This window comes from Bradyrhizobium sp. Arg237L (assembly GCF_029990105.1).
Taxonomy (GTDB): Bacteria; Pseudomonadota; Alphaproteobacteria; order Rhizobiales; family Xanthobacteraceae; genus Bradyrhizobium.
In genome coordinates this window covers 1-56087 of record NZ_JAQMIL010000049.1, presented here as the reverse complement: position 1 = coordinate 56087, position 56087 = coordinate 1, and the positions used below count along the sequence as shown (strand labels likewise).

General features: G+C 63.7%; 53 protein-coding genes and 1 pseudogene (1 of these 54 running past the window's edge). 32 read left to right on the top strand and 22 right to left on the bottom strand.

Features of this window, described 5'->3' with window-relative positions; genetic code table 11:
- A protein-coding gene (gene metW / locus OZ411_RS27010; RefSeq protein ID WP_130583220.1) for a methionine biosynthesis protein MetW crosses the window boundary here: on the top strand, window positions 1-88 show its 3' portion. It extends 581 nt beyond the left edge of the window; the window shows 88 of its 669 coding nt (coding positions 582-669); its start codon lies beyond the left edge, outside the window; the stop codon is at window positions 86-88.
- A 185-nt stretch (window positions 89-273) separates the two neighbouring features.
- Here the strand turns inward: metW and OZ411_RS27005 are convergent, their stop codons facing one another.
- Complete coding sequence (locus OZ411_RS27005) at window positions 274-1131, bottom strand: alpha/beta hydrolase (protein WP_282530394.1); 858 nt, start codon at window positions 1129-1131, stop codon at window positions 274-276.
- Between the two features lie 44 nt (window positions 1132-1175).
- Window positions 1176-1337, bottom strand: coding sequence for a hypothetical protein (locus OZ411_RS27000; protein WP_282530393.1), 162 nt, complete (start codon window positions 1335-1337; stop codon window positions 1176-1178).
- A gap of 53 nt (window positions 1338-1390) precedes the next feature.
- On the opposite strand from OZ411_RS27000, the gene OZ411_RS26995 reads away from it, so the two are divergent.
- Window positions 1391-2038: a TIGR02594 family protein gene (locus OZ411_RS26995; protein WP_282530392.1), complete on the top strand. Its 648-nt coding sequence runs from the start codon at window positions 1391-1393 to the stop codon at window positions 2036-2038.
- A gap of 632 nt (window positions 2039-2670) precedes the next feature.
- On the top strand, window positions 2671-2919 hold the full coding sequence (locus OZ411_RS26990) for a hypothetical protein (RefSeq protein ID WP_282530391.1): 249 nt from the start codon (window positions 2671-2673) through the stop codon (window positions 2917-2919).
- Window positions 2920-2953: 34 nt separating this feature from the next.
- Here OZ411_RS26990 and metH read toward each other — a convergent pair whose 3' ends face one another.
- Window positions 2954-6808, bottom strand: coding sequence for a methionine synthase (gene metH / locus OZ411_RS26985; RefSeq protein ID WP_282530390.1), 3855 nt, complete (start codon window positions 6806-6808; stop codon window positions 2954-2956).
- Between the two features lie 4 nt (window positions 6809-6812).
- Window positions 6813-7709, bottom strand: a complete 897-nt coding sequence (metF, locus tag OZ411_RS26980) for a methylenetetrahydrofolate reductase [NAD(P)H] (RefSeq protein WP_282530389.1) — start codon at window positions 7707-7709, stop codon at window positions 6813-6815.
- A 385-nt stretch (window positions 7710-8094) separates the two neighbouring features.
- Between metF and OZ411_RS26975 the strand changes: the two genes are divergently transcribed.
- The gene (locus OZ411_RS26975; RefSeq protein WP_282530388.1) at window positions 8095-9114 is read left to right on the top strand and encodes an LLM class flavin-dependent oxidoreductase; all 1020 of its coding nucleotides are present in this window, start codon (window positions 8095-8097) and stop codon (window positions 9112-9114) included.
- 160 nt (window positions 9115-9274) lie between these two features.
- Here OZ411_RS26975 and OZ411_RS26970 read toward each other — a convergent pair whose 3' ends face one another.
- Both OZ411_RS26970 and OZ411_RS26965 read right to left on the bottom strand, forming a co-directional pair.
- Window positions 9275-10135, bottom strand: a complete 861-nt coding sequence (locus OZ411_RS26970; protein WP_282530387.1) for a prephenate dehydratase — start codon at window positions 10133-10135, stop codon at window positions 9275-9277.
- A 132-nt stretch (window positions 10136-10267) separates the two neighbouring features.
- A complete protein-coding gene (locus OZ411_RS26965; RefSeq protein WP_282530386.1) occupies window positions 10268-11008 on the bottom strand; it encodes a 3-deoxy-manno-octulosonate cytidylyltransferase in 741 nt (246 codons plus the stop codon).
- 202 nt (window positions 11009-11210) lie between these two features.
- On the opposite strand from OZ411_RS26965, the gene OZ411_RS26960 reads away from it, so the two are divergent.
- From OZ411_RS26960 to OZ411_RS26935, 6 genes are all read left to right on the top strand, one after another.
- Window positions 11211-11756 carry a cytochrome c family protein gene (locus tag OZ411_RS26960; protein WP_130581476.1) on the top strand — a complete coding sequence of 182 codons (546 nt, stop codon included), beginning with the start codon at window positions 11211-11213 and terminating at the stop codon, window positions 11754-11756.
- Between the two features lie 203 nt (window positions 11757-11959).
- Window positions 11960-13855 carry an extracellular solute-binding protein gene (locus OZ411_RS26955; RefSeq protein WP_207234567.1) on the top strand — a complete coding sequence of 632 codons (1896 nt, stop codon included), beginning with the start codon at window positions 11960-11962 and terminating at the stop codon, window positions 13853-13855.
- 14 nt (window positions 13856-13869) lie between these two features.
- Window positions 13870-15735 carry an extracellular solute-binding protein gene (locus tag OZ411_RS26950; RefSeq protein WP_282530385.1) on the top strand — a complete coding sequence of 622 codons (1866 nt, stop codon included), beginning with the start codon at window positions 13870-13872 and terminating at the stop codon, window positions 15733-15735.
- A 3-nt stretch (window positions 15736-15738) separates the two neighbouring features.
- Window positions 15739-16848: a microcin C ABC transporter permease YejB gene (locus OZ411_RS26945; protein ID WP_282530384.1), complete on the top strand. Its 1110-nt coding sequence runs from the start codon at window positions 15739-15741 to the stop codon at window positions 16846-16848.
- A complete protein-coding gene (locus OZ411_RS26940; RefSeq protein WP_282530383.1) occupies window positions 16848-18026 on the top strand; it encodes an ABC transporter permease in 1179 nt (392 codons plus the stop codon). The genes OZ411_RS26945 and OZ411_RS26940 overlap by 1 nt, the downstream gene beginning before the upstream one ends.
- Before the next feature lie 8 nt (window positions 18027-18034).
- A complete protein-coding gene (locus tag OZ411_RS26935) occupies window positions 18035-19660 on the top strand; it encodes an ABC transporter ATP-binding protein (RefSeq protein ID WP_282530382.1) in 1626 nt (541 codons plus the stop codon).
- Between the two features lie 309 nt (window positions 19661-19969).
- On the opposite strand, the gene OZ411_RS26930 is transcribed toward OZ411_RS26935, so the two are convergent.
- Both OZ411_RS26930 and OZ411_RS26925 read right to left on the bottom strand, forming a co-directional pair.
- Window positions 19970-20812, bottom strand: coding sequence for an NlpC/P60 family protein (locus tag OZ411_RS26930; RefSeq protein ID WP_282530381.1), 843 nt, complete (start codon window positions 20810-20812; stop codon window positions 19970-19972).
- Complete coding sequence (locus tag OZ411_RS26925; protein ID WP_282530380.1) at window positions 20805-22187, bottom strand: leucyl aminopeptidase family protein; 1383 nt, start codon at window positions 22185-22187, stop codon at window positions 20805-20807. The genes OZ411_RS26930 and OZ411_RS26925 overlap by 8 nt, the downstream gene beginning before the upstream one ends.
- Before the next feature lie 170 nt (window positions 22188-22357).
- On the opposite strand from OZ411_RS26925, the gene OZ411_RS26920 reads away from it, so the two are divergent.
- A complete protein-coding gene (locus OZ411_RS26920) occupies window positions 22358-23167 on the top strand; it encodes a tetratricopeptide repeat protein (protein WP_282530379.1) in 810 nt (269 codons plus the stop codon).
- A gap of 51 nt (window positions 23168-23218) precedes the next feature.
- Here OZ411_RS26920 and OZ411_RS26915 read toward each other — a convergent pair whose 3' ends face one another.
- From OZ411_RS26915 to OZ411_RS26875, 9 genes are all read right to left on the bottom strand, one after another.
- On the bottom strand, window positions 23219-24196 hold the full coding sequence (locus tag OZ411_RS26915) for a type II secretion system F family protein (RefSeq protein ID WP_282530378.1): 978 nt from the start codon (window positions 24194-24196) through the stop codon (window positions 23219-23221).
- A 10-nt stretch (window positions 24197-24206) separates the two neighbouring features.
- Window positions 24207-25184 (bottom strand): type II secretion system F family protein, encoded by a 978-nt coding sequence (locus OZ411_RS26910; protein ID WP_282530377.1) that lies wholly within the window; start codon window positions 25182-25184, stop codon window positions 24207-24209.
- Between the two features lie 11 nt (window positions 25185-25195).
- A complete protein-coding gene (locus OZ411_RS26905; RefSeq protein WP_282530376.1) occupies window positions 25196-26659 on the bottom strand; it encodes a CpaF family protein in 1464 nt (487 codons plus the stop codon).
- Window positions 26660-26677: 18 nt separating this feature from the next.
- Entirely contained in the window at window positions 26678-27943 is a 1266-nt protein-coding gene (locus tag OZ411_RS26900) for an AAA family ATPase (RefSeq protein WP_282530375.1), read from the bottom strand.
- Window positions 27940-28689: a CpaD family pilus assembly protein gene (locus OZ411_RS26895; RefSeq protein ID WP_282530374.1), complete on the bottom strand. Its 750-nt coding sequence runs from the start codon at window positions 28687-28689 to the stop codon at window positions 27940-27942. The genes OZ411_RS26900 and OZ411_RS26895 overlap by 4 nt, the downstream gene beginning before the upstream one ends.
- Window positions 28690-28698: 9 nt before the next feature.
- Window positions 28699-30174, bottom strand: coding sequence for a type II and III secretion system protein family protein (locus OZ411_RS26890; RefSeq protein WP_282530373.1), 1476 nt, complete (start codon window positions 30172-30174; stop codon window positions 28699-28701).
- A 17-nt stretch (window positions 30175-30191) separates the two neighbouring features.
- A complete protein-coding gene (cpaB, locus tag OZ411_RS26885) occupies window positions 30192-30989 on the bottom strand; it encodes a Flp pilus assembly protein CpaB (protein WP_282530372.1) in 798 nt (265 codons plus the stop codon).
- Between the two features lie 129 nt (window positions 30990-31118).
- A complete protein-coding gene (locus tag OZ411_RS26880) occupies window positions 31119-31643 on the bottom strand; it encodes a prepilin peptidase (protein WP_282530371.1) in 525 nt (174 codons plus the stop codon).
- Between the two features lie 306 nt (window positions 31644-31949).
- Window positions 31950-32114 (bottom strand): Flp family type IVb pilin, encoded by a 165-nt coding sequence (locus OZ411_RS26875; RefSeq protein ID WP_282530370.1) that lies wholly within the window; start codon window positions 32112-32114, stop codon window positions 31950-31952.
- A 441-nt stretch (window positions 32115-32555) separates the two neighbouring features.
- On the opposite strand from OZ411_RS26875, the gene OZ411_RS26870 reads away from it, so the two are divergent.
- From OZ411_RS26870 to OZ411_RS26860, 3 genes are all read left to right on the top strand, one after another.
- Window positions 32556-33065, top strand: coding sequence for a pilus assembly protein N-terminal domain-containing protein (locus OZ411_RS26870; protein WP_282530369.1), 510 nt, complete (start codon window positions 32556-32558; stop codon window positions 33063-33065).
- Between the two features lie 157 nt (window positions 33066-33222).
- Window positions 33223-33807 carry a TadE family protein gene (locus OZ411_RS26865; protein ID WP_282530368.1) on the top strand — a complete coding sequence of 195 codons (585 nt, stop codon included), beginning with the start codon at window positions 33223-33225 and terminating at the stop codon, window positions 33805-33807.
- 14 nt (window positions 33808-33821) lie between these two features.
- Window positions 33822-34457 carry a TadE/TadG family type IV pilus assembly protein gene (locus OZ411_RS26860; protein WP_282530367.1) on the top strand — a complete coding sequence of 212 codons (636 nt, stop codon included), beginning with the start codon at window positions 33822-33824 and terminating at the stop codon, window positions 34455-34457.
- A 224-nt stretch (window positions 34458-34681) separates the two neighbouring features.
- On the opposite strand, the gene OZ411_RS26855 is transcribed toward OZ411_RS26860, so the two are convergent.
- The 3 genes from OZ411_RS26855 to OZ411_RS26845 all read right to left on the bottom strand — a co-directional run bounded on the left by OZ411_RS26855 (window position 34682) and on the right by OZ411_RS26845 (window position 36905).
- Entirely contained in the window at window positions 34682-34894 is a 213-nt protein-coding gene (locus tag OZ411_RS26855) for a cold-shock protein (RefSeq protein WP_130582419.1), read from the bottom strand.
- Window positions 34895-35158: 264 nt separating this feature from the next.
- Window positions 35159-35449: a translation initiation factor IF-1 gene (infA, locus tag OZ411_RS26850; RefSeq protein ID WP_130582418.1), complete on the bottom strand. Its 291-nt coding sequence runs from the start codon at window positions 35447-35449 to the stop codon at window positions 35159-35161.
- 25 nt (window positions 35450-35474) lie between these two features.
- Window positions 35475-36905: a DEAD/DEAH box helicase gene (locus OZ411_RS26845; RefSeq protein ID WP_282530366.1), complete on the bottom strand. Its 1431-nt coding sequence runs from the start codon at window positions 36903-36905 to the stop codon at window positions 35475-35477.
- A 571-nt stretch (window positions 36906-37476) separates the two neighbouring features.
- Here OZ411_RS26845 and urtA point away from each other — a divergent pair.
- The 15 genes from urtA (at window position 37477) to OZ411_RS26770 (ending at window position 51862) form a co-directional block, all read left to right on the top strand.
- Window positions 37477-38802 carry an urea ABC transporter substrate-binding protein gene (gene urtA, locus OZ411_RS26840; protein WP_282530365.1) on the top strand — a complete coding sequence of 442 codons (1326 nt, stop codon included), beginning with the start codon at window positions 37477-37479 and terminating at the stop codon, window positions 38800-38802.
- 92 nt (window positions 38803-38894) lie between these two features.
- The gene (gene urtB, locus OZ411_RS26835) at window positions 38895-40508 is read left to right on the top strand and encodes an urea ABC transporter permease subunit UrtB (RefSeq protein WP_130582416.1); all 1614 of its coding nucleotides are present in this window, start codon (window positions 38895-38897) and stop codon (window positions 40506-40508) included.
- Complete coding sequence (gene urtC / locus OZ411_RS26830) at window positions 40505-41680, top strand: urea ABC transporter permease subunit UrtC (RefSeq protein ID WP_282530364.1); 1176 nt, start codon at window positions 40505-40507, stop codon at window positions 41678-41680. The genes urtB and urtC overlap by 4 nt, the downstream gene beginning before the upstream one ends.
- A complete protein-coding gene (gene urtD / locus OZ411_RS26825; RefSeq protein ID WP_282530363.1) occupies window positions 41677-42438 on the top strand; it encodes an urea ABC transporter ATP-binding protein UrtD in 762 nt (253 codons plus the stop codon). The genes urtC and urtD overlap by 4 nt, the downstream gene beginning before the upstream one ends.
- Window positions 42439-42561: 123 nt before the next feature.
- A complete protein-coding gene (gene urtE, locus OZ411_RS26820) occupies window positions 42562-43257 on the top strand; it encodes an urea ABC transporter ATP-binding subunit UrtE (RefSeq protein ID WP_130583587.1) in 696 nt (231 codons plus the stop codon).
- Between the two features lie 29 nt (window positions 43258-43286).
- The gene (locus OZ411_RS26815; protein ID WP_282530362.1) at window positions 43287-44123 is read left to right on the top strand and encodes an urease accessory protein UreD; all 837 of its coding nucleotides are present in this window, start codon (window positions 43287-43289) and stop codon (window positions 44121-44123) included.
- 28 nt (window positions 44124-44151) lie between these two features.
- Window positions 44152-44454, top strand: coding sequence for an urease subunit gamma (locus tag OZ411_RS26810; RefSeq protein ID WP_130583589.1), 303 nt, complete (start codon window positions 44152-44154; stop codon window positions 44452-44454).
- Between the two features lie 133 nt (window positions 44455-44587).
- Entirely contained in the window at window positions 44588-44893 is a 306-nt protein-coding gene (locus tag OZ411_RS26805; RefSeq protein ID WP_130583590.1) for an urease subunit beta, read from the top strand.
- 88 nt (window positions 44894-44981) lie between these two features.
- The gene (locus tag OZ411_RS26800; protein ID WP_282530361.1) at window positions 44982-45521 is read left to right on the top strand and encodes an HD domain-containing protein; all 540 of its coding nucleotides are present in this window, start codon (window positions 44982-44984) and stop codon (window positions 45519-45521) included.
- A gap of 24 nt (window positions 45522-45545) precedes the next feature.
- On the top strand, window positions 45546-47258 hold the full coding sequence (ureC, locus tag OZ411_RS26795) for an urease subunit alpha (RefSeq protein WP_282530360.1): 1713 nt from the start codon (window positions 45546-45548) through the stop codon (window positions 47256-47258).
- Window positions 47259-47307: 49 nt separating this feature from the next.
- Entirely contained in the window at window positions 47308-47607 is a 300-nt protein-coding gene (locus OZ411_RS26790) for a putative quinol monooxygenase (RefSeq protein ID WP_028165122.1), read from the top strand.
- 16 nt (window positions 47608-47623) lie between these two features.
- The gene (locus OZ411_RS26785; protein WP_282530359.1) at window positions 47624-48250 is read left to right on the top strand and encodes an urease accessory protein UreE; all 627 of its coding nucleotides are present in this window, start codon (window positions 47624-47626) and stop codon (window positions 48248-48250) included.
- Window positions 48231-48968: an urease accessory protein UreF gene (locus tag OZ411_RS26780; RefSeq protein WP_282530407.1), complete on the top strand. Its 738-nt coding sequence runs from the start codon at window positions 48231-48233 to the stop codon at window positions 48966-48968. Before OZ411_RS26785 ends, OZ411_RS26780 begins: the two co-directional genes overlap by 20 nt.
- A gap of 159 nt (window positions 48969-49127) precedes the next feature.
- Window positions 49128-49784 carry an urease accessory protein UreG gene (ureG, locus tag OZ411_RS26775; protein WP_282530358.1) on the top strand — a complete coding sequence of 219 codons (657 nt, stop codon included), beginning with the start codon at window positions 49128-49130 and terminating at the stop codon, window positions 49782-49784.
- Window positions 49785-50203: 419 nt separating this feature from the next.
- On the top strand, window positions 50204-51862 hold the full coding sequence (locus OZ411_RS26770) for an HWE histidine kinase domain-containing protein (protein WP_282530357.1): 1659 nt from the start codon (window positions 50204-50206) through the stop codon (window positions 51860-51862).
- 300 nt (window positions 51863-52162) lie between these two features.
- Here the strand turns inward: OZ411_RS26770 and OZ411_RS26765 are convergent, their stop codons facing one another.
- On the bottom strand, window positions 52163-52711 hold the full coding sequence (locus tag OZ411_RS26765) for a sigma-70 family RNA polymerase sigma factor (protein WP_027579243.1): 549 nt from the start codon (window positions 52709-52711) through the stop codon (window positions 52163-52165).
- Window positions 52711-52923, bottom strand: a complete 213-nt coding sequence (locus OZ411_RS26760) for a NepR family anti-sigma factor (protein WP_028165127.1) — start codon at window positions 52921-52923, stop codon at window positions 52711-52713. The genes OZ411_RS26765 and OZ411_RS26760 overlap by 1 nt, the downstream gene beginning before the upstream one ends.
- A gap of 279 nt (window positions 52924-53202) precedes the next feature.
- Here OZ411_RS26760 and OZ411_RS26755 point away from each other — a divergent pair, with 279 nt between their 5' ends.
- From OZ411_RS26755 to OZ411_RS26745, 3 genes and pseudogenes are all read left to right on the top strand, one after another.
- Window positions 53203-54009 carry a response regulator gene (locus tag OZ411_RS26755; protein ID WP_130583579.1) on the top strand — a complete coding sequence of 269 codons (807 nt, stop codon included), beginning with the start codon at window positions 53203-53205 and terminating at the stop codon, window positions 54007-54009.
- 135 nt (window positions 54010-54144) lie between these two features.
- Window positions 54145-55016, top strand: a pseudogene (locus OZ411_RS26750) (DMT family transporter).
- Window positions 55017-55244: 228 nt separating this feature from the next.
- The gene (locus tag OZ411_RS26745; RefSeq protein WP_282530356.1) at window positions 55245-55640 is read left to right on the top strand and encodes a hypothetical protein; all 396 of its coding nucleotides are present in this window, start codon (window positions 55245-55247) and stop codon (window positions 55638-55640) included.
- Window positions 55641-56087 lie beyond the last annotated feature (447 nt).

Sequence of the window (56087 nt, the reverse complement as noted above, 5' to 3'; positions counted from 1 at the left end):
GGTGCCGCTCAACCTGCCCTGGTGGGTCTGGAACATGTTCGGCGAGCAGGGTGTGTTCCTGCTGAGCAGGGGCGGCAAGGGACGCTGAGCACTCTCCCCGTCATTCCGGGGCGCGCGGCTTAGACTGTTGCCGCGCGCTCCTGCCTCGTCATTCCGGGATGCGCCGAAGGCGCAGGCCCGGAATCCATCGGGCGGCAGGTCACGCTGCCCAATGGATTCTCTGATGTGCAATTGCACATCATAGCTCACGCTTCGCGTGCCCCGGAATGACAGCTAGGCCACCATCGACCTCGGATCGCGCGGCAACCATCGGCCCGCTTCCACCAGCGCGATGAACCGCTCGACCATCTCATTGAACAACGCCGGCTCCTCGAGGTTGAGCACATGCCCCGATTTCGGAAAGAACGTCAGCCCCGCCGCGGGCAAATGCTGCTTCAGGAACAGGCTCGGCTCGACGCAATTGTCGTCCTCGTCGCCGCAGATGATCAGCGCCGGCGTCGGCACGCGTCCGATCGCTTCCGCCATGGTGTAGATCGATGGCCGCGCGCCTTGAAAACTGCGCATCGTGTTGGCCGATCCCTTGGCATCGTGGCGCGCGAGCGCGGCATAGAAATCGGCATGGCCGCGCGGATCCTTGACGAGGAACGGAATCCGGCCCGGCGCCTCGCGTGTCACCTTGGCGACTTCGGCCGATCCGATGCTCTCATACTGCTTGGCGCGGCATTGCGCGCGGAAGGCGTCGAGGTGTTCGAGACTTGAGCCGGAGCCGACGCCGGCGAGCGTCATCGACAATGCGCGCTCGGGCGCATTCAGCGCGACCTGCAGCGACGAATAGGAGCCCATCGACAGCCCGACGAAATGCGCGCGTGCGATGCCGAGATGATCGAGCACCGCGAGCGCATCGGTGTAGAAATGCTTGTAGCTGTAGACCTCGGCCGATGGCGGAACGTCGGAGGGCGTGTAGCCGCGCGCGGAATAGGCGATGCAGCGGTGGCCGCGCGAGAAATAGCGCATCTGCGGCTCCCAATTGGTGTGATCGGCCGCGAACTCGTGCAGGAAGATGATTGGCGTCCCGCTCCCGACCTCTTCGAAATAGAGGCGGACATTATCCTTGGCGACGGCATAGGGCATTTTAACGTTTTCCTCCTTGTGAGCCTGCGCAGCGAGGATCGCAATTAACCTTCATGGCTGCAATGCGGCGGCATCGTTTCCTTTTCCGCCTCCAAATGTTCGCGAAATCGTCCTGCAATTTTTCGCCGCAGCGCGGCACGAAATCTTTGTCTTGCCACATTGAGCGGCACAAAACGCGCCGCGCCTGTCATCCAGATGTCATCCACAGACGAGCGCACCTGGGAAAACGGGGGTGTAACAGAAGGAAAAAATGGGAAGTATGGTTCAGTTACGTGCGTTCCGCCGGTTGCTTCGAGTTCTGGCACTGGCGTTGTGTTCGACGATAATCGTCGTCTCTGTCTCTCCCGCTTCGGCACGTCCTCATCACGGCGCAGGGCGCCACGCCAGGGCCTATCATGCCGGTCATCATGCCAAGCATCACTATGCGCATCATCGTCACCGCCACATGACGCGTGCCTCGCGCTGGGAGCGCGGCGTGGCGCAGATGCAGGCGCAGGGTCTTGCCGACAGCAATGCGAGTCTGTCGCCGGAGCCTCAGCAGGCGGCAAGCCTCGGTTCATCGAACATCGTCGATGAAGCCCGCCGTCACCTCGGCGGCAATCCGACCAGTCGCGGCAGCCTGTGGTGCGCGCGGTTCATGAACATGGTGCTACAGCATTCGGGTTATCGCGGCACCGGCTCCGACATGGCGAGCTCGTTCGCCCGCTATGGGCAGCGTGTCTCCGGCCCACAGGTTGGCGCCATCGCCGTGATGTCACGGGGACGCCGCGGCGGCCATGTCGGCATCATCACCGGCATCGACGCCAAGGGAAATCCGATCATGATCTCCGGCAACAACGGCAACCGCGTCCGTGAAGCCTCAGTCTCTCGCGGCCGTATCTACGTCTACGTGATGCCGACGAACTAGCCGCTACACTCTCCTCTGTCATTCCGGGGCGCGCGAAGCGCGAGCTATGATGTGCAATTGCACATCAGAGAATCCATTCGTCCACTTGTGTATGAGGTGAAATGGATTCCGGGCTCGATGCTTCGCATCGCCCCGGAATGACGGCCCCGGTCATTGCGAGCGCAGCGAAGTAATCCATTTCTCAGCTTGCGGCGCTATGGATTGCTTCGCTCCGCTCGCAATGACGATGTGGCTACTTTGGGTGCGACAAATCAACCCGACGGGCAAATCAGCCGAAAGTCTGTCCAGTCCTTCGCCCAAAAATAAATCGCTTAACCCGTCGGGCAAATCAGCACTATGACTCCGCGCGTCTCACGGCGGATGAGGGGCGGGTCGCGATCGTCACGAACGTTGCGGTGAGATGCGGTGGACGCTGTTGTTGCGAAAGACGAACGCGACATCAGCGGACGGCGAAGTCGTGTGGTCCTGGCGCCCCGACGCTGGCGCTAAGCTTCTTACGAAGTGACGGTGGCAAGAAAGCCCGGTCACCGGGGAGAGCACGAAATAAGCCGTAACACCATCGCGCAGGGAAAGCCGGAATGCTTCGGTTGAACCTGTGGTCCTACCCCCGTGCTTTTTGTTGCACGGGACCCATGGGTGCAACCGGCACCCGGCTTTCCCTGCGCCCTCTGATCAATGAGAGGGTGGAAAGTGAAGCAAAGCTCGGGCGCATCACGCCGCGAGAACGCGAACTCACATCCTCTCACCACTACTCCACCGTCATGCCCGCGAAGGCGGGCATCCAGTATCCGGCAGCCTCTCGGCTCAAGCACTGCTGTTTCTGGAATACTGGATCGTCCGCCTTCGCGGACGATGACAGCGGAAAGCTGTTTGACAGTTGAATCAGAACCCACCCCGCGTGGGGCAGATGGCGCCCTAACCCGCGCCGACGGCTTTCTTGCGCCAGGCGAGATGGACGGCGCAGGTGCAGCCGGGTGGGTGCGAGGTGACGTCGTTGGCGGGAGTGGCGACCGGCGCGAGCGCCGGCGTTGCCTGCTTCGCGTCCTGCGAGGGGATGTAGTTCAGCACGGGCGCGAGCCAGCGCTCGATCTCGGCAACCGTCATGTCCTTGCGTGCGGCGTAGTCCTCGACCTGGTCGCGCTCGATCTTGCCGACGCCGAAATAGAAGCTCTCGGGATGGCTGAAATAGAGGCCGGAGACCGAAGAGCCCGGCCACATTGCAAAGCTCTCCGTCAGCGTCACGCCGGCCGTATTCTCCGCATCAAGCAGTGCGAACAGCGTCTGCTTCTCGGTGTGGTCGGGCTGTGCGGGATACCCCGGCGCCGGGCGGATGCCGTGATACTTCTCCAGGATCAACTCGTCCGACGCCAGCGCCTCGTCGGGCGCGTAGCCCCAGAATTCCTTGCGCACGCGCTGGTGCATGCGCTCGGCAAAGGCTTCGGCGAGGCGGTCGGCCAGCGCCTTGCACAGGATCGAGGAGTAATCGTCATTGGCGTTCTTGAAGCGGTCGGCGACCGCGTCCTCGCCGATCCCGGCGGTGACGACGAAGCCGCCGATATAGTCAGGCACGCCCGAACCGACGGGCGCGATGAAATCCGACAGCGCGGCGTTGAAGCGGCCTTCGCGCTTCTCGAGCTGCTGGCGCAGCGTATGGAAGGTCGCGATCTTCTTTTTCCGTGTCTCGTCGGCATAGACGGCGATGTCGTCGCCTTCGGCATTGGCGGGCCAGAAACCGATGGTGGCGCGGGCCGTGAACCATTTCTCCTCGATGATGCGCTCAAGCATCTTCTGCGCATCATCATAGAGCGAGCGCGCGACCTCGCCGACCTTGGGATCGTCGAGGATGGCCGGGAAGCGCCCCGTCAATTCCCAGGTCTGGAAAAACGGCGTCCAGTCGATGAATTTTGCAAGCTCGGCCAGATCGTAGGCGTCAAAGCTCTTGCGCCCGAAGAAGGTTGGCTTCTTCGGCGGCACCTTGGCGAAGTCGATCTTCACGCCGTTGGCGCGGGCTTGCGCCAGCTTCAGCCGTTTCTTGTCGGCTTGCGCCCGGAAATGCGCCGCGGAGATTTTTGCGTATTCGGCGCGGATATCGGCGGCATAGGCCGCGCGCTTCTCGGGCGAGAGCAGCGAGGAAGCGACGCCGACGGCGCGGCTGGCGTCGTTGACATGCACGACCGGCCCGCCCGGATAGTTCGGGTCGATCTTCACGGCGGTGTGGACGCGGCTGGTGGTGGCGCCGCCGATCAGGAGCGGCAGGTTCAGGCCCTCACGCTCCAGCTCGCCGGCGAGAAAGCTCATCTCGTCGAGCGAGGGCGTGATCAGGCCGGAGAGGCCGATGATATCAGCGCCTTCGGCCTTCGCCGTCTCGATGATTTTTGCGGCCGGCACCATCACGCCAAGGTCGATGACCTCGAAATTGTTACACTGCAGCACGATGCCGACGATGTTCTTGCCGATGTCGTGGACGTCGCCCTTCACCGTCGCGAGCACGATCTTGCCGGCGGCGTTGCGGCCGTCGCTGGTCACGCCGCTCGCAAGATTGCGCGCCTTTTCCTCTTCCATGAACGGCATCAGATAGGCGACCGCCTGCTTCATCACGCGCGCCGACTTCACCACCTGCGGCAGGAACATCTTGCCGTCGCCGAAGAGATCGCCGACCACGTTCATGCCGGCCATCAACGGGCCTTCGATGACGTCGAGCGGACGGAAAGATGCCTGTCGCGCCTGCTCGGTATCGGCCTCGATGAATTCGGTGATGCCGTGCACCAGCGCGTGGCTGAGCCGCTTCTCGACCGGCCATTCGCGCCAGGCGAGATCGGCTTCCCTGCTCTGCTTCTCCTTGCCGCGGAATTTCTCGGCGAGCGCGAGGAGGCGCTCGGAGGCGCCGGGGTCGCGGTTGAGGATGACGTCCTCGCACACCTGCCGCAGCTCGGGATCGATGTCGTCATAGACGATCATCTGCCCGGCATTGACGATGCCCATGTCCATGCCGGCCTTGATGGCGTGGTAGAGGAACACGGAGTGCATCGCCTCGCGAACCGGCTCGTTGCCGCGGAACGAGAACGAGAGATTGGAGACGCCGCCGGAAATATGCGCGCCGGGGAGGTTCTGGCGGATCCAGCGCGCGGCCTCGATGAAGTCGACGCCGTAATTGTTGTGTTCCTCGATCCCGGTCGCGATCGCGAAGATGTTGGGATCGAAGATGATGTCTTCCGCCGGGAAGTCGAGCCGGTTGACCAGGATGTCATAGGCGCGCTTGCAGATTTCGGTCTTGCGCGCAAACGTGTCGGCCTGCCCGGTCTCGTCGAATGCCATCACCACGACGGCCGCGCCATGGCGCTTTGCGATCGTGGCCTCGTGGATGAATTTCTCCTCGCCCTCCTTCATCGAGATCGAGTTCACCACCGGCTTGCCTTGGATGCATTTCAGGCCAGCCTCGATCACTGCGAATTTCGACGAGTCGACCATAACAGGCACGCGGGCGATGTCGGGCTCGGCGGCGACGAGGTTGAGGAACGTCACCATCGCCTTCTCGGAATCGAGCAGGCCCTCGTCCATGTTGACGTCGATGATCTGCGCGCCGTTCTCGACCTGGTCGCGCGCAACCTGCAGCGCGGCCGTGTAGTCACCCGCGGTGATCAATTTGCGGAAGCGCGCCGAGCCCGTGACGTTGGTACGCTCGCCGATATTGATGAAAGGAATGGCGTCAGTCAGCGCGAACGGCTCGAGGCCGGAGAGCCGCAGGCGCGGCTCGATCTCGGGGACGACGCGCGGCTTGTGCGGCGCCACCGCCGCGGCGATCGCAGCGATATGGTCCGGCGTGGTGCCGCAGCAGCCGCCGACGATGTTGACGAGGCCATCGCGCGCGAACTCGCCGATCAGCCGCGCCATATATTCCGGCGTCTCGTCATACTGGCCGAACTCGTTGGGCAGGCCGGCATTCGGGTAGGCGCAGACGAGCGTACCGGCGACGCGGCCGATATCGGCGATGTGGCTGCGCAGGTCCTCCGCGCCGAGCGCGCAGTTAAAGCCGATGGTGATCGGCTTGGCGTGCCGCACCGAATTCCAGAACGCCTCCGGCAACTGGCCCGAGAGCAGGCGGCCGGACTTGTCGGTGATGGTGCCAGAGATCATCACGGGCACATCGATACCGCGCTCTTCGGTGATCTCGGAGATCGCATAGAGCGCGGCCTTGGCATTCAGCGTGTCGAAGATGGTTTCGACCAGGAGCAGGTCGGCGCCGCCGTCGAGCAGGCCCTTGATCTGCTCGCCATAGGCCTTGCGCAGATCGTCGAACGTCACGGCGCGATAGCCGGGATTGGAGACGTCGGGCGAGATCGAGGCGGTACGGTTGGTGGGCCCCAGGGCGCCTGCGACGAACCGCGGCCTGCCGTCCTCCGCACTCACCTTCTCGGCGGCGGCGCGCGCGAGTCTGGCGCCCTCGCGGTTGAGCTCATAGGCGAGGTCCGACATGTCGTAGTCGGCCTGCGCGATCGAGGTCGAGGAGAAGGTGTTGGTCGCGACGATGTCGGCGCCGGCGCGCAGATAGGCGGCGTGGATGTCCTCGATCGCCTGCGCTTGCGTCAGGATCAGGATGTCGTTGTTGCCCCTGATGTCGCGGTGGAAATCCTTGAAGCGTTCGCCGCGGAACGCAGCCTCGTCGAACTGGAGGCCCTGGATCATCGTGCCCATGGCGCCGTCGAGCACCAGGATGCGCTCGCGCGCGGCAGCAATGAGGGCGGTACGCTTGGGAGAGACGGGTACGGTCATTTGATCAGGCAGCTTTCTTCGCGCCGTTCGGACGGATGCCGAGCAGATGGCTGATCGCGAACACGAGATCGGCGCGGTTCATGGTGTAGAAATGGAAGGTGTCGACGCCGTGCTTGGCCAGTTTCTGCACTTGGCCGGCGGCAACGGTGGCCGCCACCAGTTTGCGGGTCTCGGCGTCGTCGTCGAGACCTTCGAATTTTGCGGCGAACCAGTCCGGCACCGTGGTGCCGGCGCGGGTGACGAAATTGCGGGCCTGCTTGAAATTGTGCATCGGCATGATGCCCGGCACGATCGGGATCTCGATGCCGCGCGCCCGCACCCGGTCGAGGTAGCGGAAATAGAGATCGTTGTCGAAGAACACCTGGGTGATGGCGCGCGTCGCGCCGGCATCGACCTTGGCCTTCAGCGTGTCGATATCGGCGTCGAAATTCGCGCTCTCCGGATGCTTCTCCGGATAGGCCGAGACGGAGATCTCGATATCGGGATGACGCTTCTTGATGCCGGCGACCAGCTCCGGCGAGCTCTGGTAGCCGTCCGGATGGGTGTAATAGGGCGTGCCGATGCCACCCGGCGGGTCGCCGCGCAGCGCCACGATGTGGCGGACACCGACCTCGTGATAGCGGTCGACGATCTCGTCGATCTCTCCGCGCGAGGCGCTGACGCAGGTCAGATGCGCCGCCGGCAACAGCGTGGTTTCGTTCAGGATGCGGGCGATGGTCGAGTGGGTGCGCTCGCGGGTCGATCCGCCGGCGCCATAGGTCACCGAGACGAAGGTGGGCGACAGCGGCGCCAGCCGGTTGATCGTGTCCCAAAGGTTGCGTTCCATCTCCTCGGTCTTCGGCGGGAAGAACTCGAAGGAAATGGCGGGAGTCCTGAACGGCGGGGCGGCAACCTCGGTCATGGCTCTCACAAACTCCACGGGACAATCGGCACAGGCTGGGTGGTCAAGCCGGTAAGATAGGGCAAAGCGGGGCGGGCAAACAGCCCATCAGGAATGGGAAATGGCCCACTTTGAGTGAATCTGTTAGCTCAGTGCGAGAACTTCAATTTGCGGTGGGCAGGAGTATAGGTTTCGCGGCTTATCGCAAAAATCCAAAAATTATAGCCTGTTTCTATAACGTTCCGGTCAATTCGGTTCCCTCCTTGGGTGTGGGCAAGGAAGAATTGTTACGGATTAACGACGTTTTGTCCCACTGTCGACGTGGCCCTCCGCTTCGGGGCGTCGCGGAGCTGATCTGCACGCGGAGGGGCTTTGTGGTTTCAATGTGCCGCCCTAGCTTACCGCGATGATTCCGCTTTCCGTCCTGGACCTTTCGGTCGTCACCACAGCCACAAAACCCGCCGCAGCGCTGCGCAACAGCATCGATCTGGCGCGCCATGTCGATGGGCTCGGCTATATCAGGTATTGGCTCGCCGAGCACCACAACCTCGCCTCCGTCGCGAGCCCCGCGCCGGACCTGATGATCGGGCAGATCGCTGCCGTCACCAGGAACATCCGCGTCGGCTCCGGCGGCGTGATGCTGCCCAACCATGCGCCGCTGGTGGTCGCTGAGCGCTTCAAGATGCTGGAGGCGCTGTTCCCCGGCCGCATCGACCTTGGCCTCGGGCGCGCGCCCGGCACTGACGGCGCCACGGCCTACGCGCTGCGGAGCCGGCTCGATCGCCGCGAGGGCGACGATTTCCTGGAGCGGCTGCATGAACTGACGCTGTGGGAGACGCGCGATTTCCCGCCCGGCCATCCCTTCAACAATGTGGTGGCGATGCCCGACGATTCGCCGCTGCCGCCGATCTGGCTGCTCGGCTCCAGCGGCTATTCGTCCGAGCTCGCTGCGCAGGTCGGCATGGGTTTCGGCTTCGCGCATCATTTCGCGACCCATGACGCGGTCGATGCGATGACCAACTACTGCGCCCATTTCAAGCCGTCGCCCTGGCGCCAAACCCCGCAGGCGATCCTCGCGGTGGCAGCCGTGGCGGCTGAGACCGATGAAGAGGCGGAAAAGCTGGCGCTATCGATGGACCTCAACCGGCTGCGCCGGGATCGCGGCCAGTATCTGCCGCTGCCGAGCGTGGAGGAGGCGCTGGCCTATCCCTACATCGACGCCGAGCGCGCTTCGATCGCCCGCAACCGCTCGCGCTTTTTCGTCGGCAGCCCGGCGACGGTGATGGCAAAGCTGCAGCCGCTGATCGCGGCGACCAAGGCGGACGAGCTGATGATCATCACCGCCGTGTATGACCACGAGGCGCGGAAGAAGTCGTACAGCCTGCTGGCGGATGCATTCGGGCTTGCGAAGAAGGCGGCGGCGTAAGCTGTCGTCCCGGCCAAGCGAAGCTTCGTAGCCCGGGTGGAGCGGAACGCGTAACCCGGGACATCTGCGTCAATGTCTGCCAGCGGTCCCGGGTTGCGCTTGGCGCTCCACCCGGGCTACGTGTCCGTCCCGGGTGGACCTGGGAGAGGGCTTGCGCGCCTCAATCCGCCTTCTCGCTGAAGGTTGCGCGGAAGGGGTGGGCGGGATAGACGCCCACGATGCGGAATTCGCGGGAGAAGAATTTCAGCTCTTCGAGCGCGAAGGCCAGCCCGCGATCATAGGGGTGGCCGTCGACGTCGGCATAAAATTGTGTGGCGAAGAAATTGCCGTCGACCATGTAGCTTTCGAGCTTGGTCATGTTGACGCCGTTGGTGGCGAAGCCGCCGAGCGCCTTGTAGAGCGCCGCGGGCAGGTTGCGCACCCGGAATACAAACGTCGTGACCAGCGGGCCCGAATCCTGCTCGGCCCATCTGGCTTCGCGTGCCAGCACCACGAAGCGGGTGGTGTTGTGGGCCTCGTCCTCGATGTCTTCGGCCAGGATATCGAGGCTGTAGATGTCGGCGGCAAGGCGCGAGGCGATGGCGGCGACGCTTTTGTCGCCACGCTCGGAAATGTCCCGAGCGCTGCCGGCGGTGTCGCCGGCGACGATCGGCCTGACGCCGAGCTTGCGGATGATGCGCCGGCACTGGCCGAGCGCATGCACATGGCTCTCCACGCTCCTGATGTCGGAGAGCTTTGTTCCCTTCACCGCCATCAACTGATGCCGGACCGGCAGGAACCATTCGCCGACGATGAACAGGCCGGAGGCCGGCAACAGATGGTGGATGTCGGCGACGCGGCCGGCGACCGAGTTCTCGATCGGGATCATGCCGAGATCGGCCTCGCCGGAGGAAATCGCCGACAGCGCGTCCTCGAAGGTCGGGCAGGGCATCGGCTCGGCGTCGGGATAGGCCTCGACGATCGCGATGTGGGAATTGGCTCCGGGCTCGCCCTGGAAGGCGATTTTCAGCTTCTTGGTCATATCGTGTTCCTGGCGAGGTTTTAGATCATGATCCGATTCTTCGGAACCGGATCATGATCTCATCACTTTGTTTGAGCCTGATCTTTTCGGAAAACCGGTTTCCACTTTTCCGGATCATGCTCTAGCAGCGGTTCAGGTTTTGGCCAGTATCCGCCGGGCGGTTTCGAGGTCGGCCGGGGTGTCGACGCCGCGCGGCACCGTGTCGACGATGGTGACGTCGATCCGCATCCCGGCCTCCAGCGCGCGGAGCTGCTCGAGCTTCTCCTGCTGTTCCAGGGGCGAGGGCGGCAACCTCACGAACCGCTCCAGCGCGGCGCGGCGATAAGCGTAGAGGCCGATATGGTGGTAGCGCGGCCCGTCGCCGAACGGCGCCGTGGCACGGGTGAAATAGAGCGCGCGCAGCCGTCCTGCCGTGATCGGCGAGCCGACCGCCTTCACCACGTTCGGGTTGAGGCTTTCCTCCTCGGTGTGGATCTCGGAGGCGAGGGTGGCGATATCGACTGCGGGGTCGTCGAGCGGCGGCAGTACGGCGCGGATCGTGCCCGTCGTGATGGTCGGGAAATCGCCCTGCAGATTGACCACAATCCCGGCCTTGCCTTGCGGATCGAGCGTGGTTGCGGCCTCAAAGATGCGGTCGGAGCCGGAGGGGTGATCGGCGCGGGTCATCACCACCTCGCCGCCGGCCGCCGTGACAGCAGCGGCGATCTCCGGCGTATCGGTCGCGACCGCGACCCGGCCGATGTTGGCTTCTTCCGCCCGGCGCAATACGTGGACAATCATCGGCTGGCCGGCAATGTCGAGGAGCGGCTTGCCCGGCAGTCTCGTGGCCGCCATGCGGGCGGGAATCAGCACCAAAATCCGCGAGTCAGCCATCGTATCGAAACCCTGCCGGCGGCAGGAATCAGGGTGGGGACGGGGTCAAAGCCGGCGCGTTTATACGGGTTGCCAGAGCGCAGGCAAACCGATATCTCAACTCTGCTCGGGGGAGGCGCGACGAGGGCTGATTCCGAGGCTCACCCCCGCGGCCATTCGGCCCGCCTGAAGTCGACATTTTAGGCCTGGAGCCTGATCCGAAATGGACTCCTTCGAACTCAACAAAATTCTCGGTGCGATCCTCGGCACCTGCCTCATTGTCCTGGTGACGAGCTTTGGCGCGCAGGCGGTGTTCACGCCGAAGCCGCTGGAGAAGCCCGGTTTCGAGATCGCCGTGAAAGAGGCGAGCAAGGGCGGACCGGCGGAAGCCGCCGCACCCTCCGAGCCGATCGAGAAGCTGCTGCAGACCGCCTCTGTGGAAAAGGGCTCGGCGGCCGCCAAGAAGTGCGCAGCCTGCCACACCTTCGAAAAGGGCGGCCCGAACCGCGTCGGCCCCAATCTCTTTGGCATCGTCGGCGAGCCCCGGGGCGAAGGACGCGGGTTCAACTTCTCGGCCGCGATGAAGGCCAAGGGCGGCACCTGGACCTTCGACGACCTCAACAAGTTCCTCACCAATCCGAAGGGTTTCATCCCGGGTACCGCGATGGGCTTCGCCGGTATTCCGAAGGACAGCGAGCGCGCAGACGTGATCGCCTACCTGAATTCGCTGTCGGATCATCCCCAGCCGCTGCCGACCGCGTCGAAATAGCATTTCCCTCATGGATTCAATCGGAACGGCCAGGCATTGCCTGGCCGTTTCCGTATGGATCGCAGGTTGTCATCGGGACGTTTCGCCGCACACGTGATGGCCCCCAGGCTTCCAAGATGAGGAAAAAGCAACATAATCCGCCGAAACCTTGCCCTATATTACGCACTTAGTGCGTAACCCCGGTTCACGACAGGAAGCTCCCCTTGGCCATTACCCGACGACACCTTCTGCAGACCGGCGCGGTGGCCGCGCTGACCCCCATGATGGGCATGGCAGCCGGCATTCCGGCGATGTCGAGCGCGCAGGCGGACCCGGGAGGCAGTGAGCCGGCGTGGCGCCACGCGCTGTCGCTGTTCGGCGATATCAAATATCCGGCCGGCTTCCAGCGTTTCGACTATGTCAATCCGGATGCGCCGAAGGGCGGCGTCGCGCGGATCATCTCGCTCGGCACGTACGACAACTTCAACGTCGCGGTGATGGGCGTGAAGGGCTCGATCGCGCCGGCCGCGATCATGATCTATGAGACGCTGATGTCGCGCTCGCAGGATGAGATCGCGACCGAATATGGCCTGCTCGCCGAAGGCGCATCACATCCCGACGACTATAGCTGGGTGATCTACCGGCTGCGCAAGGAAGCGCGCTGGCACGACAGCAAGCCGGTGACGCCGGAGGACGTCATCTTCTCGCTCGAGACGTTGAAGAAGCAAAGCCCGTTCTATTCCTCCTATTACCGGCACGTGACCAAGGCCGAAAAGACCGGCGAGCGCGACGTCAAATTCACCTTCGACGCTCCCGGCAATCGCGAATTGCCGCACATCGTCGGCGAATTGCTGGTGCTGCCGAAGCATTACTGGGAAGGCACCGACAGCCAGGGCCGCAAGCGCGATGTTTCGGCGACCACGCTGGAGAAGCCGCTCGGCTCGGGCGCTTATCGGATCGCTGATTTCGTCGCCGGCCGCTCGGTCCGGCTCGAGCGCGTGAAGGACTATTGGGGCGCCAAGTTGCCGGTCCAGATCGGCCAGAATAATTTCGACGAGCTGCGTTTCGAATTCTTCCGCGACAACGTCGTCGCGCTCGAAGCTTTCAAGGCCGACCAGGCGGACTGGATCACCGAGAACTCGGCGAAGCAGTGGGCGACTGCGTATGACTTCCCGGCCGTGACCGAGAAACGCGTCGTCAAGCAGGAGTTTCCAATCAACGATTCCGGCCGCATGCAGGGTTTCGTGCTCAACCTGCGCCGCGCTCAATTCAAGGACGCGCGTCTCCGGCGCGCCTTCAACTTTGCGTTCGATTTCGAGGAGATGAACAAGCAGCTCTTCTATGGTCAGTACAAGCGCATCAACAGCTATTTCGAGGGTACAGAATTGGCCTCTTCCGGCTTGCCGCAGGGGCAGGAGCTCGAGCTCCTCGAGACCGTGCGCGACAAGGTGCCGCCGGAAGTCTTCACGACGCCGTACACGAACCCGATCGGCGGCAACCCCGAAGCGGTGCGCGCCAATTTGCGCGAGGCCACCAGGCTGTTGAAGGAGGCCGGCTTCGAGGTGCGCGAGCGCAAGCTGGTCGATCCGTCGGGCAAGCCGGTGACCGTGGAGATCCTGGTGCAGGATCCTTCCTCCGAGCGGATCGCGCTGTTCTTCAAGCCGTCGCTGGAACGCATCGGCGTCACTGCCTCGATCCGTGTCGTCGACGACGTGCAGTACGAGAACCGCATCCGCAGTTTCGATTTCGACATCATCACCGACCTCTGGGGCCAGTCGCTCTCGCCCGGCAATGAGCAGCGCGAATTCTGGGGCTCGCAGGCCGCGGATCAGCAGGGATCCAAGAACACCATCGGCATCAAGAACCCGGCAGTAGATGCGCTGATCGAGAAGGTCATCTTCGCCAAGGACCGCGCCAGCCTCGTCGCCGCGACCAAGGCGCTGGACCGGGTGCTGCTCTGGAATTTCTACGTGGTGCCGCAGTTCGGCTATCCCTACGCGCGCTATGCGCTCTGGGATCGCTTCGGCCATGCGGAACTGCCGAAATACGCGCGCTCCGGCCTGCCCTCATTGTGGTGGTATGACGTGGACAAGGCAAACCGGATCGGCAAACGGTCTTGAGGGATTTTTCGGGTATGCCGCTATTCACCCGTCGGCACGCGCTCGGCCTCGGCATCGGTGCGCTATGCGCGACGCGGCTTCGTCCGGCAGCCGCCGATAACGGCGTCGAGATGCATGGCATGTCGGCGTTCGGCGATTTGAAATATCCCGCCGACTTCCACCATTTCGACTATGTCAACGTCAATGCGCCGAAGGGCGGCATGTTCTCGCTGATCCCGTCGGTCCGCGACTATAACCAGTCCTATTTCACGTTCAATTCGCTCAACGCCTACGTCCTCAAAGGTGAGGGGGCGCAGGGCATGGGCATGACGTTTGCGACGTTGATGGGGCGCGCCAGCGACGAGCCTGATGCGATGTATGGGTTCGCGGCGAAGTCGGTGCGGATTTCGCCCGACAAGCTCAGCTATACTTTCACGATCCGCCCCGAGGCGCGATTTCATGACGGCTCGAAGCTGACTGCCCACGACGTCGCCTTCTCGCTGAACATGCTGAAGGAAAAGGGCCACCCGATGGTCCTGGTTCAGCTCCGCGATTTCATCAAGGCCGAGGCGCTCGACGATGCGACCGTCGTCGCCAGCTTCGTGCCGAAGCGCGCGCGCGACGTCCCGCTTTATGTCGCGGGGCTGCCGATCTTCTCGAAGGCCTATTACGCCAATCGGCCGTTCGAGGAATCGACGCTGGATACGCCGCTCGGCTCGGGGCCGTACAAGGTCGGCCGCTTCGAGGTCAATCGCTTCATCGAATATGATCGCGTCAAGGACTGGTGGGCTGCCGATCTTCCGGTCTGCCGCGGCAGCTTCAATTTCGATACCGTCCGCTACGAGTTCTATCGCGACCGCGACGTCGCCTTCGAAGGCTTCACGGGCAAAAACTATCTCTATCGCGAGGAACTCACCGCCCGCATCTGGGCGACGCGCTATGATTTTCCCGCGATCAAGGACGGCCGCGTCAAGCGCGAGCTGTTGCCGGACGAGACGCCGTCGGGCGCGCAGGGCTGGTTCATCAACATGCGCCGCGACAAGTTCAAAGACCCGCGCGTGCGCGAGGCGCTGATCTATGCCTTCGATTTCGAATGGACCAACAAGACCATCATGTACGGCGCCTATGCGCGCACCCATTCGCCGTTCCAGAATTCGGACATGATGGTGTCCGGCCCGCCGTCGCCGGAAGAGCTGGCGCTGCTGGAGCCGTTCCGCGGCCAGGTGCCGGACGAGGTGTTCGGCATGCCCTTCGTGCCGCCGGTGTCGGACGGTTCGGGACAGGATCGGACGCTGCTGCGCAAAGCGGCGCAATTGCTCAATGAGGCTGGCTGCGTCGTCAAGGATGGCAAGCGGCTGTTGCCGAACGGCGAGCCTTTCACCATCGAATTCCTCAACGACGAAGCCTCGATCCAGCCCCATCACGGGCCCTACATCAAGAACCTTGCCGTGCTCGGCATCGACGCCACCTTCCGGCTGATCGACGCCGTGCAGTACCGCGCGCGGCTGGAGGATTTCGACTTCGACATGACCATCCAGCGCTTCTCGATGTCGGCGACTCCTGGCGATGTCATGCGGGCGTTCTTCTCCTCCCAGGCCGCCAATACCAAAGGCTCCTATAACCTCGCAGGCATTTCCAGCCCGGTGATCGATGCATTGGTCGAGAAGATCATCGCCGCCGAGACCAGGGCGGAGCTGACCACCGCCTGCCGGGCTTTCGACCGGGTGTTCCGCGCCGGGCGCTATTGGGTGCCGCAATGGTACGCCAACACGCACAAGGTGGCCTATTGGGACCTGTTCGCCCATCCGCCGAAGCCGGCGCGCTACGCGCAAGGCGTGGGAGCGCCGGAGAACTGGTGGATCGACCCGGCCAAGGCCGGCAACGCCGAACAGGCGAAGTAAGACATGACCGCCTATATCGCCCGCCGCATTCTCTTGATGGTGCCGACGCTGCTCGGCATCCTCTTCGTGTCCTTTGTTGTCGTGCAGTTCGCGCCGGGCGGACCGGTCGAGCGTGTGCTGGCGCAGCTCTCCGGCGCCGATACCGGCGGCACCTCGCGGGTTTCGGGTTCATCCGGCGGCGATTTTGCCGCGCGCGCGCCGGGCGGCGCCTCGGCAGACGCCGTCAACTCGAAGTACCGCGGCGCGCAGGGCCTCGATCCGGCCTTCATCAAGAATCTCGAAAAGCAGTTCGGCTTCGACAAGCCGGCGCCCGAGCGCTTCGCGCTGATGGTATGGAATTTCGCCCGCTTCGATTTCGGCAAGAGCTATTTCCGCGACGTCAGCGTGATCCAGCTGATCAAGGAGAAGCTGCCGGTGTCGATGTCGCTCGGCATCTGGATGACGCTGCTGACCTATTTGATCTCGATCCCGCTCGGCATCCGGAAAGCCGTGCATGACGGCTCTCGGTTCGACACCTGGACCTCGGCGGTGGTCATCATCGGCTTTGCGATTCCTGGCTTTCTGTTCGCGATCCTGTTGATCATCCTGTTCGCCGGCGGCTCGTTCTTCAACGTGTTCCCGTTGCGCGGATTGACCTCGGACGGCTGGTCGCAATTCCCCTGGTACTGGAAGATCCTCGACTATTTCTGGCACATCACGCTGCCCTTGATCTCGATGGCGCTCGGGGCGTTTGCCACCATGACGCTCTTGACCAAGAACTCGTTCCTGGACGAGATCCGCAAGCAATATGTCATGACTGCGCGCGCCAAGGGCTGCAGCGAGACGCAGGTGCTGTACGGCCACATCTTCCGTAACGCGATGCTGATCGTGATCGCCGGCTTCCCGAGCGCGTTCATCCACGCCTTCTTCTCCGGCTCGCTTTTGATCGAGACCATCTTCTCGCTCGACGGGCTCGGCCTGCTCGGCTTTGAGAGCGTCCTGAACCGCGACTATCCGGTGGTGTTCGGCACGCTGTTCATCTTTTCGCTGGTCGGCCTGGTCGTGAACCTGATCTCCGATCTCGCTTACATGTGGATCGATCCCCGGATCGATTTCGAGGCGAGGGAAGTCTGATGACGATGCTCGCGCCCCAACCCGTCGAGACCACCACGCAATCGCCGCTCGGCGAGGCCGTGCCGCCGAGCCGCCATCCCTTCGAGCCGTCGCCGCTCAACAAGCGCCGCTGGCAGAACTTCAAGGCCAACCGCCGGGGCTACTGGTCGTTCTGGATATTCCTGGTGCTATTCGTGGTCTCGTTGTTCGCCAACTTCATTGCGAATGATCGCCCGCTGATGGTCAGATATGACGGCCGGCTCTATTGGCCGGTGCTTTTCAACTATGCGGAGACGACGTTCGGCGGCGATTTCGAGACCACGGCTGACTACCGCGATCCCTACTTGCAGAAGCAGATCGCGGCCAAGAGCGGCACCATCATCTGGCCGCCGATCCGCTATTCCTACGACACCCACAATCTCGATCTGCCGACCCCGGCGCCGTCGAAGCCGACCTGGCTGCTGACCGAAGAGCAGTGCAAGGAGGTGGTCGAGAGGAAGCATCTCAGCGGCTGCCGCGACCTCGAATACAACTGGCTCGGCACCGACGACCAGGGCCGCGACGTGGTCGCGCGCCTGATCTACGGTTTCCGGATTTCGGTGCTGTTCGGCCTCACGCTGACCATCCTGTCCTCGATCATCGGCGTCGCCGCCGGCGGCGTGCAGGGCTATTTCGGCGGCTGGATCGATCTCACCTTCCAGCGCCTGATCGAGGTCTGGACCGCGATCCCCTCGCTCTATCTGCTTCTGATCATCTCCGCGGTGCTGCCGCCGGGCTTCTTCATCCTGCTCGGCATCCTCCTCTTGTTCTCCTGGGTGTCGCTGGTCGGCCTGGTGCGTGCGGAATTCCTGCGCGGGCGCAATTTCGAGTACATCCAGGCGGCGCGCGCGCTCGGCGTCTCCAATGCGGTGATCATGTTCCGCCACCTGTTGCCGAACGCGATGGTGGCGACCATGACCTTCCTGCCGTTCATCGTCTCATCCTCGGTGATGACGCTGACCGCGCTGGACTTCCTGGGCTTCGGCCTGCCGCCGGGCTCGCCTTCGCTCGGCGAGTTGCTGGCGCAGGGCAAGGCCAATGTGCAGGCGCCGTGGCTCGGCTTCACCGGCTTCTTCTCGGTCGCGATCATGCTCTCGCTCCTGATCTTCATCGGCGAGGCCGCGCGCGACGCCTTCGACCCGCGCAAGACGTTCAGGTAGGGCAGCTCATGGACGCCATCAACCAGCCGCTGCTCGATGTCCGCGACCTCTCGGTCGCGTTCGGCCCGTCGATCGCGGTCGACCATGTCTCGTTCTCGATCAAGCGTGGCGAATGCCTCGCGCTGGTCGGCGAATCCGGCTCGGGCAAGTCCGTCAGCGCGCTGTCGGTCCTGAAATTGCTGCCCTATCCGGCCGCGTCGCATCCTTCCGGCACCATCCGCTTCAAGGGCCGTGACCTTCTTACCGCCTCGGAGCGAGAGATGCGCGAGGTGCGGGGCAATGACATCTCGATCATCTTCCAGGAGCCGATGACCTCGCTCAATCCGCTCCACACCATCGAGGGGCAGATCGGCGAGATCCTGTCGCTGCACAGCGGCGTGCGCGGCGCGGCGGCGCGGGCGCGCACCATTGAGCTCCTGACGCAGGTCGGCATTCCCGAGCCCGAGACGCGGCTGCAAAGCTATCCGCATCAGCTCTCCGGCGGCCAGCGCCAGCGGGTGATGATCGCGATGGCGCTCGCCAATGAGCCCGACCTTTTGATCGCGGACGAGCCGACGACGGCGCTCGACGTCACCGTGCAGGCGCAGATCCTGGCGCTGCTGGCCGAGATCCGCACCCGGCTCGGCATGAGCATGCTGTTCATCACCCATGATCTTGGCATTGTCCGCCGCATCGCCGACACCGTCTGCGTCATGAATGGTGGCAAGATCGTCGAGCACGGCCCGGTCGAGCAGGTCTTCACCGCGCCCAAGCATCCCTATACGCGCGATCTTCTCGCCGCAGAGCCGAAGCCCGATCCGGCGCCGCCACGCCCGGACCAGCCGGTGGTGATCTCGGCGGATGATCTGAAGGTCTGGTTCCCGATCAAGCGCGGATTGCTGCGCTCCACTGTCGGTCATATCAAGGCGGTCGACGGCGTCAGCATCGCGGTGCGCAAGGGCGAGACGCTCGGCGTGGTCGGCGAATCCGGCTCGGGCAAGACCACGCTGGGGCTCGCGCTGCTGCGATTGATCTCCTCCGACGGGCCGATCGTGTTCTTAGGGAGCAACATCCAGGGCCTGCGCTTCAAGCAGATGCGCCCGTTCCGCCGCGACATGCAGATCGTGTTCCAGGATCCGTTCGGCGCGCTGAGCCCGCGCATGTCGGTCGGCGACATCGTGGCTGAAGGGCTGACTGTTCATCAGCGCCAGTTGTCGGCCGGAGAGCGCGAGGCGCGGGTGATCAAGGCACTGACGGATGTCGGCCTCAAGCCGGAATGGCGCTTCCGCTATCCGCATGAGTTCTCCGGCGGCCAGCGCCAGCGCATCTCGATCGCGCGCGCGGTGGTGCTGGAGCCGAATTTCGTGGTGCTGGACGAGCCGACCAGCGCGCTCGACATGCTGTTCCAGGCGCAGATGGTCGACCTCTTGCGCGAATTGCAGCGCAAGCGCGACCTCACCTACATGTTCATCTCGCACGATTTGCGCGTGGTGGCGTCGCTCGCCAGCCATCTGATCGTGATGAAGTCCGGCAAGGTCGAGGAGGAGGGGCCGGCCTCCGAGCTGTTCAAGAATCCGAAGAGCAACTACACCCGCGCCCTCTTCGCCGCCGCCTTCCGCCTGGAGACGGCCGGCAATGGCGCGGAGGCGACCTGAGTGACAGTTGGGCCTCATGGTTCGAGACGGCGCGGAGCCTGTCATCGGGCCGCGCTTCGCGCGGACCCGTTGGCGCCTCCTCACCATGAGGGGCGGGCAGTTTAGCCTGCGGCAACGTCTGACCGTCCCGAGAGCACCGTGTTTCCCCTCATCCTGAGGAGCCGCGAAGCGGCGTCTCGAAGGATGAGGCCCCCGTGCTCGACACGCATTGGCGTCGTAGCCCGGGTGGAGCGTCAGCGTAACCCGGGGCCGCTGGTGGATGTTGACGCAGTTGTCCCGGGTTGCGCTGCGCTCCACCCAGGCTACGAGTTAAAGCCGCTTGATCGCGACCACGTCACTGCCTGCCGCCTTGATGCGGGCGATGGCCTCCGTGGCGTGCTCGATCACGGTTGCCATGTGATGCGCATTGGCGTGCACGATCGTTGTGGCATCGCGTACGATGGCGACATGGCCCTTCCAGAAGATCAGGTCGCCGCGCTGCAGCTTCCTTGCTTCCGTCGCGCTCAGCTCGCGCCCGAGGCCCTCCTGCTGCATGTCGCTGTCGCGCGGACAGCCGGTGCCGGCGGCGGTCAGCGCGACCTGCACCAGGCCGGAGCAATCGATGCCGAGGCTGCTCTTGCCGCCCCAGAGATAAGGCGTCCCGATGAAACGTTCGGCCACAGTGACGAAATCATCCTCGATCGCGTCGATGCCGCCGACATGGCGGCGCGGCAGGTGCCAGCCTTCGCGTGTCACCGCAAACACGCCGTCTTCGCGCGCGACGTTCAGCCGGGCGCCGAGCGGCAGCGTCTCGACCGGCGGCAGCTTGATCGAGGGGCCGGGAAAGGCGAAGGTCCGCAGCGCCGTCACCTTGTGGGTCGGCGCGGCGGAAGGTTTTGCCAGCGCGGCATCGGACAGCCAGCCGACATAGCCGTCGCTGCCAAGCTGGGCCCAGGCGAATCCCTCGCTGTTGCGGTCATAGATGGTGAGGCGCTCGCCCTTCAGGGCCTGCGTCAGCAGCGTGGCGTCGGAGCGTGGCGCTTCGCGGAGCGGCGCGAGTGCGTGCGCGATCTCGAACTCCTCGCCGGCAACGAAGCGCTCAGCGCTCACCTTGCCTTCGAGGTATTTCGCGGCGATGTCGCCGCGGGAAGGTGTCAGGCGCGGATCATCCATAGCGCTGGCTCAACAGTTTGTAGATCGCGCGCGCCGCCTGGCATTCGCCGCCTTCGGGCCGCGCCGGTTTCGCGCTGGGAGTCCAGCCGTAGATATCGACATGCAGCCAGCGTTTGGCGTGCTCGACAAAGCGTTGCAGGAACAGCGCGCAGGTGACCGAACCGGCGAACGTGCCCGACGGGGCGTTGGTGATATCGGCGGTCTTCGAATCCAGCCAGGCATCGTAGGCGGGCCATAGCGGCATGCGCCACAACGGATCGTGCTCCGCTCTCGCATGCGCTGCCACCTCCGCGGCTAGCGTATCATCCTGCGTGTAAAAGGGCGGCAGGTCCGGCCCCAGCGCCACGCGCGCGGCGCCCGTGAGCGTGCCGAGGTCGATCAGGAGATCCGGCTTCTCCTCGTCGGCGAGTGCCAGCGCATCGGCGAGCACCAGCCGTCCCTCGGCGTCGGTATTGCCGATCTCGACCGTCAGCCCCTTGCGCGAGGTGAAGATGTCGAGCGGGCGGAAAGCGTTGCCCGCGACCGCGTTCTCGACCGCAGGGATCAGCACGCGCAGCCTTATCTTGAGCTTCGCGTCCATCACCATCTGCGCAAGCGCAAGCACATTGGCGGCACCGCCCATGTCCTTCTTCATGATGAGCATGCCGCTCGATGGTTTCAGGTCGAGCCCGCCGGTATCGAAGCAAACGCCCTTGCCGACCAGCGTCACCTTGGGGTGATCGGGGTTACCCCAGGTGAGATCGATCAGCCGTGGCGCGCGGCTCGAGGCCATGCCGACGGCGTGGATCAGCGGAAAATTCTGTCGCACGAGCTCGTCGCCGATGATGCAGTTAAACGTGGCGCCGAACCGCGACGCTATCTGTTCCGCCGCCTGCGCCAGCTCCTGCGGCCCCATGTCGTTCGAGGGCGTGTTGATGAGGTCGCGCGCCAGGCATGCGGCCTCCACCATGCGCGCCAGGTCTGCCGCATCAACGCCATCCGGCGGCACCAGCCGCACGTCGGGCATTTCCGCCTTGCGATAGCGGCGGAAGCGGTAGCTGCCGAGCGCAAAGGCGAGTGCGGCGAGCCGCGTATCGTGCGGCGCATTGGCGAAGCGGTAGACGCCTGATGGCAGCAACCCGGGCAGGCTGCCCGGCCGGAATGGATCACGCGACCGGCTTGCCTCATCCTCAAGTCCGAACAGCACCTGTGCGAGCGAACCGTCAGGCGCCGGCAGCGCCAGATATTTGCCGGGCTTGGCCGCAAAGCCATTGGCCTGCGCGAACTGCCGCGCATGCGCGGGAAGCGTCTCGCGGATCTGCTCCCAGTTCGATTTCGTGACGAAAGTGATGGGAATGGCGTTCGATGCGGATGCAGTTTCGAAGATGGATGGCATGCGACTCTCATCAAATGGCAGGGGCGCTGATTCTTGTTTGAGCGTGCTCTTATCGGAAAACCGGTCTCCACTTTTCCGGAGCACGCCAGTTAACCAGACGTTAGGGTTAACAGTCTATTGCTGGTGCATTCGGCTCGATCTTTTCGCGCGATATTGTGAGTTAAAGCGCTATGCGTCGACAGTCCAGTCTTGCCCGCGCTCTCGCGTCGGCTGCCCTTTCGGCGCTGCTGGCGGCAAGTCTTGGCGGCTGCCAGACGCTCTCAGATGTCGCGGGCCCGCTGACCACACGGACGAGGACGGCCGCCGCCGCGCCGGACGACCCGCGCCGCGCCGTCGATTTCTATGGCGAGCGCTATCGCGCCAACCCGAAGGACGTCGAAGCCGCGATCGGTTACGGTCAGGCGCTGCGTACGACCGGACAGCGCGCGCAGGCGGTCGCGATGCTGGAGCAGGCCACCATCGCCAATCCCGGCAACCGGCCGCTGCTCGCGGCGTATGGCCGGGCGCTTGCCGACAACGGCAATGCGCAGGCGGCGTTCGACGTGCTGAGCCGCGCGCACTCACCCGACAATCCCGATTGGCGCATCCTGTCGGTGCAGGGAACCACGCTCGACAGGCTTGGCCGGCATGACGAGGCACGCCGCTATTATGCGAGCGCGCTTCGCCTCGCTCCGGACGAGCCGTCGGTGCTGTCCAATCTAGGCCTGTCTTACATGCTGAGCCGCGACCTGCCCAAGGCCGAAGAGAATCTGCGCCGAGCGTATGGCAGCAGCCGCGCCGACAGCCGGGTGCGGCAGAACCTTGCCCTGGTGGTCGGCCTGCAGGGCCGGTTCGCGGAAGCCGAGAACATCGTCAAGGCCGACCTGCCGGCCGACGAAGCCGCCGCCAATGTCGCCTACCTCCGCGACATGCTGAAGGGCCGGGACAATCCGCGGACCGCAGCGGCGAAACCGGTGCCGATCGTCGCGCGCGACGACTGATCCGTCTCAGGCGGTGTAGCTTAAGATCCTCTCTCGGGCCACACAATCGGTTCAGTGCATCGCCGCCATGACTTTGATGACGGCCGGGCCGAGAATGACGATGAAGAGGCAGGGCAGGAAGAACAGGATCATCGGCACCGTCAGTTTCGGCGGCAGCGAGGCGGCTTTCTTCTCGGCCTCGGCCATACGCATGTCGCGATTCTCCTGCGCCATCACGCGCAGGCTCTGGCCGAGCGGCGTGCCGTAACGCTCGGACTGCTGCAGCGCCAGGCAGACCGATTTTACGCTCTCGAGCCCGGTGCGCGTGGCGAGGTTTTCATAGGCCGTCTTGCGGTCCTGCAGGTAGGAGAGCTCCGCCGTGGTGAGCGTGAACTCTTCCGACAGCGCCACCGATTGTCCGACGATCTCGGTTGCGACTTTCCTGAAAGCGACTTCGACCGACATGCCGGATTCGACGCAGATCAAGAGCAGGTCGAGCGCGTCGGGAAAGGCGCGCCTGATCGAAAGCTGACGCTTGGTGATGGCGTTCTTCAAGAACAGCATGGGCGCCTGCAGCCCGAGATACGCCGCGCCGAGGCAGATACCGATCTTCGTCAGCAGTGACGTTTGCAGTTGCGCGATTACGAAAACATACAGTGCGGCGCCGACCAGCATCACGATCGGCGTCAGAGCGCGGAAGAACAGAAAGGTGACATAAGGAGCGTTGCCGCGATAGCCCGCCATGACGAGCTTCTCGCGAGCGCTCTCCTGCGCCACCCATTTGCTCAGGTTGAAGTCTTCCACGACCTTGGAGACCATCTGCTTCGGCGCCTGCCGCAGCGACGCCTTTTCCGATTTGGCCAGCCGCTCGCGCTCGCGCTGGCGGATGCGCTCGCGTTCGCTCGCCACTGCCTTCATTCGCTTCTGAAGGTTCTCGCCGGCGAACAACGGCATGATCAGCGAGTAGCAGGTCGCGCTCACGGCGATCGCCGCGAGCAGCATGGTCATGAACCTGACGTCGTGGAGCTTGCTGGCCAGAAGATCAATCATGCTTCACCCGTCAGAAATCGAAATTGATCATCTTCTTCATCACGAAGATGCCGATGCTCATCCAGACCAGACAGGCTACCAACATCAATTGACCGGTCGGATGGGTCCACAGCAGCGAGATGTATTGAGGCGTCGTGATATAGACGAGCAGCATAACGGTTGGGGGCAGTGCGCCGATGATACCCGCGGAAGCCTTGGCTTCCATCGACATCGCCTTGATCTTCTCTTTCATCTTCTTGCGGTCGCGCAGCACCCTGGAGAGGTTGCCAAGCGCTTCCGAGAGATTGCCGCCGGATTTCTGCTGGATCGAGACCACGATGCCGAAGAAATTCGCTTCCGGCACCGGCATGCTCTCGTAGAGGCGGGCGCAGGCATCGCCAAGCGGCATGCCGATGGTCTGTGTCTCGATGATTGCCTTGAACTCGCTCTTGAGCGGCTCAGGCGAGTCGCTGGCGACCACCTTGAGCGATTCAAACAGCGGCAGGCCGGCCTTGATGCCGCGCACGATCACGTCGACGGCGTCGGGGAGCGCCTTCAGGAACGCCGCTTCGCGGCGCTTTTTCAGGAAGCCGAGCAGCCAGCGCGGCAGTCCGAAGCCGGCGGCGAAGGCAATGCCTACTGAGCCCAACAGTCCGCCGCTGATCATGTAGGAGAGCACGAAGCCGATCGCTGCAAGGATGGCGGAAACGATCCAGAACTTCTGAGGCGTCCAGTCGAGGCCAGCCTGGGTCAGGCGCTTGCTCAGCGAGACCTTCGCCTCCTTCTGCCGGCGCGCGTCGAGCTCGCGCAAGGTCCCTTCGACCTGCTCGCGGCGCGAACGCTGGGTCCGTTCGGCCTGCCGCGTGGTTGCGGGTTCGGAGCGGCCGATGGAGGCGCGGCGCGCTTCCGCCTGCTTCTCCCCGGACAGCAACGGATAGAGGAAGACCCAGCCGAGTCCGCCGACGGCGGTTGCGGCGAGGAAGGCGAGGGCGAGCGATTGCAGGTTCATCATCGGCTTCCTTATGCCGGCGGCGGCGCTTCGGCGGCGTCGAGCGCGGCGGCGAGGCGATTCTCCTCGTTATAGTAGCGGGCGCGCTCCCAGAATTTCGGCCGGCCGATGCCAGTCGAGCGATGCCGGCCGATGATCTTGCCGTTGGCGTCCTCACCGACGATGTCGTACAGGAAGATGTCCTGCGTGATGATGGTGTCGCCCTCCATGCCCATCACCTCGGTGATGTGGGTGATGCGGCGGGAGCCGTCGCGCAGGCGCGCCGCCTGGATGATGACGTCGATCGAGGCGCAGATCATCTCGCGGATGGTGCGCGAGGGCAGCGAGAAGCCGCCCATCGTGATCATGGATTCGCAGCGCGACAGTGCCTCGCGCGGGTTGTTGGCGTGCAGCGTGCCCATCGAGCCGTCGTGGCCGGTGTTCATCGCCTGCAACAGGTCGAACGCCTCGGGTCCGCGGACTTCGCCGACGATGATGCGCTCAGGGCGCATACGCAGGCAGTTGCGGACCAGTTCGCGCATCGTGACCTGGCCTTCGCCTTCGATATTAGGCGGCCTGGTTTCCAGCCGCACCACATGCGGCTGCTGCAGTTGCAGCTCGGCGGCGTCCTCGCAGGTAATGATGCGTTCGTCGTGCTCGATATAGTTGGTCAGGCAGTTGAGCAGCGTGGTCTTGCCGGAGCCGGTGCCGCCAGAGATCAAGACGTTGCAGCGGACGCGGCCGATAATCTGCAGAATGCTCGCGCCATCCGGCGAGATCGCGCCGAACTTGACGAGCTGCTCCAGTGTCAGCTTGTCCTTCTTGAATTTGCGGATGGTGAGCGCGGGTCCATCGATCGCGAGCGGCGGCACGATGGCGTTGACGCGCGAGCCGTCGGCGAGGCGGGCGTCGCAGATCGGCGAAGATTCGTCGACGCGGCGGCCGACCTGGCTGACGATGCGCTGGCAGATGTTGAGAAGCTGCTGGTTGTCGCGGAAGCGGATGCCGGTGCGCTGGATCTTGCCGGCGACTTCGATGTAAACCGTGCCGGCGCCGTTGACCATGATGTCGGCGATGTCGTCGCGCGACAACAGCGGCTCGAGCGGGCCGTAGCCGAGCACGTCGTTGCAGATGTCGTCGAGCAGGTCTTCCTGCTCGGCGATCGACATCACGATGTTCTTGATCGCGATGATCTCGTTGACGATGTCGCGGATTTCCTCGCGCGCGGAATCGCCGTCGAGCTTCGCGAGCTGAGCGAGGTCGATCGCCTCGATCAGCGCACCGAAGATGGTGGCCTTGACCTGATAGTAAGTGTCGGATCGGCGCGTGTCGACGGTCGGCGCCGGCGGCGGCTTGGGCGGGGCGATCGGGGGCGAAGGCATGGTCGGAGGCGCCATCTCGCGCGCCGGCGCGGCTGCGGCCAAAGATTCCGGCGCGTGAACGGCGGGCCTCAGTGCCCGCACTTCACTGTCATTTGCGCTACGCTTACCAAACACGACTCTGCTCCAGACCGGCTATTTCGCCCGCAGCTTCTCCAGCAAGGGCGACAGGAACGACCCTTTGGTTTTCTTGGTCTCGCCGCGGCCGGTCAGCCGCTGCGCGATCTGCAGGAACATCTCGATGGTGCGATGATTGGCGGAGATCTCCGCGATCATCTGGCCGTTATTGGCGGCCGAGCCGAAGATCTGCGGATCGAACGGTATCGTCGCGATCGGCTCGGCCTCGATCGCCTTGGCGAATTCGGCGGCGTTGATCTCGGGGCGCTTCGGCACGCCGACCTGGTTGAGGCAATAGATCGGCGCGCGGTCGTTCGGCCGCGAGGCCTTCAAGAGGTCGACCAGGTTCTTGGTGTTGCGCAGGTTGGCAAGGTCGGGGACTGCGACCACCAGGATGTCGTCGGCGGCGATCAGCGCCCGCTTGGTCCAGCCCGACCATTGGTGCGGGACGTCGAGCACGGTGCAGGGCATGGTGGTGCGAAGCGTGTCGAAGATCGCATCGAACGCCTCGGCGCCGAAATCGTAGACGCGGTCGAGCGTGGCGGGCGCCGCGAGCAGACTCAAGTGATCGGTGCATTTCGACAGCAGCCGGTCGATGAAGGCGGTGTCGACACGGTCGGGCGAGAACACGGCCTCGGCGATCCCCTGCGGCGGATCCTGGTTGTAGTCGAGGCCGGCCGTGCCGAAGGCGAGATCGAGATCGGCGACGACGGAATCCAGCGCCAGGTCGCGCGCGATCGCCCAGGCGACGTTGTGCGCCACGGTGGACGCGCCGACACCACCCTTGGCGCCGACCACGGCAAGGATGCGCCCGACCGCCTTGGCCTCGGGCGCCGAGAACAGGTTGCAGACCGAGCGCACCACGTCGATGGTGACAACAGGCGCGATCATGTAGTCGCTGACGCCGCGGCGCACCAACTCGCGATAGAGCGCGACATCGTTGAGGCGGCCGATCACGATCACGCGCGTGCCGGCGTCGCAGACCGCGGCGAGTTGGTCGAGACCGGCGAGGATGTCGCTATTGGTCCCGGTTTCCAGGATGATGACGTTTGGCGTCGGCGCCGAGCGATAGGCCTCGATGGCGGCGGCCATGCCGCCCATCTGGATCTTCAGATGCGCCTTGGCGAGCCTGCGGTCCTCGCCGGCTGACTGCACCGCGGCGGCGGTCTCCACCGTATCGCAGAACGCCTGCACCGACACCCGCGGCGCCGGGGCAATATGCTCCTCCACCTGCGGCGGGACGTCAGGCTGGGCGTCGGAGTTCTGGCGCGCGTAGCTGATCATTTGCCGACATTGCTCAGTTTGGCCATGTCGGCCTCGGGATAGGTCGTCGTTGTCGCGACGCCCTTGCGATACTTTTCGAAGGCCACGTCACGCCGCTCGGTGTAAGGCGGCGTCTCCGCGCGCGGTTGCACCAGATCGCTCGGATTGTCGACCATGGAGGCGAGGTTGCGCTGGCTGGCGCAGCCGAAATTGTAATAGGGCTTGTTGTCGAAATAGCTCTTGTTGTTGATCGACGGCCCAAGGTCCTCCGGCCAGGTGCCGCACGGGCCGGCCACCGCCGAGATCCGCGCATAGTTGATACGGATCGCCGCGAAATGGCGCGGATCCTCGGGACGATACTGGCGCACGGCGACCGCGCGCGGTGGCACGCCGGCGGCGGCGAAGGTCGCCTGGATCTCGCGTAAGGAATCGGCGGCGGCGCGCGCATTCCGCGTGCCGAGCGGCGTGTCGATGCTGATCGCGCCGGTGCCTTCGCGCAGCCAGGTCTGCGCCAGCCCCATCACGTCGGCGCGCTGTTCGGCGGTGAGGCCGCCGCGACCGCTGCCGACGAACACCACGATGGAGCGGTCGGCTTCCTGGACCGCGATCGGATGGCGCAGGCGATAATCGTCGGGAAAGCTCGCCAGCGGCGAATCTTCCGTGTGCCGACAGGCGCCGAGCGCCACCGCAATGCCGATCAGCGCCCCGAGGCGAGCGAGGGTGCGGTTGCGATCGGCGGATCGTTTGGATGTCAGCTTGGGTGTCATCGTCCCGCCTCAGTCGGTAATGAAGCCGTAAGTGCCACGGTAATTTCGCCCCGGCTCGGTACGGCCCGGCACGCCATAGATGCGATTGATGCTGCCGAGGAAGTCGGCTTGCGGGTCGGATGCATTGGCAAAACCATCGTCCGGCCGCGACAGGTCCTTCTGCGCCACCGCGCGCACGACATAGGGGGTCACCAGCACCATCAGCTCGGTCTGGTTGTTGACGAAGTCGCGGCTGCGGAACAGCGTGCCGAGGATCGGCAGTTGGGCAAGGCCCGGAAAGCCGTTGATCGCCTGCTTGGTCTGCTCCTGGATCAGGCCGGCCATCGCCATCGCGCCGCCGGAGGGGATTTCCAGGGTCGTTTCCGCGCGGCGGGTCTTGATCGAGGGAATGGTCAGCGCGTTGACCTGATTGGCGGTGACGGATTGCGAGATCGTGATCGAATTGTCGTTCGACAGTTCGGACACCTCGGTCATCACCCGCAGGCTGATGCGGCCCTCGGTCAGCACGATCGGCGTGAAGTTCAGCGAGATGCCGAATTTCTTGAACTGGATCTGCGTTGTACAGACATGGGTTGTGGGGTCGCAGGAGTAGCCCGCTGGAATTGGGAATTCGCCGCCCGCGATGAAGGTCGCGGACTCTCCGGAGATGGCCGTCAGATTCGGCTCGGCCAGCGTCCGCACCACGCCCGCGCTTTCCATCGCGCGCAGCGTCGCCCTCACCGAGGGGGTGGCGCCGAACGAGGTTGTCGCCGTGTTGTCGGGCACCAGCGCGCGGCCATAGGCGGTGAAGGGATTGGCGTTGCTGAAATTCACCACCGCCGTGCCGTAGTTCAGGTTGGCGGTGAGATCGATGCCGAGCTGCTTGACGATGGAGCGTGCGACCTCGGCGACGGTGACCTTGAGCATCACCTGGTCGCGGCCGCGGACCACGATCGAATTGACCACCTTTTCAGGGCCGCCGGCAAGCCGCGCGGCGAGATCGCCGGCCTGCTGCGCCTCGATCGGGCTCGAAGCCGTGCCGGTCAGCACCACGCCGTCGCCGACGCCGTCGATCTGGATGTCGGCATTCGGCAACGCCTGGCGGAGCGCGGCGCGTACCCCATTGAGGTCGCGCTTCACGGCGATGTCATAGGCGGCGATCTGTGCGCCGGCGGAATCGAAGAACACGATGTTGGTCTGGCCGATCGCGGCGCCGATGATATAGGCGCGCTGCGACGAGCGGATCACGGCATTGGCGATCTTGGGATCGGCCACCAGCACATCCTTGATATCGCGGGGCAGGTCGACCACGACCGATTTGCCGACCCCGAGCGACAGGAAGCGCGCGTTGGCCTGGCCGTCCGCCGTTGGCGGCGCCGTGACGCGGTAATCGCTCGCCACCACCGGCGTCAGGGCCGGGTTGAGCGCGAACGCAACGGCGGCCGAAAACGACAGGGCGCGAACGACGAAAGCCCGCAGCATCGATCGATTCCCCCAGCCTCTCATTCCCCGCGCCCTTTCGCTCACTTCTGTACCGTTTGCGGACTGGCGATGCCGTAGCGGATGACGTTGATGGTTTGGCCGCGCCTGCGCATTTGATTGTCGGCGTTGGCTTCGACGATATTGACGTCGGCGATGCTGCGCAGCGCCAGCGTCAGCGTGCCGCTCTGGCGGGCACGTGCCAGCGTCTCCGCCTGTTCGGGCTTGAGCTCGAGTGTCACGGTCTTGCCGATCAGCGCGCTGGTGCCGTCCTTTTCCTTCGGCGCCTGGTCGATCGCAAGCACGCGGACATTGCTCAGGATGATCTCCGAATTGACGACGTCGGGGCCATTGCTGTCCGGATTCTTGCTGCGTTTGGAGAGAATGACGTCGACCCGGTCGTTCGGCAGGATGAAGCCGCCGGCAGCGGTCTCCGGCGAGATTTCGGTCGAGATCGCGCGCATGCCGGACGGCAGGATCGCGGCCATGAAGCCGCTGCCATCGGCTCTTACCAACTTCTGCTCGCGGATCGGCTCGCCGGCGATAAAGGGCGCTCGCGCAATTGAGCCGATGGCGTCCTTCATGGCATCGGCCTTACTGTCGCGCCGCATGAACGAGCTGCTCGCGCTCGAGGCCGGCCAGCTCTGCCACTGCAAGTCCTCGGCCTTGACCGACTGGCCGAGGCCGATATCGGACTTCGCGACCAGGATGTCGACGGTCGGCAGTTGCGCCACCGGCTCGGTCTTGGGAGCGGGTCGGTCGCCACCTCCGCTCGCCAGATACAGCGCCGCGAGGCCGGCAACGCCGGCAATAGCCAGGACCACGATGCGGGCGGTATTCATTACGCTTCACTTTCCACAGGACGACGCGACGGTTCCCGCCGCTGTGATCGGCAGTTGACCAGCTATTCGTCAAAGCATGGTTAATGAGGCGTATCTAAATCGCCTTAACGGGCAGTTACTTCTGCCCGTTCAACGCGTTGCGAAATGCGCCACGTCGACCGCCTTCATCCAGTCGGTCTCGGGATAGATCACGAGCGCGCCAAGCGCGAGCGCGATGCCATAAGGGATGCCGGTCTCCTTGGCGTGCAGCCGCAGCAGCCAGGCTTGGCTCAGCAGCGGATAGGGCAGCGGCCATCGTCGAAACTGCAGCAGAAGCAGCGTCAGTGCGCCACCGAACAGGGACGCATAGAGCAGATAGGGCAGCAGATGGTCGAAGCCGAGCCAGAGCGCGGCGCCGGCCGCAACCTTGGCGTCGCCGCCGCCAATCCAGCCGAACGCAAAGCAGGCAAATCCGGCCGCGAGCACGGCGGCGCCGGCGCCGGCATGTGAAAGCACCTCGTGGAGCCCCATGCCGCTCGCGAGCGCGAGCACGACAAACCCCGCCATGAGCGCCAGCGACACGCGGTTTGAAATTGTCATGCTGACAAGGTCGCTTGCTGCGGCGAACGCCATCAGTGCGGGAAACAGCAGCAGGCGAAGAATGTCGAGGATCATGTGATTACGCAGCCCGTGCGGTCCAGATGAGGTCGCCTCGAATCTAGCCGCGAGAGGTGAACAATCGGCGAAGGCAGCGTACTCACCATACTGCCGCTATCCGGCCGGCGAGCGTGACAACTGCCAGTATCAGGGCGACGCAGATGATCTGCGCGGACGCGTCGTTTGGATTACCTACCCGAAAGCAGGCCTTGGCTGCCGCAAGACGTGGAACAGTTGATCTACGCATGCTTTCCGCCGTCCAACTCGACGAATAAGACAAAGGCCCCGGATCGCCGGGGCCTTTGTGCGGGCCACATCGGCTGACTACTTCAGCCCCTCCGACACGGCCTGCAACTTGGTGTCGAGGCGAGTGCCGATGGTCGTAAGAGTGCCAATGATCACGACGGCAATGAGCGCGGCGATCAGACCGTACTCGATGGCGGTCGCGCCGGACTCGTCCTTAATGAAACGCGAAACGAGGTTCTTCATAGATTACTCCTGGTGTGCACGTGGCTGGTCGAACTATCGTTTGGTCACACCGGCGTTCTCAGCACCGTGACCATGCACGCGACCGTAGGGGTGCGACAATTGCGCAGCAGTTAATTCGATTGCAGAAAGATCGCCCCAAATTTGACAGTTCCGACGCAGAGTCAACGCGGGCTTAAGACGTTCGGTAAAACTTGAATCTTTTGGATGCCGATGTGATTGGATCAAATCCTGTATCGAGGTGCGCTCGGTTACGAGAGGATTGGGTAGGCGGCCGCGGCGATGCAGCAGGCAAGTCGCCCGTCCACTCCGGAAACGAATGCGGGTGCAATTGCGGAAGCGCTTTTTGCACTTCGTTCATGAATTGTTGTCAGTTTAGCTCTGTCGGGCGCCGCTTCCGCTGCGTATCGCGGTTGCCGGCTTGTCAGTGTCCCGGGGTAGAGCATGTCGTTCAAGTCAGAGCGTATCCGTACGTTGGCGGGTCTCGCCTTCAGCCTTCTCGCAGCCGCCGTCACGGCCTGGCCTTCCGCGGGCTTTGCCGCGGCCGATCCTGATCGGATCGAGGTCAATGTCGACCAGGCCAAGCTCGTCAAGCTCCCGACCGGCATCGCCACCATCGTGGTCGGCAACCCCATGATCGCCGACGTGACGCTGCAGACCGGCGGCGTCGTGGTCGTCACCGGCAAGGGTTATGGCGCCACCAATTTCATCGCGATGGACCGCAGCGGCCAGGTGCTGGTCGATCGCCAGATCCAGGTTCAGGGCCCGAGCGACCAACTCGTCACCGTCTATCGCGGCATCGAGCGGGAATCCTATAGCTGCATGCCGATCTGCCAGCGTCGCGTGACGCTCGGCGATGGCGAGAACTACTTCAAGTCCACGATCGATCAGGCCGGTACGCTCAGCACCCAGGCAAGCGGGCAGGGCGGGTCCGCCCCCAAATCGTCCAACTGACGAAAGCTGCAGAGGCGTTGGCGGCGGCGTCCTTGCGCTGTTCGTCCATGCTTAACGCCGGCCTAACGGAACGGGTCGTGCCGTCTGGATCCGGCGAAACATTTCGACAATCAGTTTCGGTTAGTCCTTGCGGGGTCATTCCCGCGAGACTCCCCCGATGCCGCAGCCCCTTGGCTCTTTCCGCAACCTGTTGCGCCGGTTTCGCCGCGATCGTCGCGGTGTAACCGCCGTCGAATTCGCCCTCGTCGCGCCGGTGTTCTTCGCGCTGTTGTTTGCGATCATCGAGACGGCGCTGGTCTTCTTCGCCAGCCAGGTGCTCGAGACGATCACCCAGGATACCGCGCGCATAGTCCAGACCGGCCAGGCGCAAAGCGGCTCGCTCAGTCAGGCGCAGTTCAAGGATCTAGTCTGCGGCCACAAGCTCAGTTTCATGTTCGACTGCAAAAACGGCATCTCTGTCGACGTTCGCAGCTACGCGCAGGCCAACGTGGTCAAGATTCCCAACCAGATCAATGGAAGCAGCACCTTCATCAATGACATGAAATATTGTCCTGGCCAGGACAGCAACATCGTCGTGGTCAGGTTGTTCTATGAGTGGCCGGTCTACATCATCAAAATCCTCAACGTCGGATACAATCTCGAATACGACCTGTCCAATCTCAACGGCAGCAAACGCCTGTTGTCGGGAACGGCGGTCTTCAAGAACGAGCCCTTTCCGACTGGTGGGGCGACGTGCTCATGAGCGAAGCAATGAGAATGAGTTTGCTCTCATCGACGTGGCGCGTGCGCCGCAAGATCGGCGATCTCGTGCGCGATTGCCGCGGCGTGGCGGCTGTCGAATTCGCGATGATCGTGCCCATCATGCTGGTGCTGTTCTTCGGAACGGTCGAGCTCAGCTCTGCCATCGCCATCAAGCGCAAGCTGACGCTGGTGGCACACGCGACGTCCGACCTGACCTCGCAATCGCTGGACAGCGTCAAGAACACGGATATGCAGAATGTCTTCGCCGCGAGCGGGGCAATCATGCTGCCCTATTCGCTGACGCCGTTGTCCGCGACCGTCTCGGAAATATTCATCGACAAGAACAAGATCGCGAAGATCCAGTGGAGCCAGTCGGCCACCGTCGCAATGGTCAGCGGCTCGCCACAGGCGACGCTCAAGGCTTCGCCGCACAACCGGGGGGATACGGTGACGGTTCCTGAGGGGTTGCTGATACCGAACACCTGGCTGATCTGGAGCGAGGTCAGTTACACCTACACGCCGACGGTCGGCTATGTGGTCAAGACCGACCTTTCGATGGAAGACGAGGCTTATACCCGCCCGAGGCACTCGACCTGCGTCGACTATCCTCCGCCCGCCAATGCCGGCAGCAGTTGCACGCCGGTTTCCTAGAGCGTGATGTCATTTGGTTGAATCGCGCGGCAGGTTCCGGTTCACCTCTCCCGCAAGCGGAGAGGTGGGGATTCAGCCTGATCGGATCATGCCTTAACGCGCGGTCTGCGCGCATAACCAAAACAAGAAGCCGCGCGGTGAGCGCGGCTTCTTTCTTATTCGGTGCTCCTGCTCCAGAGCGTTTGCTTCAGTCGCGAACGCTGCGGACGCAGGCCCGCCGTCGGTCAGCCCGCCGAGCGCAGATTGTCGGCGGCGGATTTGCCGGAGCGACGATCGGACACGATCTCGTAGGAGATCTTCTGGCCTTCGCGCAGCGTGCCCAAGCCAGCGCGCTCGACTGCGCTGATGTGCACGAACACGTCGCTGCCGCCGTCATCGGGCTGAATGAAGCCGTAGCCCTTGGTTGCGTTAAACCACTTCACGGTTCCCATGCTCACGGGATAGTCCCTTCTCAGATAGACAAGTCAAAGCCCGCTTCTGGCAGGCTGGTGGATCGAATTTTGGAAGGGTCGTCAGCACCTGAACCGGGATACCGGTGGATGGCTAATGTCGTCCGGCCGAAAATCGATTAGCCCGATATTATGCGAAAAACGGCCCTAAAACAATCCTGACGTGCGCGGATTTCGTTCGAACGTGCAAACCGCCGGGATCGCGCAAGACGTCAGGGTGTCGTGCGCGATTCCGGACGGCTTCGGGGCACGTCAGCGGCGGCGGAACTGGCCGCCCCGCGGCGCCTGGCCGCGCGGCGGGCCGCCGGGCGAACTCGGACGTTCGTCCTTGTGACGGAAAATCAGCCGCCCCTTCTCGAGATCGTAGGGCGACATTTCAATCGTAACCCGGTCGCCGGCCAGCGTCTTGATGCGGTTCTTCTTCATCTTGCCGGCCGTATAGGCGACAATCTCGTGTCCGGTATCGAGTTGCACGCGATAGCGTGCGTCGGGGAGGATTTCGGTCACCAGCCCCTCGAACTGGATCAGCTCTTCCTTAGCCATGTGGTTCTCCAGAATCGATTGACGGCTAGTGCTGCGTTTGGTTGTTGCGTTTGGGCTGCGGTTTCGCCCGGCTTTCGCGGTGCAAGAAGGCGACGCCTTGAATGCCGCTGCCCTGGTTGCCCTCGCTCTTGCCGATCTGCGGCGGACGTGGCGACTCGCCCCGGTTCGCCTGTGGCGCGCCATTCTTACCACCTCCACGGCGGCGGCGGCGAGGGCCTTTTGCTGCCTGAGGCGATTCATTTCCCTTGGCCATATGGGGCCGCTGCGCCGCTCGTCCAGCCGCCCGATGCGGGGCGGCGGGGGCAGGCGCCTGCTCGCGATTGCCCGGTGTACGGCGATCTTCGCGCGGCAGCGCCACCCGGATCAGCCGTTCGATGTCGCGCAAGTATCCCATCTCCTCTGCGCCCGCGATCAGCGAGATCGCAACGCCGTCGGCGCCGGCGCGTGCGGTGCGGCCGATGCGGTGCACATAAGTCTCCGGCACGTTGGGCAGGTCGTAATTGACGACATGGCTGATGCCGTCGACGTCGATGCCGCGCGCGGCGATGTCGGTCGCGACCAAGGTGCGGATTTCGCCGGAACGAAAGGCCGCTAGCGTGCGCTCGCGGTGATTCTGCGACTTGTTGCCGTGAATCGCGTTAGCCGCGATGCCGGCCTTCTCCAGCCCCTTCACCACCTTGTCGGCACCGTGCTTGGTGCGGGTGAACACCAGCGCGCGGTTGACCGGTTCCTGCTTCAACAGTTGCGCCAGTATGGCGGGCTTGGCGGTGAAATCGACCTGGATGATGCGCTGTGTGACGCGCTCGGCGGTCGAGGACACCGGTGTCACCGCCACGCGGGCCGGATCACGCAGCATCGCTTCGGCGAGCTCGGCGATATCCTTCGGCATCGTCGCCGAGAAGAACAGCGTCTGTCGCCTCTGCGGCAGCTTGGCGACGATCTTCCTGATGTCGTTGATGAAGCCCATGTCGAGCATGCGGTCGGCTTCATCGAGCACCAGGAACTCGACCTGATTGAGCTTCAAGCCGTTGCTCTGCACGAGGTCGAGCAGGCGGCCGGGGGTGGCGACCATGACCTCGACTCCCTGCATCACCGAGCGGACCTGCCGGCCCATCGGTACGCCGCCGATCGCGAGTGCGGAAGAAAGGCGGATGTGGCGGCCATAGGCATTGAAGCTGTCGAGGATCTGGCCCGACAATTCGCGGGTCGGCGACAGCACCAGCACGCGGCACGACTTCGGCTGCACCTTGGTGCGGTTCTGCAGCAGGCGGTTGAGGATCGGCAGCGCAAAGGACGCGGTCTTGCCGGTGCCGGTTTGCGCAATGCCGATCACGTCGCGGCCTTCGAGCGCGAGCGGAATGGTCTGGGCCTGGATCGGAGTGGGGGTGACGTAGTTCTCTTCCCGAAGTGCGCGGGCGATGGGATCGGCAAGGCCGAAATCCTGAAAGGAGGTCAAAAGGGAGGTCTTTCCATCAAAACGTCAGGCGCGCCGGCCATGCCGGCCGGGCGCGTGAGGGCATCGGTGATACCCTCGTGTTTGGGGCATCGGTGCTGTTGGCTGATCAAAGGCAAGCCAAAAGCCGCCGAGGCTGGTTGGAACCAAGGCGGCTTAGAACACGCAAGCTTGCGCCGACCCGGCGATTCGCGCGGGTCATGGCAACCATATGGAACATGAACGCGGCGCTTTCAAGGTAAACTCTCCTCGAATTCGGCCGGCCGCAGGAGCGAAGTCGCTATTGCAGGGCGCGAGCCCGATGTCGTGACAGCGTCACAATTAGCTGCCGGAAATTTAGCCAAATCGGTCTGATTGCTCAAAAAATGAACTGATTGCCGCTTTGGCATACATTTCTAGCGCCTAATAATTAGGCGACGATGCTCTATGTTTTCCCGGAAATGCCAAATTGCTGTGCGCTAGCAATGGCTTAAGCGGTGCTTCGACCGTGGCATGGTTCTTGCGATTCCTTGACCGCAGGCGGCCGTGGGGCCGTTCGCATGCGTTCACGCCTGCGTCAGGGAGATGACATTTCATGATCACACAGCTTACTCACGATATAGCGACGCTGAGCCGCCGTGGCTGGCTCGCTGCCGCCGCGGGTCTGGTTTTGGGCCTGGCGTCGTCGCCATTTTCTCCGGCCAAAGCCGCCGACGACACCATCAAGATCGGCGTCCTGCATTCACTCTCCGGCACCATGGCCATCAGCGAGACCACGCTGAAGGATACGATTCTCTTCCTGATCGACGAGCAGAACAAGAAAGGCGGCGTGCTCGGCAAGAAGCTCGAGGCTGTCGTCGTCGATCCCGCATCGAACTGGCCGCTGTTCGCGGAAAAGGCGCGCGAACTCATCACCAAGGACAAGGTCGCGGTCGTGTTCGGCTGCTGGACCTCGGTGTCGCGCAAATCCGTGCTTCCGGTGTTCAAGGAGCTGAACAACATCCTGTTCTACCCCGTGCAGTACGAGGGCGAAGAGTCCGAGCGCAACGTGTTCTACACCGGCGCCGCTCCGAACCAGCAGGCGATCCCCGCGGTCGACTACCTGATGAAGGACGAGAAGGTGAAGCGCTGGGTGCTGGCGGGCACCGACTATGTCTATCCGCGCACCACCAACAAGATCCTGGAAGCCTACTTGAAGTCGAAGGGCGTCAAGCAGGAAGACATCATGATCAACTACACGCCGTTCGGTCATAGCGACTGGCAGACGATCGTGGCCGACATCAAGAAGTTCGGCTCGGCCGGCAAGAAGACGGCGGTGGTCTCCACCATCAACGGTGACGCCAACGTTCCCTTCTACAAGGAGCTCGGCAACCAGGGCATCAAGGCGACCGACATCCCGGTGGTGGCGTTCTCGGTCGGTGAGGAAGAGCTCGCCGGCATCGACACCAAGCCGCTGGTCGGCCATCTCGCCGCCTGGAACTACTTCGAGTCGATCAAGACGCCCGCCAACGAGAAGTTCATCAAGGATTGGCAGGCCTACACCAAGAATCCGAAGCGCGTGACCAACGACCCGATGGAAGCGCACTACATCGGCTTCAACATGTGGGTGAAGGCAGTTGAGAAGGTGAAGTCGACCGATCCGGACAAGGTGATCGACGCGCTGCCCGGCACCGAGGCGCCGAACCTGACCGGTGGCGTCTCCAAGATGCTGCCGAACCACCACATCACCAAGCCGGTGTTCATCGGCGAGATCAAGGGCAACGGCCAGTTCGATGTGGTGTGGAAGACCCCCGGCCTCGTCGCGGGCGATGCCTGGTCGAAGGAGCTGGAAGGCTCCAGGGACCTGATCGGTGACTGGGTCGGCAAGAAGTGCGGCAACTGGAACACCAAGACCAACAAGTGCGGCGGTCAGGGCTCCTGATCTAAGCCGTCCATTTAAACAGTCTTCCAAGAGACTGGAGAAGGCGGCGGCGTTCGCCGCCTTCTCCTCACCACTCCTGCCGGGGTCGTCACGTGTTTGGCTATTTCCTTGATCGTTTTCGCGCGATCGTCCTTTCAGTCTTGCTGATTGCCTGCTTCGCGCTGCCGGCCTTCGCGGGTCCGTTCGAGGACGCGGTCGCCAAATTCGCCAATGACGAATTTTCCGATACCGAAGCAGCGATCGAGGCGGTCGCAAGCTCGGGCAATCCGCTCGCCTTCCCGATCATCTCGGCGCTCCAGGAGGAGCGGCTGTCGGCCGATCCCGAGAGCAAGAAAGTCTTCATCACGCAAACGGACGGCAAGATCATCGATGCCGCCACCGGTGCCGCCGTCGACAAGCTGCCGGACAATGCGGCGTCCGTCCGTCTCAACAACCGCCTGCGCCGCACGGTGGAGGCCGCACTCGGCAGCCTGACGCTGCTCTCGCCCGATCCCGCCAAGCGCGTTGCCGCCGCGCAATCCGTCTTCAAGAGCCATGACGAGAACGCACTCTCCGTGGTCGAGGGCGCGCTCGCGAAGGAGACCGACAAGGCGGCCAAGCAGGCATTCACCGAGGCCCGTGCGGCGATCATCCTGTTCAAGTCTGACGCCTCCGACAACGACAAGCTCGAGGCGGTCGGGGTCATCAAGTCGCGCGGCGACCAGGAAGCGCTGGCGCTATTGACCAGCGCCGGCCCCGACCAGCCGCCGCTGGTGGCGCAAGCCATCACCGGCGCGATCTCCTCGATCCAGAGCAATCTGGCGATGTGGTCGGCGGTGCAGAACGCCTGGTATGGCCTGTCGCTCGGCTCGGTGCTGCTGCTGGCGGCGATCGGGCTTGCCATCACCTTCGGCGTGATGGGCGTCATCAACATGGCCCATGGCGAGATGGTGATGCTGGGCGCCTACACCACCTTCGTGGTGCAGGAGGTGATCCGGACGCGCTATCCCGGCCTGTTCGACTATTCGCTCCTGATCGCGGTGCCGCTCGCCTTCCTGGTCGCGGGCGGGATCGGAGTCCTGATCGAGCGCAGCATCATCCGCTTCCTCTATGGTCGTCCGCTGGAGACGCTGCTGGCGACCTGGGGCCTGTCGCTGGTGCTGCAGCAGGCGGTGCGCACAATGTTCGGCCCGACCAATCGCGAAGTCGGCAATCCCTCCTGGATGAGCGGCGCCTTCGAGCTCGGCCAGATCACCATCACCTATAACCGGCTCTGGATCCTCTGCTTCACGCTCGCGGTGTTCGTGATCCTGCTTGCGATGCTGCGCTACACCGCGCTCGGGCTCGAGATGCGCGCGGTGACCCAGAACCGCCGGATGGCGGCCTCGATGGGTATCGCCACCTCGCGCGTCGACGCGCTGACCTTCGGCCTCGGCTCGGGGATTGCCGGCATCGCGGGCGTGGCGCTGTCGCAGATCGACAATGTCAGCCCCAATCTCGGCCAGAGCTACATCATCGACAGTTTCATGGTCGTCGTATTCGGCGGTGTCGGCAATCTCTGGGGCACGCTGGTCGGCGCCTTCACGCTGGGGATCGCCAACAAGTTCCTGGAGCCGGTCGCCGGCGCCGTGCTCGGCAAGATCGCCATCCTGGTCCTGATCATCCTGTTCATCCAGAAGCGGCCACGCGGCCTGTTCGCGCTGAAAGGGCGGGCGGTGGAAGCATGAGCGCGCATATCCTCACCCGCTCGCTGGACCGCGCCGCGACCGCCTTCATCCTTATCGTCGCGGCCGCCGGCATCCTGATCCCGCTGTCGAACCTGCTGCTGCCTCAAGGCTCGTTCCTGCAGGTGCCGACCTATCTGGTCGCGCTCTGGGGCAAATATGTCTGCTACGCGATCCTGGCGCTCTCCATCGATCTGATCTGGGGCTATTGCGGCATCCTCTCGCTCGGCCATGGCGCCTTCTTCGCGCTCGGCGGTTACGCCATGGGCATGTACCTGATGCGCCAGATCGGCAGCCGCGGCGTCTATGGCAACCCGATCCTGCCTGATTTCATGGTGTTCCTGAACTGGGACAAGCTGCCCTGGTACTGGTACGGCTTCGACATGTTCCCCTTCGCGGCCCTGATGGTGCTGGTGGTGCCGGGCCTGCTCGCCTTCTGCTTCGGCTGGCTCGCCTTCCGCTCCCGCGTCACCGGCGTCTATCTCTCGATCATCACCCAGGCGATGACCTATGCGCTGCTGCTTGCCTTCTTCCGCAATGATTTCGGCTTCGGCGGCAACAATGGCCTGACCGACTTCAAGGACATCCTGGGCTTCAACGTCCAGGCCGACGGCACGCGCGCCGCCTTGTTCGCGCTGAGCTGTCTTGCGCTAATTGTTGGTTTCCTGATCTGTCGGGCGATCGTGACCTCGAAGCTTGGCAAGGTCTTGATCGCGGTGCGCGACGCCGAAAGCCGCACCCGCTTCCTCGGCTATCGCGTCGAATCCTACAAGCTGTTCGTGTTCACGCTGTCGGCCTGCATGGCCGGCGTCGCCGGTGCGCTCTATGTGCCGCAGGTCGGCATCATCAATCCAAGCGAATTCGCGCCGGGCAATTCAATTGAGGCGGTGATCTGGGTCGCGGTCGGCGGCCGTGGCACGCTCGTCGGCGCTGCGCTCGGCGCCGTCGTCGTCAACTATGCCAAGACCTTCTTCACCTCAGGCCCGCTTGCGCCGTACTGGCTGTTCATGCTGGGCGCGCTGTTCATCCTGGTGACGCTGCTGCTGCCCAAGGGCATCGTCGGCACCTTCAATTCCTGGTGGGAGCCATGGAGGGCGCAGCGCGACGCGGCCGCGGAAAGCGCCGCACGCGAAGACGGCATCAGCGAACCCAATCCGGCGGAGCAGGCGCGATGAACGTGATGGACACCCGTGCCACTTCCGCGATGCTGTATCTCGATGGCGTGCACGTCTCCTTCGATGGCTTCCACGCCATCAACAACCTCTCGATCGCGCTCGAGCCGGGCGAGATGCGCGCGATCATCGGCCCGAACGGCGCCGGCAAGACCACGATGATGGACATCATCACCGGCAAGACCAAGCCGGACGAGGGCACCGTGCTGTTCGATGGGGTCACCGACCTGACCCGGCTGGACGAGACCCGCATCGCCGAGCTCGGCATCGGCCGCAAATTCCAGAAGCCGACGGTGTTCGAAAGCCAGACCGTGCAGGACAATCTCCTGCTCGCACTCAATGTCGACCACAGCGTCAGGGGCACGCTGTTCTGGCGCGAGAGCAGGGCCGAGACCGAGCGCATCCAGAAAGTGCTGGAGACCATCCGCCTGACCGACGCGCGCAACCGGCTCGCCGGCAGTCTCAGTCACGGCCAGAAGCAGTGGCTCGAGATCGGCATGCTGCTGGCGCAGGATCCGAAGCTGCTGCTGGTCGACGAGCCAGTGGCCGGGATGACCGATGTCGAGACCCACCAGACCGCGGAGCTTCTGAAGGAGATCAACAAGGACCACACCATCATGGTGGTAGAGCACGACATGACCTTCGTGCGCGAGCTTGGCGTCAAGGTGACCTGCTTGCATGAAGGCACGGTGCTGGCGGAGGGGAGCATCGACCAGGTCTCGTCGAACGAGCGGGTCGTTGAGGTCTACTTGGGTCGATAGGCCGTAGTGCGACTAGCGAATGGCGAGTAGCGAATAGGGAAGCGTGGAGACTATGAGCGCGGCAATTCTAACCATTCGCCATTCGCTATCCGCCATTCGCCGCGTCGCGATAGGAGATCGCTGATGCTCAAAGTCGACAACATCAACCTCTTCTACGGCGCGGCACAGGCGCTGCGCGGCGTCTCGCTGTCGGCCGAGCCCGGCAAGGTCACCTGCGTGCTCGGACGCAACGGCGTCGGCAAGACTTCGCTGCTCCGCGCGATGGTCGGCCAATATCCGATCGCGTCAGGTACGATCGAGTTCGACGGCAACGATATCACCGGCCTGAAGCCGTATGAGCGCGCGCGGCGCGGCATCGGCTTCGTGCCGCAGGGGCGCGAGATCTTTCCGCTGCTCACGGTGGAGGAGAATCTCAAGACCGGCTTCGGTCCGCTCAAGCGCGAGAACCGCTTCATTCCGGACGACGTGTTCTCGCTGTTTCCGGTGCTGCAATCGATGCTCGGCCGCCGCGGCGGCGACCTCTCAGGCGGACAACAACAGCAATTAGCGATCGGCCGTGCGCTGGTGATGCGGCCGAAATTGTTGCTGCTGGACGAGCCGACCGAGGGCATCCAGCCCTCGATCATCAAGGACATCGGCCGCGCCATCTCCTATTTGCGCAATCTCGGCAACATCGCGATCGTGCTGGTCGAGCAATATCTCGATTTCGCCTGCGAGCTCGGCGACTCCTTTGCGGTGATGGACCGTGGGGCGGTGAAATATGCCTGCGACCGCTCCAATCTCGATCCCGCTGAAATCTCACGCCAAATGGCGCTATAAGGGACGCGACCGGCCAAACGGGGGGACGGATGCGCACCGAGATTGCACGCGCTGATGCAGCGACCTTTGCGGCCAACCGCGCCCGCGGTGCGGTGCGGTTCGGCGTGCACCTGCACGATGGCGTCACCCGCCGCGGTGATTTGCACGAATCCGGCTCGCTCCGCGTACGTTTCCCTTCACCGGAGGGCGAGGGGCTGTCGGCCGTGTTCGTCAATACCGCCGGCGGGGTTGCCGGCGGCGACCGCTTTGACATCGATATCGCGGCCCGTGAGGGCGCGCGGCTGACGCTGATGACAGCCGCCGCCGAGAAGATCTATCGCGCGGCCGGACCCGCCGCCCAGCTCAATATCGCGTTGAAGGCCGAATCCGGCTCGCATCTGTCCTGGCTGCCACAGGAGACCATCCTGTTCGACCGCGCCCGGATTTCGCGAAGGATCGACATTGATCTGGCCGAAGGTGCGTCGCTGCTGCTGTGTGAGATCGTGGTGTTCGGCCGCTCAGCCATGGGCGAGACCATGCGCCATGGCGAATTTGTCGACCGCTGGCGGATGCGTCGCGGCGGTAGATTGGTGTTTGCCGAGACCGTCAGGCTCGACGGCAATATCGGTGAAAAGCTGGCGCGGCCTGCGGTCGCGAGTGGCGGTGTCGCCATCGGCACCGCGCTGATCGTGCCCGGCGATGATGCGGTCGTGGAGCGGATACGCGAGGCGCAAGATTCCTTCCGCGGCGAAGTCGGCATCTCCTGTTGGAATGGGTTTGCAATGGCGCGCTTCTGTGCCCAAGATGCGATGAGGCTGCGCGCCGACATGATGACGGTGCTCGGCCGCGCCTCTGCCGTCCCGCTGCCGAGGCTGTGGCTCAACTAGATCATTTGAAAACCATCAGAGTGCTCGCATGAATTTGTCTCCCCGCGAAAAGGACAAGCTCCTGGTCTCGATGGCCGCCATGGTGGCGCGCCGCAGGCTCGAGCGCGGCGTCAAGCTGAACCACCCCGAGGCCATCGCCCTGATCACCGACTTCATCGTCGAAGGCGCGCGCGATGGCCGCACCGTCGCCGACCTGATGCAGGCCGGCGCACAGGTCCTGACCCGCTCGCAGGTGATGGAAGGAATCCCGGAGATGATCCATGACATCCAGGTCGAGGCGACATTTCCGGACGGGACCAAGCTCGTCACCGTTCACGAGCCGATCCGTTGAGGAATGCAGGTCCATCAACGTCGTCATGCCCGGGCTTGACCCGCGCATCCACGTCCTTTGGGCTGAGTGGTGAGACGTGGATGGCCGGGTCAAGCCCGGCCATGACGCAGCAGAGCGATACGAGGTAGCAAGAATGATCCCCGGCGAACTCTTCATCCAGGACGGCGAGATCGAGCTTAATGCCGGCCGCAAGACCGTGACGCTCACGGTCGCCAACACCGGCGACCGCCCGATTCAGGTCGGCTCGCACTACCATTTCTTCGAGACCAACCCGGCCCTCAAATTCGACCGCAAGAAGGCCCGCGGCATGCGCCTCGACATCGCCGCCGGCACCGCGGTCCGCTTTGAACCGGGCCAGACCCGCGAGGTCCAGCTCGTCGCGCTCGCGGGAAAACGCGTCATCCACGGCTTCCGCGGCGAGGTGAAGGGCAAGCTGTGATCCCTGGTGTCACGATGGCTGCCGTTCTCCTCGCGAGACAGGAACGGACTGTGCGGCGGCGCAGTTGAGGCGAAAAAGGAGTCTTGCCATGCTGCAGCCAATTCGCCTCGTCTCCGAAGCTGCCGAACTTGCCGCTCGCCGCCATAACGGCATGGCCCGCAAGGGCCGCGGCAAAGAGCCTTACATCAATCACCTCGCCGAGGTCGCAAACCTGCTCGCGACAGCCACCGATGGCGCAGACGCCGAGCTCGTGGCAGCCGGCTGGCTGCACGACACGGTCGAGGACACCGAGACCACGCGCGAGGAGCTGGCGCAGAAATTCAGCGAGCGCGTCGCCGGGCTCGTAGTGGAGGTGACCGACGACATGTCGCTGCCCAAGCCACAACGCCGGCAAAAGCAGATCGAGGACGCCCCGCATAAATCGCCTGATGCCAAGATGATCAAGATCGCCGACAAGATCAGCAATACCCGCGCGCGCATCGTGCCGAATCCGAGCAGGGAAGAGCGCGACGATCTCGCCGACTATGCCGCTTGGGCCGAAAAAGTTGTGGCCGGATGCCGTGGCGTCAATCCGCTACTCGACGCTAAATTCGATGAGGCCGTCAAAGCCGCTAAAAGCGCGTTTTGAAGGCAAGGGAAATGGGGGGCTAGTATGTCCGTGAAGATCAAACGTTCTGTCTATACCGACATGTTCGGGCCTACCACCGGCGATCGGGTGCGGCTCGCCGATACCGATCTCATCATCGAGGTCGAGAAGGACTTCACCACCTATGGCGAGGAGGTGAAGTTCGGGGGCGGCAAGGTGATCCGCGACGGCATGGGGCAGTCGCAGGTGACGAACCGGCAAGGAGCCGCCGACACCGTCATCACCAACGCGCTGATCGTCGACCATTGGGGCATCGTGAAGGCTGACGTCGCGATCAAGGAGGGCATGATCGCCGCGATCGGCAAGGCCGGCAATCCCGACATCCAGCCCAATGTCGACATCATCATCGGTCCCGGCACCGACGTGATCGCGGGCGAGGGCAAGATCCTCACCGCGGGGGGATTCGACAGCCACATCCATTTCATTTGCCCGCAGCAGATCGAGCACGCGCTGATGTCCGGCGTCACCTCGATGCTGGGCGGCGGCACTGGCCCCTCGCACGGCACCTTTGCCACGACCTGTACGCCGGGGCCCTGGCACATGGGTCGGATGATCCAGTCGTTCGATGCCTTCCCGGTCAATCTCGGCATTTCCGGCAAAGGCAATGCCTCGCGGCCGGCGGCGCTGGTCGAGATGATCAAGGGTGGCGCCTGCGCGCTGAAGCTGCATGAGGACTGGGGCACGACGCCGGCGGCGATCGACAACTGCCTTTCGGTCGCCGACGATCACGACATCCAGGTCATGATCCACACCGACACGCTGAACGAATCCGGCTTCGTCGAGGATACGGTGAAGGCCTTCAAGGGCCGCACCATCCACGCCTTTCACACCGAGGGCGCGGGCGGCGGCCACGCGCCTGACATCATCAAGATCGCCGGCCTGAAGAACGTGCTGCCGTCCTCGACCAACCCGACGCGTCCCTTCACGCGCAACACCATCGACGAGCATCTGGATATGCTGATGGTGTGCCACCATCTCGACCCCTCGATCGCCGAGGACCTGGCCTTCGCCGAAAGCCGCATCCGCAAGGAGACGATCGCGGCGGAAGACATCCTGCACGATCTCGGCGCGCTCTCGATGATGTCCTCGGACTCCCAGGCCATGGGCCGGCTCGGCGAGGTCATCATCCGCACCTGGCAGACCGCCGACAAGATGAAGAAGCAGCGCGGCTCGCTGCCCGAGGAGAAGGGCAACAACGACAATTTCCGCGTCAAGCGCTACATCGCCAAATACACCATCAACCCCGCGATCGCGCATGGCGTCTCAAAGCTGATCGGCTCGGTGGAGAAGGGCAAGCTCGCCGACCTCGTGCTGTGGTCGCCGGCGTTCTTCGGCGCCAAGCCGGACCTGATCATCAAGGGCGGCTCGATCGTGGCCGCGCCGATGGGCGATCCCAACGCCTCGATCCCGACCCCGCAGCCGGTGCATTACCAGCCGATGTTTGCGGCATACGGAAAATCGCTCACCGCATCTTCGGTGGTTTTCACGTCCAAGGCGGCGGTCGCCGGCGGGCTGGCGCGGAAGCTTGGGATCAGCAAGAAGCTGTATGCGGTCCAGAACACCCGCGGCAAGATCTCCAAGAAGAGCATGATCCACAATGACGCCACGCCCAGGATCGAGGTCGATCCGGAGACCTATGAGGTGCGCGCCGACGGCGAGCTTCTGACCTGCGCGCCCGCCGAGGTGCTGCCGCTGGCGCAGCGCTATTTCATGTTCTAAAACCTCCCCAGGCAGTCACGCCCAGAAACCAAAGCCGGGAGGAAATTCCGTGATTTACGTCGTTGCCACACTGACCATCAAGCCTGAAACGCGCGCCGAATTCATTGCGGCCGCCACCGCCTGCATCAAGGAGACGCGGAAGGAGCCCGGCAATATCGCCTATGACCTGCACGAGAGCGTCACCGATCCGACCAAGATGGTGTTCGTCGAGCAGTGGGAAAATGCCGAGGCGCTGGTGCCGCACCGCACGGCCGATCACATGAAGACCTTTGGCCGCGTCGCGGTGAAGTGCTTCTCGGCGCCGCCGAAGATCGAGGTGATCACGCCCGAGAAAGTGGAAGTCCGCTAAGAGAGAGCAGCACCATATGATCCGCGCGACGTCCGTCAAGCCGCAACATCGCTGGAACGAGCAGCCGGCCGATACAGTCGTGCTCGATTTCGACGACCGCCACCGCCGGCGGATGGCGATGACGGGCACGCGCGGATTGGAATTCCTGCTCGATCTCGAGAACGCGATCGCGTTGCGCGGCGGCGACGCGCTGGTGCTGGAGGACGGCCGGCTGGTCGAGGTGGTCGCCGCGCCCGAGCCGCTTTTGGAGATCCGCGGCGCCGACCCGCACCATCTGATCCGCGTCGCCTGGCATCTCGGCAACCGCCATCTGCCGACGCAGATCATGAAGAAGGGCCTGCGCATCCGGCGCGACCATGTCATCGAGGCGATGGTGAAGGGGCTGGGTGCGCGCGTGATCGAGATCGAGGCGCCATTCGATCCCGAAGGCGGCGCCTATGCCGGCCATGCGCATGAAGGCGACGCGGTCGCGCATCACCACACCGGCCATGACCATGCGCATGATCACGGCCACGATCATGATGATCATCACCACCATCACGGTGATCACGATCACCACGGTGATCATCATCACCACGACGAGCATTGCGACCACGACCATCACCACCATCACGACCACTCCCATGCTCATGACCACAAATGAGCCGCCGCGAAGCGAGGCGTGGGGCGGGATGACGGAGAGCGAGGCCGCCTCGCTCTACCGTTTGATGACCTGGCTGTCGCCGTCGTTCCCGGTCGGCGCCTTCTCCTATTCCAGCGGCATCGAATGGGCGGTGGAGGCGGGCGATATCAAGGATGCCGCCTCGCTGCGCGACTGGCTTGCCGCGATGCTCAGCGAGGGCTCCGGCTTCTGCGATGGCGTGTTCCTCGCCCAGACGCATCAGGCGACCATGGCGCGTGACCTTGTAAGGCTGGGCGAGATCGCCGAGCTTGCTGCGGCCTTCGTGACCTCGCGCGAGCGCCAGCTCGAGACCACGACGCAGGGCCGCGCGTTCATCGATGCCGCGCGCGCCGCCTGGTCTTCGCCTGATCTCGACGAGATCATCGCCGCCCGCGCCGGCGCGATTGTCTATCCCGTCGCGATCGGCCTGGTCAGCGCCACGCATGACATTCCGCTTGCGCCGGTGCTGCACGCGTTCTTTCATGCGGTGGTCTCGAACTGGATCTCCGCCGGCGCCCGCCTGATCCCGCTCGGCCAGACCGATAGCCAGCGCCTGCTCGCCGCTCTCGAACCCGTGGTCAGTGCGACCGCAATCCGCGCGCGCGACGCCTCGCTCGACGATCTCGGCAGCACGACCTTCCGCGCCGATCTCGCAAGCCTGCGCCACGAGACGCAATATACGAGGCTGTTCCGGTCATGATGCGATTTCCGCCTCACACGTCGTCCCGGCGAAGGCCGGGACCCATAACCACCGGTGTTCGTGGTTACGTCGGGCTGAAGCCGCAGCGTCGCCCAACAATCAACTCTGGTGGTTATGGGTCCCGGCCTTCGCCGGGACGACGGTGGAAGGACTCCTGACATGTCCAAATCTCACGGCCCGCTTCGCGTCGGAGTCGGTGGTCCGGTCGGATCGGGCAAGACCGCGCTGATGGACCTGCTCTGCAAATCGATGCGCGAGCGTTACGATATCGCCGCGATCACCAACGACATCTACACCAAATGGGACGCCGAGTTCCTGGTGCGCTCGGGTTCGTTGACGCCGGACCGCATCGCCGGCGTCGAGACCGGCGGCTGTCCGCACACCGCGATCCGCGAGGACGCCTCGATGAATCTGGCGGCGGTCGCCGACATGCGCGCGAAATTCCCTGGCCTCGATCTCGTGCTGATCGAGTCCGGCGGCGACAACCTGGCCGCAACCTTTTCGCCGGAGCTGGCCGACCTCACGATCTATGTCATCGACGTCGCCGCCGGCGACAAGATCCCGTCCAAGGGCGGCCCCGGCATCACCCGCTCCGACCTGCTCGTGATCAACAAGATCGACCTCGCGCCTTATGTCGGCGCGTCGCTCGAGAAGATGGAGACCGATGCGAAGCGGATGCGCGGCGAGCGTCCCTTCGTCATGACCAACCTGAAGAAGAGCGACGGGCTTGAGCGCATCATCGCCTTCATTGAGGCCAAAGGCGGCCTGCGCCCGAAAGCCTCTGCCAAGGCCAAGGACAAGGCAAAGGCGGGTTGAACGATTTGTTAATATGATATGCCGTTCGTTAAGATTTTAACGCGCCTCGTAGCCCGGGTGGAGCGGAACGCGCAACCCCGGACATCTGCGTCGACGTCCACGAGCGGTCCCGGGTCACGCTGGCGCTTCACCCGGGCTACGCTACTTTCACGCAAGCGGCAAACGGCGGGTGCGACGAAATATTCCATGCCGCAATGGGAACAAAATCCAGCCACTCCCATTAGCCAACTCTGACGCTGCCTTCGCCAGCCGGCGCCAGCCGTCGTTCACGTTAATTGCCGCCTTCCGTTGCGTACCGATGCTCGCCACTCCATATTCCGCCGCGGTTGGCGTTCACCCCGTATCCAATCGTTGTCGCCCCCGCAGACGCCAGATGTCCGCTGTTCATCTTCGCCAACCCACAGTCTCCGAGTAACAGCGTGGTCCGGCTGGGTTTCATTATCGCCTTCATTGCGCTGATCGGGGTGCTGCTCTCCGGTCTCGCGGCCTATCGCGTGCACGAGCAGGAGCTGACGCTCGACGGCATCGCGCTGGCGCGGGCGATCGACGTCCACGCTAGCCTGGTGCAGGACCGGCTTACCGAGCGCGAACTGCTCGCCCGCGTCTCCTCGGGCCTGTTTCGCGCGCCGTCGGTGGTGAAGGCCGACATGCTGCAGCCGCTGCGCTCCTCGATCTATGCCTTCAAGACCGATTTCGTGATTGCCGCCTGGATTGCGCGGCTCAGGCCCGACGAGCTCGTGGCGGCGGAGCAGGAGCTGAAGAAGGCCGGCTTCCCCAATCCGACCATCCGCGACTTCGACGACCAGCCCCTCGACATCAAGGCGCTCGACAAGCCCGTCAACGTGATGATGGACCTGGAGCCGCGGACGCCGGAGACCATCATCCTGCCGGGCCGCAGCTTCGACCACCATTCCGTGATCGGGCCGATGCTGGCGCAGGCGATGGCGGATGGCAAGCCGGTGGCCTCGGATCCGATTCCGCTATTGCGCCAGAACGGGCCGGTCGGTGTCGCGCTCGCCGCGCCGGTGTTTCAGCAGGGCGCCTCGGAGCCGGCGGGATTCGTCACATTTTCGTATGAGCTCGGGCCGTTGATGCTGGCGAATGACGATATGTCGCTGTTCTCGGTGGTGCTGAAGGACCCGCGCGATTCCAACGACGAACTGGTCGCCAACGACCAGGGTGTCATCACCTCGCGCGCGGTGCGGCCCGATGGGCCGGCGCCGTCGATGGTCCGGACGGTGACGTTCGGCGGCCGCGACTGGTCGCTCGCTTATTACGCCAAGACCTCCGCCGCGGCGCGGGCGAACCAGACCGCGGCGATCGTGGCGGCGATCGGCCTGGCGCTGACCGGCATCGTCTGCGGCCTGTTCGGCTATGTCGCCTACAACAACCTTCGGCTCAGCCGCGAGATCGAGGTGAGGATCGGGTTCGAGCGGCGGCTGACCGCTGTGATCGACGAGCTCAACCACCGGGTCAAGAACATCCTGGCCGTGATCCAGTCGATCGTCACCCGCACATTGCGCCATGGCTCGGACATCGATGCTGCGCGCGATCTCCTGATCGGTCGCATTCACGCCATGTCGAACGTGGTCACGCTGCTCAGCGAGAGCCAGTGGCAGGGCGTGAAGCTGAAGGGATTGTTCGAGGCCCGCGCCATCCCGCATGCCGAGCGCATCGCGATCTCCGGCCCCGATATCGCGGTCAGCGCGCGCGCCGCACAGTCGCTGTCGCTGTTGTTCTTCGAGCTCGCCTCGCATTCAGACGAGGGCCTGTCCCTGGTGGGCAAGCATCCGCACATCGTCGCGAACTGGGAAGTCAACGGCAAGGAGTCGGAGGCGATCTTTCATTTCCGCTGGGAGGAGTTCAACACCAGCGAAGCCACCCGCCGCCCCGATTCCGATTTCGGCCTGATCCTGCTCGACCGCGTCGCCCCCGAAGCGCTCGGCGGGACAGCGAAACGTTACTTCACCGACATCAGCTACGTCTACGAGCTGACGGCGCCGATGGAGACCGTCATCGACATGAACGAGCGCGACCGCACCGAGAAATTTTCCGCACCGGTGAGGCCGGCGCGCTGAACGCGTCATTGCGAGCGAAGCGAAGCAATCCACAGCACCGCTTGCTGAGGCATGGATTGCTTCGCTTCGCTCGCAATGACGGCGGATGCGGCACGGCCGTAGGGTGGGCAAAGCGCAGCGTGCGCACCATCCACGGGCGGTGCAAGAGAAGGTGGGCACGCTTCGCTTTGCCCACCCTACACACTGCTCTCGCCGTCATTGCCGGGCTTGACCCGGCAATCCATCACTCCTCAGAAAATCGCTTTTCCGGGATGGATGCGCGGGTCGAGCCCGCGCATGACGATCAAGAGTTGGCGAGCATCAGCCGCCGTTGCCGCCGATCACGGCGCGCACGGTGTCATCAGGGCCGAAATCTTCCGCGCCTTCGACATAGAGCAATGCGCTCAATTTCGATCGCGCGCGGTTGACGCGGCTCTTGATGGTGCCGACGGCGCAGCCGCAGATCGCAGCCGCGTCCTCGTACGAGAAGCCGGACGCGCCGACCAGGATCAAAGCTTCACGCTGGTCTTGCGGCAGCTTGTCGAGTGCGGCGCGAAACTCCTCGAACTCCAGATGCGCATTCTGCGCAGGCTGGGTCTTCAGAGTCTTCGCATAGTTGCCCTCGGCGTCCTCCACCTCGCGCCGCCGCTTGCGATAGTCGGAGCGGAACAGGTTGCGCAGGATGGTGAACAGCCAAGCCGGCAGGTTCGAGCCGGGCTGGAATGAGTCGATGTTGGCGATTGCGCGCAACAAGGTCTCCTGCACCAGATCGTCGGCGCGGTCACCATTGCCGGAGAGCGAAATCGCGAACGCGCGTAGGCTTGGCACCGACGCCAAAATATCGTCGCGAAGTTGGTCGGTGAGAGGCATTAGTCCCTCCCGTCATTTTTTGCTGCTTGCTGCTCGTCAGTCTCTGCCAAATGCTTGGCGGCCTCCGCGGGATCATCGAGCTTGCGGATAAGCTCCGCAAAGCGGTCCGGCACCCCCTGTCGCACCACATCATCATACATGGCGCGAAGCTGGTGGCCGATTCTCGATTGGATCTCAGCGTTGAGACCGCCCTGCTTCTTGGTTTCCTTCATGATCTGATCCACGTTTCCCCGAGAGGTTAAGTCCCTGTGTTTCAAGCAGTTTCCTCGAAATTTCGGTCTTGGCCGCGTTTGCTGCCGGTCGTACGCTAATTCGAAGTTCGCCTGAAAGTTCCGAATGTCCGGAACTTTTTGTGGAACTTTATCGACGCTCAAGCGTAGTCCGGGCGTAACAAACTCAAGGGGAAGGCGGGTCGCCCACGGACGGATGCGCCGGCCCGAGAGATATAGGTCGTTTCAGGCGATTGCCTCGAACACAAGGATGGAGTGGGAATGTCCCGATCGCAGCTCGTTGCCGAACACTTGCCATTGTTGCGGCGCTACGCCCGCGCGCTGACCGGAAACCAGGCGTCGGGCGACGCCTATGTCGCGGCCATGCTGGAGGCCCTGCTTCAGGACCCCTCGCTTCTGGACGAAACGCACGGGCCGCGCGCCGGCCTGTTCCGGCTGTTCACTCAAATCTGGAATTCGGTCTCCATCAACGACAATGCCGATGTGGCGACGTTGGCGCTGCCGCCGGAGCGCCGGCTTTCCAACATCACGCCGCTGCCGCGGCAGGCCTTCCTCCTGCTGTCGCTGGAGGGCTTCTCGGAAGAGGAGGTGGCCTACATCCTCAACATCGACATCGGCGAGACGCGCAAGCTCACGGACGCCGCCGGCCGTGAGATGGCCGCCGAGATCGCGACCGACGTCCTGATCATCGAGGACGAGACCTTCATCGCGATGGATCTGGAAAGCCTCGTGCGAAATCTCGGCCACAACGTGATCGGCGTCGCCCGCACCCATTCGGATGCAGTGGCGCTCGCCAAGAACAAGAAGCCCGGCCTGATCCTCGCCGACATCCAGCTCGCCGATGGTTCGTCGGGCCTGGACGCGGTGAACGAGCTATTGCGCGTGTTCGAGGTGCCGGTGGTGTTCATCACCGCCTATCCCGAACGCTTCCTGACCGGGGAGCGCCCGGAGCCGGCGTTCCTGATCTCAAAGCCGTTCCAGCCCGCGATGGTCTCGGCCGTTGCGAGCCAGGCGCTGTTCTTCCAGCGCAATTCGCGCAACCGTGCGCCGCGCGCCGCCTCGGCGTGAACTGACTCTGGTTAGGTCGACTGATCCGGCGTGCCGCACGGCACGCCGGATTTTTTGCGACGAAATATCCGCCTTTCATGTGACCCCTGCACTGGACGAACTGGAGCCGCCATTGCGTAGCTGTTAAGCGGAAGCATGAATGCTGCGCCGCGCGACAGACAAATCGGCTTTCTCTGCCTCGGCGTGACGGCGGCTGGATGGGCGCTCAACTGGCCGCTCATCAAGCTGCTGCTGCAGCAATGGCCGCCGCTGTTCGCCCGGGGTCTTGCCGGCGTCTGCGCCTCGGGCTCATCGCCTTCGGAAGCCGCCAATCGCTCGAGGTCCCGCGCGAAGCCGTGCCGCGGCTATTGTTCGCGTCCTTCACCAATGTGTTCGCCTGGATGGGCTTTGGCACCATCGCCATGAAATTCGTCACCGTCGGCGAAGGCGCACTGATCATCTATACGATGCCGATCTGGGCGATGCTGTTCGCCTGGCCGTTTCTGCATCAGCGCCCGACCATCGGGGATGTTGCCGCGCTGGTATTGGGTGTGGCCGGTGTTGCGCTGCTTCTTGGCGCCAACGGTTATGGCTTCGATCGGGGCAAGCTGATCGGGATCGCCCTTTCCCTGTCTTGCGCGATCCTGTTCGCGCTCGGCAATGTCCTTAACCGCAAACCGTTGCCGATGCCTCCGCTCGCGGTCGTCGCCTGGCAGGTCGGCCTCGGGTGCCTCGCGATGCTGATCCTCGGCGTCCTGTTCGAGCGCCCGAACTATGCGGCAATATCGCCGGGCGGAATTGCCTCGTTCGTCTACATGACGCTGGTGCCGATGGGCATCTGCTATCTCACCTGGTTCGAGACCCTGCGCCGCCTGCCGCCGGTGTCGGCTTCGACCGGCATGCTGCTCGTGCCCGTGCTGGCCGTGATCGCGGCGGCCGCAATCCTCGGCGAGCCGCTGGGCCTGAGGGAAGTTGCCGCAATGGCGCTGACTCTCGGCGGTGTCACGCTGGCATTGCAGAAATTGTGACCGGGACAAAAAAGTAGAGCGCGACCGGCATCACCACGGTCGCGCCCTACATCGCCGGTCAATGGGGCAGGGGGAATAACCGGCTTCCAGAACGACGCGGATCGCGAAAAAACGTTCCGAGATTCCGGAAATAATTTTGAACACGGTTAAGTGATCCGCAGACATACGAACGGGGGCGTTTCGTTCGAGTTGTGTTCGTGATCGCCATGGGGCGAGGGATGAATCGTCATGTCACAGATATTGAAGGGAATTTTAGGTGCGCTCGCCGTTTCTCTGACCTTCGGCGCCGTGCAATTTGCCTCCGGGCATGATCTCATCGGGGGCCAGAGCCTCATTACCTCCACCAAGGCGGAACACGACGTCAACCGTACGGCGAAGGCCGACCGGGCGGCAGTTCCGGCAGCCACCGGCAAAACCGAAACCATTTCGCTGAAGCTCGACAGCCTGGCCGAGACCTCGGTCGTGATCCGCGTTCCCGTCGTCAGGGACGAGGCGCGCAGCCGCCCCAAGCCGCCCGCGCTGATCAAATCCGGCGAGCGCAGGATGACGGTCGCCTGCGAGCCCGTGGTGAGCGTGCTGACCGAAGTAGCAAAGCGCCTGCAGCCCGGCCGCTGCGTCACCTGAGCCGATCGTTCTCTCGCTCCATCCGTCATTCCGGGGCGCGGCATAGTCTCCATTTAATTTACTACGTCATTCCGGGGCGCGCCTTTTGGCGCGAGCCCGGAATCCATCTGGCCGCAGGCGCAGGTGGAGAAATGGATTCCGGGCTCGTCCTTCGGACGCCCCGGAATGACGAGTGCAATTGGGGCGAATTTCTTCAACCCAATCAAGGTGATTTGCCCTGTCCACTCCTGCGGGAAAAAATAAACCGCTTAACCCGTCGGGCAAATCAGTGATTTAACTCCGCGCGTCTCACCCGAATGAGGGGCGGGTCGCGGTCGTCACGAACGTTGCGGTGAGATGCGGTGGACGCGATGCTTGCGACTGACGAGCGCAAGTAACGCGGACGGCGAAGTCGTGTGGTCCTGGCGCCCCGACGCTGGCGCTAAGTTTTTCGCGCGAACAAGTTCG

What these genes read in the sequence shown, in the direction of transcription:
- OZ411_RS26950 (WP_282530385.1), top strand. Translation starts at nt 13,870, where the DNA reads ATGCCGCTATTCACCCGTCGGCACGCGCTCGGCCTCGGCATCGGTGCG.
- OZ411_RS26960 (WP_130581476.1), top strand. Translation starts at nt 11,211, where the DNA reads ATGGACTCCTTCGAACTCAACAAAATTCTCGGTGCGATCCTCGGCACC.
- urtD (WP_282530363.1), top strand. Translation starts at nt 41,677, where the DNA reads ATGAACGTGATGGACACCCGTGCCACTTCCGCGATGCTGTATCTCGAT.
- OZ411_RS26940 (WP_282530383.1), top strand. Translation starts at nt 16,848, where the DNA reads ATGACGATGCTCGCGCCCCAACCCGTCGAGACCACCACGCAATCGCCG.
- OZ411_RS26875 (WP_282530370.1), bottom strand. Translation starts at nt 32,114, where the DNA reads ATGAAGAACCTCGTTTCGCGTTTCATTAAGGACGAGTCCGGCGCGACC.
- OZ411_RS26935 (WP_282530382.1), top strand. Translation starts at nt 18,035, where the DNA reads ATGGACGCCATCAACCAGCCGCTGCTCGATGTCCGCGACCTCTCGGTC.
- OZ411_RS26975 (WP_282530388.1), top strand. Translation starts at nt 8,095, where the DNA reads ATGATTCCGCTTTCCGTCCTGGACCTTTCGGTCGTCACCACAGCCACA.
- metH (WP_282530390.1), bottom strand. Translation starts at nt 6,808, where the DNA reads ATGACCGTACCCGTCTCTCCCAAGCGTACCGCCCTCATTGCTGCCGCG.
- OZ411_RS26965 (WP_282530386.1), bottom strand. Translation starts at nt 11,008, where the DNA reads ATGGCTGACTCGCGGATTTTGGTGCTGATTCCCGCCCGCATGGCGGCC.
- OZ411_RS26780 (WP_282530407.1), top strand. Translation starts at nt 48,231, where the DNA reads ATGCTCATGACCACAAATGAGCCGCCGCGAAGCGAGGCGTGGGGCGGG.
- OZ411_RS26915 (WP_282530378.1), bottom strand. Translation starts at nt 24,196, where the DNA reads ATGATTGATCTTCTGGCCAGCAAGCTCCACGACGTCAGGTTCATGACC.
- cpaB (WP_282530372.1), bottom strand. Translation starts at nt 30,989, where the DNA reads ATGAATACCGCCCGCATCGTGGTCCTGGCTATTGCCGGCGTTGCCGGC.
- metF (WP_282530389.1), bottom strand. Translation starts at nt 7,709, where the DNA reads ATGACCGAGGTTGCCGCCCCGCCGTTCAGGACTCCCGCCATTTCCTTC.
- OZ411_RS26910 (WP_282530377.1), bottom strand. Translation starts at nt 25,184, where the DNA reads ATGAACCTGCAATCGCTCGCCCTCGCCTTCCTCGCCGCAACCGCCGTC.
- OZ411_RS26945 (WP_282530384.1), top strand. Translation starts at nt 15,739, where the DNA reads ATGACCGCCTATATCGCCCGCCGCATTCTCTTGATGGTGCCGACGCTG.
- urtC (WP_282530364.1), top strand. Translation starts at nt 40,505, where the DNA reads ATGAGCGCGCATATCCTCACCCGCTCGCTGGACCGCGCCGCGACCGCC.
- OZ411_RS26880 (WP_282530371.1), bottom strand. Translation starts at nt 31,643, where the DNA reads ATGATCCTCGACATTCTTCGCCTGCTGCTGTTTCCCGCACTGATGGCG.
- OZ411_RS26995 (WP_282530392.1), top strand. Translation starts at nt 1,391, where the DNA reads ATGGTTCAGTTACGTGCGTTCCGCCGGTTGCTTCGAGTTCTGGCACTG.
- OZ411_RS26760 (WP_028165127.1), bottom strand. Translation starts at nt 52,923, where the DNA reads ATGAAGGAAACCAAGAAGCAGGGCGGTCTCAACGCTGAGATCCAATCG.
- ureG (WP_282530358.1), top strand. Translation starts at nt 49,128, where the DNA reads ATGTCCAAATCTCACGGCCCGCTTCGCGTCGGAGTCGGTGGTCCGGTC.
- urtE (WP_130583587.1), top strand. Translation starts at nt 42,562, where the DNA reads ATGCTCAAAGTCGACAACATCAACCTCTTCTACGGCGCGGCACAGGCG.
- OZ411_RS26925 (WP_282530380.1), bottom strand. Translation starts at nt 22,187, where the DNA reads ATGCCATCCATCTTCGAAACTGCATCCGCATCGAACGCCATTCCCATC.
- OZ411_RS26990 (WP_282530391.1), top strand. Translation starts at nt 2,671, where the DNA reads ATGGGTGCAACCGGCACCCGGCTTTCCCTGCGCCCTCTGATCAATGAG.
- OZ411_RS26810 (WP_130583589.1), top strand. Translation starts at nt 44,152, where the DNA reads ATGAATTTGTCTCCCCGCGAAAAGGACAAGCTCCTGGTCTCGATGGCC.
- OZ411_RS26860 (WP_282530367.1), top strand. Translation starts at nt 33,822, where the DNA reads ATGAGTTTGCTCTCATCGACGTGGCGCGTGCGCCGCAAGATCGGCGAT.
- urtA (WP_282530365.1), top strand. Translation starts at nt 37,477, where the DNA reads ATGATCACACAGCTTACTCACGATATAGCGACGCTGAGCCGCCGTGGC.
- infA (WP_130582418.1), bottom strand. Translation starts at nt 35,449, where the DNA reads ATGGCTAAGGAAGAGCTGATCCAGTTCGAGGGGCTGGTGACCGAAATC.
- OZ411_RS26890 (WP_282530373.1), bottom strand. Translation starts at nt 30,174, where the DNA reads ATGAGAGGCTGGGGGAATCGATCGATGCTGCGGGCTTTCGTCGTTCGC.
- OZ411_RS26870 (WP_282530369.1), top strand. Translation starts at nt 32,556, where the DNA reads ATGTCGTTCAAGTCAGAGCGTATCCGTACGTTGGCGGGTCTCGCCTTC.
- OZ411_RS26970 (WP_282530387.1), bottom strand. Translation starts at nt 10,135, where the DNA reads ATGACCAAGAAGCTGAAAATCGCCTTCCAGGGCGAGCCCGGAGCCAAT.
- OZ411_RS26930 (WP_282530381.1), bottom strand. Translation starts at nt 20,812, where the DNA reads ATGGATGATCCGCGCCTGACACCTTCCCGCGGCGACATCGCCGCGAAA.
- OZ411_RS26920 (WP_282530379.1), top strand. Translation starts at nt 22,358, where the DNA reads ATGCGTCGACAGTCCAGTCTTGCCCGCGCTCTCGCGTCGGCTGCCCTT.
- OZ411_RS26805 (WP_130583590.1), top strand. Translation starts at nt 44,588, where the DNA reads ATGATCCCCGGCGAACTCTTCATCCAGGACGGCGAGATCGAGCTTAAT.
- OZ411_RS26865 (WP_282530368.1), top strand. Translation starts at nt 33,223, where the DNA reads ATGCCGCAGCCCCTTGGCTCTTTCCGCAACCTGTTGCGCCGGTTTCGC.
- OZ411_RS27005 (WP_282530394.1), bottom strand. Translation starts at nt 1,131, where the DNA reads ATGCCCTATGCCGTCGCCAAGGATAATGTCCGCCTCTATTTCGAAGAG.
- OZ411_RS26895 (WP_282530374.1), bottom strand. Translation starts at nt 28,689, where the DNA reads ATGACACCCAAGCTGACATCCAAACGATCCGCCGATCGCAACCGCACC.
- OZ411_RS26755 (WP_130583579.1), top strand. Translation starts at nt 53,203, where the DNA reads ATGTCCCGATCGCAGCTCGTTGCCGAACACTTGCCATTGTTGCGGCGC.
- OZ411_RS26900 (WP_282530375.1), bottom strand. Translation starts at nt 27,943, where the DNA reads ATGATCAGCTACGCGCGCCAGAACTCCGACGCCCAGCCTGACGTCCCG.
- OZ411_RS26800 (WP_282530361.1), top strand. Translation starts at nt 44,982, where the DNA reads ATGCTGCAGCCAATTCGCCTCGTCTCCGAAGCTGCCGAACTTGCCGCT.
- OZ411_RS26785 (WP_282530359.1), top strand. Translation starts at nt 47,624, where the DNA reads ATGATCCGCGCGACGTCCGTCAAGCCGCAACATCGCTGGAACGAGCAG.
- OZ411_RS26765 (WP_027579243.1), bottom strand. Translation starts at nt 52,711, where the DNA reads ATGCCTCTCACCGACCAACTTCGCGACGATATTTTGGCGTCGGTGCCA.
- OZ411_RS26745 (WP_282530356.1), top strand. Translation starts at nt 55,245, where the DNA reads ATGTCACAGATATTGAAGGGAATTTTAGGTGCGCTCGCCGTTTCTCTG.
- ureC (WP_282530360.1), top strand. Translation starts at nt 45,546, where the DNA reads ATGTCCGTGAAGATCAAACGTTCTGTCTATACCGACATGTTCGGGCCT.
- OZ411_RS26815 (WP_282530362.1), top strand. Translation starts at nt 43,287, where the DNA reads ATGCGCACCGAGATTGCACGCGCTGATGCAGCGACCTTTGCGGCCAAC.